Annotated in this window: 58 protein-coding genes (2 of these 58 cut by a window edge); 34 read left to right on the forward strand and 24 right to left on the reverse strand. The window is 64.8% G+C overall.

Features of this window, described 5'->3' with window-relative positions; all coding sequences use genetic code 11:
• Both U1769_RS01955 and U1769_RS01960 read left to right on the forward strand, forming a co-directional pair.
• Positions 1–1186 carry the 3' portion of an alginate export family protein gene (locus U1769_RS01955; RefSeq protein ID WP_332711230.1) on the forward strand. Its footprint begins 158 nt before the window's first position, so 1186 of the gene's 1344 nt are visible here — the last part of the coding sequence; its start codon lies off the left edge, out of view; its stop codon occupies positions 1184–1186.
• Positions 1187–1314: 128 nt separating this feature from the next.
• A complete protein-coding gene (locus U1769_RS01960) occupies positions 1315–2439 on the forward strand; it encodes a sensor histidine kinase (RefSeq protein ID WP_332711232.1) in 1125 nt (374 codons plus the stop codon).
• Between the two features lie 42 nt (positions 2440–2481).
• Here the strand turns inward: U1769_RS01960 and U1769_RS01965 are convergent, their stop codons facing one another.
• Positions 2482–2709 (reverse strand): hypothetical protein, encoded by a 228-nt coding sequence (locus U1769_RS01965; protein WP_332711233.1) that lies wholly within the window; start codon positions 2707–2709, stop codon positions 2482–2484.
• Positions 2710–3031: 322 nt separating this feature from the next.
• Positions 3032–3412 (reverse strand): VOC family protein, encoded by a 381-nt coding sequence (locus U1769_RS01970; protein ID WP_332711235.1) that lies wholly within the window; start codon positions 3410–3412, stop codon positions 3032–3034.
• Between the two features lie 118 nt (positions 3413–3530).
• Between U1769_RS01970 and U1769_RS01975 the strand changes: the two genes are divergently transcribed.
• From U1769_RS01975 to U1769_RS01995, 5 genes are read left to right on the forward strand one after another with little or no spacing between them, the layout of a single operon-like run.
• Positions 3531–4175, forward strand: a complete 645-nt coding sequence (locus U1769_RS01975) for a phage connector family protein (protein WP_332711237.1) — start codon at positions 3531–3533, stop codon at positions 4173–4175.
• The gene (locus U1769_RS01980) at positions 4175–5443 is read left to right on the forward strand and encodes a ubiquitin-activating E1 FCCH domain-containing protein (protein WP_332711239.1); all 1269 of its coding nucleotides are present in this window, start codon (positions 4175–4177) and stop codon (positions 5441–5443) included. Before U1769_RS01975 ends, U1769_RS01980 begins: the two co-directional genes overlap by 1 nt.
• On the forward strand, positions 5440–7218 hold the full coding sequence (locus U1769_RS01985; RefSeq protein ID WP_332711241.1) for a phage tail protein: 1779 nt from the start codon (positions 5440–5442) through the stop codon (positions 7216–7218). Before U1769_RS01980 ends, U1769_RS01985 begins: the two co-directional genes overlap by 4 nt.
• Positions 7219–7231: 13 nt before the next feature.
• Entirely contained in the window at positions 7232–7672 is a 441-nt protein-coding gene (locus U1769_RS01990) for a hypothetical protein (protein WP_332711243.1), read from the forward strand.
• Entirely contained in the window at positions 7672–8223 is a 552-nt protein-coding gene (locus U1769_RS01995) for a virion core protein, T7 gp14 family (protein ID WP_332711244.1), read from the forward strand. Before U1769_RS01990 ends, U1769_RS01995 begins: the two co-directional genes overlap by 1 nt.
• Before the next feature lie 4 nt (positions 8224–8227).
• Here U1769_RS01995 and U1769_RS02000 read toward each other — a convergent pair whose 3' ends face one another.
• From U1769_RS02000 to U1769_RS02015, 4 genes are read right to left on the reverse strand one after another with little or no spacing between them, the layout of a single operon-like run.
• Positions 8228–9166: a glutaminase gene (locus U1769_RS02000; protein ID WP_332711246.1), complete on the reverse strand. Its 939-nt coding sequence runs from the start codon at positions 9164–9166 to the stop codon at positions 8228–8230.
• A 40-nt stretch (positions 9167–9206) separates the two neighbouring features.
• The gene (locus U1769_RS02005; RefSeq protein ID WP_332711248.1) at positions 9207–10436 is read right to left on the reverse strand and encodes a cytochrome P450; all 1230 of its coding nucleotides are present in this window, start codon (positions 10434–10436) and stop codon (positions 9207–9209) included.
• The gene (locus U1769_RS02010) at positions 10433–12034 is read right to left on the reverse strand and encodes a Dyp-type peroxidase (RefSeq protein ID WP_332711250.1); all 1602 of its coding nucleotides are present in this window, start codon (positions 12032–12034) and stop codon (positions 10433–10435) included. The genes U1769_RS02005 and U1769_RS02010 overlap by 4 nt, the downstream gene beginning before the upstream one ends.
• Entirely contained in the window at positions 12016–13632 is a 1617-nt protein-coding gene (locus tag U1769_RS02015) for a hypothetical protein (protein WP_332711252.1), read from the reverse strand. Before U1769_RS02015 ends, U1769_RS02010 begins: the two co-directional genes overlap by 19 nt.
• A gap of 285 nt (positions 13633–13917) precedes the next feature.
• Here U1769_RS02015 and U1769_RS02020 point away from each other — a divergent pair, with 285 nt between their 5' ends.
• The 11 genes from U1769_RS02020 (at position 13918) to U1769_RS02070 (ending at position 22170) form a co-directional block, all read left to right on the forward strand.
• Positions 13918–16401, forward strand: a complete 2484-nt coding sequence (locus U1769_RS02020) for a hypothetical protein (protein WP_332711254.1) — start codon at positions 13918–13920, stop codon at positions 16399–16401.
• A 141-nt stretch (positions 16402–16542) separates the two neighbouring features.
• On the forward strand, positions 16543–16830 hold the full coding sequence (locus U1769_RS02025) for a hypothetical protein (protein ID WP_332711255.1): 288 nt from the start codon (positions 16543–16545) through the stop codon (positions 16828–16830).
• A gap of 27 nt (positions 16831–16857) precedes the next feature.
• Positions 16858–17163 carry a hypothetical protein gene (locus U1769_RS02030; RefSeq protein ID WP_332711257.1) on the forward strand — a complete coding sequence of 102 codons (306 nt, stop codon included), beginning with the start codon at positions 16858–16860 and terminating at the stop codon, positions 17161–17163.
• Positions 17164–17166: 3 nt separating this feature from the next.
• Positions 17167–17325 (forward strand): hypothetical protein, encoded by a 159-nt coding sequence (locus U1769_RS02035; RefSeq protein ID WP_332711259.1) that lies wholly within the window; start codon positions 17167–17169, stop codon positions 17323–17325.
• A gap of 101 nt (positions 17326–17426) precedes the next feature.
• Positions 17427–17624 (forward strand): hypothetical protein, encoded by a 198-nt coding sequence (locus tag U1769_RS02040; protein ID WP_332711261.1) that lies wholly within the window; start codon positions 17427–17429, stop codon positions 17622–17624.
• A gap of 313 nt (positions 17625–17937) precedes the next feature.
• Positions 17938–20295 carry an SGNH/GDSL hydrolase family protein gene (locus U1769_RS02045; RefSeq protein WP_332711262.1) on the forward strand — a complete coding sequence of 786 codons (2358 nt, stop codon included), beginning with the start codon at positions 17938–17940 and terminating at the stop codon, positions 20293–20295.
• A gap of 71 nt (positions 20296–20366) precedes the next feature.
• Positions 20367–20690: a hypothetical protein gene (locus U1769_RS02050; RefSeq protein WP_332711264.1), complete on the forward strand. Its 324-nt coding sequence runs from the start codon at positions 20367–20369 to the stop codon at positions 20688–20690.
• On the forward strand, positions 20690–21229 hold the full coding sequence (locus U1769_RS02055) for a glycoside hydrolase family 108 protein (protein WP_443030165.1): 540 nt from the start codon (positions 20690–20692) through the stop codon (positions 21227–21229). Before U1769_RS02050 ends, U1769_RS02055 begins: the two co-directional genes overlap by 1 nt.
• Complete coding sequence (locus U1769_RS02060; protein ID WP_332711266.1) at positions 21226–21600, forward strand: hypothetical protein; 375 nt, start codon at positions 21226–21228, stop codon at positions 21598–21600. The genes U1769_RS02055 and U1769_RS02060 overlap by 4 nt, the downstream gene beginning before the upstream one ends.
• Complete coding sequence (locus U1769_RS02065) at positions 21597–21968, forward strand: hypothetical protein (protein ID WP_332711268.1); 372 nt, start codon at positions 21597–21599, stop codon at positions 21966–21968. The genes U1769_RS02060 and U1769_RS02065 overlap by 4 nt, the downstream gene beginning before the upstream one ends.
• A 13-nt stretch (positions 21969–21981) precedes the next feature.
• Positions 21982–22170, forward strand: coding sequence for a hypothetical protein (locus U1769_RS02070; protein WP_332711270.1), 189 nt, complete (start codon positions 21982–21984; stop codon positions 22168–22170).
• Positions 22171–22243: 73 nt separating this feature from the next.
• Here U1769_RS02070 and U1769_RS02075 read toward each other — a convergent pair whose 3' ends face one another.
• A complete protein-coding gene (locus tag U1769_RS02075) occupies positions 22244–22660 on the reverse strand; it encodes a hypothetical protein (protein WP_332713709.1) in 417 nt (138 codons plus the stop codon).
• Here U1769_RS02075 and U1769_RS02080 point away from each other — a divergent pair.
• Positions 22544–23095, forward strand: coding sequence for an FkbM family methyltransferase (locus tag U1769_RS02080; protein WP_332713598.1), 552 nt, complete (start codon positions 22544–22546; stop codon positions 23093–23095). The genes U1769_RS02075 and U1769_RS02080 overlap by 117 nt on opposite strands.
• Before the next feature lie 26 nt (positions 23096–23121).
• Here the strand turns inward: U1769_RS02080 and U1769_RS02085 are convergent, their stop codons facing one another.
• The 5 genes from U1769_RS02085 to U1769_RS02105 all read right to left on the reverse strand — a co-directional run bounded on the left by U1769_RS02085 (position 23122) and on the right by U1769_RS02105 (position 25407).
• Positions 23122–23646, reverse strand: a complete 525-nt coding sequence (locus tag U1769_RS02085) for a JAB domain-containing protein (RefSeq protein ID WP_332711272.1) — start codon at positions 23644–23646, stop codon at positions 23122–23124.
• Positions 23647–23681: 35 nt separating this feature from the next.
• Positions 23682–24137 carry a hypothetical protein gene (locus U1769_RS02090; RefSeq protein ID WP_332711274.1) on the reverse strand — a complete coding sequence of 152 codons (456 nt, stop codon included), beginning with the start codon at positions 24135–24137 and terminating at the stop codon, positions 23682–23684.
• Between the two features lie 42 nt (positions 24138–24179).
• On the reverse strand, positions 24180–24554 hold the full coding sequence (locus U1769_RS02095) for a hypothetical protein (RefSeq protein WP_332711276.1): 375 nt from the start codon (positions 24552–24554) through the stop codon (positions 24180–24182).
• A 51-nt stretch (positions 24555–24605) separates the two neighbouring features.
• Entirely contained in the window at positions 24606–25142 is a 537-nt protein-coding gene (locus tag U1769_RS02100; RefSeq protein WP_332711278.1) for a response regulator transcription factor, read from the reverse strand.
• An 88-nt stretch (positions 25143–25230) separates the two neighbouring features.
• On the reverse strand, positions 25231–25407 hold the full coding sequence (locus tag U1769_RS02105; protein WP_332711279.1) for a Trm112 family protein: 177 nt from the start codon (positions 25405–25407) through the stop codon (positions 25231–25233).
• 154 nt (positions 25408–25561) lie between these two features.
• On the opposite strand from U1769_RS02105, the gene U1769_RS02110 reads away from it, so the two are divergent.
• Positions 25562–27481, forward strand: coding sequence for a CocE/NonD family hydrolase (locus U1769_RS02110; protein ID WP_332711281.1), 1920 nt, complete (start codon positions 25562–25564; stop codon positions 27479–27481).
• A gap of 102 nt (positions 27482–27583) precedes the next feature.
• Here U1769_RS02110 and U1769_RS02115 read toward each other — a convergent pair whose 3' ends face one another.
• Positions 27584–27760 carry a hypothetical protein gene (locus U1769_RS02115; RefSeq protein WP_332711282.1) on the reverse strand — a complete coding sequence of 59 codons (177 nt, stop codon included), beginning with the start codon at positions 27758–27760 and terminating at the stop codon, positions 27584–27586.
• A gap of 150 nt (positions 27761–27910) precedes the next feature.
• Between U1769_RS02115 and U1769_RS02120 the strand changes: the two genes are divergently transcribed.
• On the forward strand, positions 27911–28234 hold the full coding sequence (locus U1769_RS02120; protein WP_332711284.1) for a hypothetical protein: 324 nt from the start codon (positions 27911–27913) through the stop codon (positions 28232–28234).
• Here U1769_RS02120 and U1769_RS02125 read toward each other — a convergent pair.
• From U1769_RS02125 to U1769_RS02135, 3 genes are all read right to left on the reverse strand, one after another.
• Positions 28199–28633: a ribose-phosphate pyrophosphokinase gene (locus U1769_RS02125; protein ID WP_443030166.1), complete on the reverse strand. Its 435-nt coding sequence runs from the start codon at positions 28631–28633 to the stop codon at positions 28199–28201. The two genes, U1769_RS02120 and U1769_RS02125, sit on opposite strands and share 36 nt — an antisense overlap.
• Complete coding sequence (gene lepB / locus U1769_RS02130; RefSeq protein WP_332711286.1) at positions 28630–29583, reverse strand: signal peptidase I; 954 nt, start codon at positions 29581–29583, stop codon at positions 28630–28632. The genes U1769_RS02125 and lepB overlap by 4 nt, the downstream gene beginning before the upstream one ends.
• 138 nt (positions 29584–29721) lie before the next feature.
• The gene (locus U1769_RS02135; RefSeq protein WP_332711288.1) at positions 29722–30111 is read right to left on the reverse strand and encodes a hypothetical protein; all 390 of its coding nucleotides are present in this window, start codon (positions 30109–30111) and stop codon (positions 29722–29724) included.
• A gap of 120 nt (positions 30112–30231) precedes the next feature.
• On the opposite strand from U1769_RS02135, the gene U1769_RS02140 reads away from it, so the two are divergent.
• Positions 30232–31041 (forward strand): helix-turn-helix domain-containing protein, encoded by an 810-nt coding sequence (locus tag U1769_RS02140; protein ID WP_332713603.1) that lies wholly within the window; start codon positions 30232–30234, stop codon positions 31039–31041.
• Here the strand turns inward: U1769_RS02140 and U1769_RS02145 are convergent.
• Together U1769_RS02145 and U1769_RS02150 are read right to left on the reverse strand one after the other, a co-directional pair.
• Entirely contained in the window at positions 31033–31725 is a 693-nt protein-coding gene (locus U1769_RS02145) for a hypothetical protein (protein ID WP_332711290.1), read from the reverse strand. The two genes, U1769_RS02140 and U1769_RS02145, sit on opposite strands and share 9 nt — an antisense overlap.
• A 109-nt stretch (positions 31726–31834) precedes the next feature.
• Complete coding sequence (locus U1769_RS02150; RefSeq protein ID WP_332711292.1) at positions 31835–32422, reverse strand: SOS response-associated peptidase family protein; 588 nt, start codon at positions 32420–32422, stop codon at positions 31835–31837.
• A gap of 220 nt (positions 32423–32642) precedes the next feature.
• Between U1769_RS02150 and U1769_RS02155 the strand changes: the two genes are divergently transcribed.
• Together U1769_RS02155 and U1769_RS02160 are read left to right on the forward strand one after the other, a co-directional pair.
• Positions 32643–38024: a HAMP domain-containing protein gene (locus U1769_RS02155; RefSeq protein WP_332711295.1), complete on the forward strand. Its 5382-nt coding sequence runs from the start codon at positions 32643–32645 to the stop codon at positions 38022–38024.
• A 4-nt stretch (positions 38025–38028) separates the two neighbouring features.
• Entirely contained in the window at positions 38029–40107 is a 2079-nt protein-coding gene (locus U1769_RS02160; RefSeq protein ID WP_332711298.1) for a response regulator, read from the forward strand.
• A gap of 86 nt (positions 40108–40193) precedes the next feature.
• Here the strand turns inward: U1769_RS02160 and U1769_RS02165 are convergent, their stop codons facing one another.
• Entirely contained in the window at positions 40194–41861 is a 1668-nt protein-coding gene (locus U1769_RS02165) for an MFS transporter (protein ID WP_332711301.1), read from the reverse strand.
• A 284-nt stretch (positions 41862–42145) separates the two neighbouring features.
• Here U1769_RS02165 and U1769_RS02170 point away from each other — a divergent pair, with 284 nt between their 5' ends.
• Positions 42146–45562: an acyl-[ACP]--phospholipid O-acyltransferase gene (locus tag U1769_RS02170; protein ID WP_332711304.1), complete on the forward strand. Its 3417-nt coding sequence runs from the start codon at positions 42146–42148 to the stop codon at positions 45560–45562.
• 90 nt (positions 45563–45652) lie between these two features.
• Here U1769_RS02170 and U1769_RS02175 read toward each other — a convergent pair whose 3' ends face one another.
• Positions 45653–45874 carry a hypothetical protein gene (locus tag U1769_RS02175; protein WP_332711307.1) on the reverse strand — a complete coding sequence of 74 codons (222 nt, stop codon included), beginning with the start codon at positions 45872–45874 and terminating at the stop codon, positions 45653–45655.
• A gap of 121 nt (positions 45875–45995) precedes the next feature.
• Between U1769_RS02175 and U1769_RS02180 the strand changes: the two genes are divergently transcribed.
• Together U1769_RS02180 and U1769_RS02185 are read left to right on the forward strand one after the other, a co-directional pair.
• Positions 45996–46496, forward strand: coding sequence for a hypothetical protein (locus U1769_RS02180; protein WP_332711309.1), 501 nt, complete (start codon positions 45996–45998; stop codon positions 46494–46496).
• A gap of 269 nt (positions 46497–46765) precedes the next feature.
• Positions 46766–47557 carry a hypothetical protein gene (locus U1769_RS02185; RefSeq protein WP_332711312.1) on the forward strand — a complete coding sequence of 264 codons (792 nt, stop codon included), beginning with the start codon at positions 46766–46768 and terminating at the stop codon, positions 47555–47557.
• A 175-nt stretch (positions 47558–47732) separates the two neighbouring features.
• On the opposite strand, the gene U1769_RS02190 is transcribed toward U1769_RS02185, so the two are convergent.
• Positions 47733–48050, reverse strand: coding sequence for a hypothetical protein (locus U1769_RS02190; protein ID WP_332711315.1), 318 nt, complete (start codon positions 48048–48050; stop codon positions 47733–47735).
• A gap of 170 nt (positions 48051–48220) precedes the next feature.
• On the opposite strand from U1769_RS02190, the gene U1769_RS02195 reads away from it, so the two are divergent.
• The 3 genes from U1769_RS02195 (at position 48221) to U1769_RS02205 (ending at position 50826) form a co-directional block, all read left to right on the forward strand.
• Positions 48221–48895 (forward strand): transposase, encoded by a 675-nt coding sequence (locus tag U1769_RS02195; protein ID WP_332711317.1) that lies wholly within the window; start codon positions 48221–48223, stop codon positions 48893–48895.
• A 207-nt stretch (positions 48896–49102) separates the two neighbouring features.
• Positions 49103–50110 carry an alpha/beta hydrolase gene (locus U1769_RS02200; protein ID WP_332711320.1) on the forward strand — a complete coding sequence of 336 codons (1008 nt, stop codon included), beginning with the start codon at positions 49103–49105 and terminating at the stop codon, positions 50108–50110.
• 380 nt (positions 50111–50490) lie between these two features.
• Complete coding sequence (locus U1769_RS02205) at positions 50491–50826, forward strand: hypothetical protein (RefSeq protein WP_332711323.1); 336 nt, start codon at positions 50491–50493, stop codon at positions 50824–50826.
• Positions 50827–50910: 84 nt separating this feature from the next.
• Here the strand turns inward: U1769_RS02205 and U1769_RS02210 are convergent, their stop codons facing one another.
• Complete coding sequence (locus tag U1769_RS02210) at positions 50911–51687, reverse strand: helix-turn-helix domain-containing protein (RefSeq protein WP_332711325.1); 777 nt, start codon at positions 51685–51687, stop codon at positions 50911–50913.
• Positions 51688–51708: 21 nt separating this feature from the next.
• Here U1769_RS02210 and U1769_RS02215 point away from each other — a divergent pair, with 21 nt between their 5' ends.
• Both U1769_RS02215 and U1769_RS02220 read left to right on the forward strand, forming a co-directional pair.
• Positions 51709–53361, forward strand: a complete 1653-nt coding sequence (locus tag U1769_RS02215) for a serpin family protein (RefSeq protein WP_332711328.1) — start codon at positions 51709–51711, stop codon at positions 53359–53361.
• 79 nt (positions 53362–53440) lie between these two features.
• Complete coding sequence (locus U1769_RS02220) at positions 53441–53923, forward strand: lyase (protein ID WP_332711331.1); 483 nt, start codon at positions 53441–53443, stop codon at positions 53921–53923.
• 38 nt (positions 53924–53961) lie between these two features.
• Here the strand turns inward: U1769_RS02220 and U1769_RS02225 are convergent, their stop codons facing one another.
• Positions 53962–54174, reverse strand: a complete 213-nt coding sequence (locus tag U1769_RS02225; RefSeq protein WP_332711333.1) for a hypothetical protein — start codon at positions 54172–54174, stop codon at positions 53962–53964.
• A 1176-nt stretch (positions 54175–55350) separates the two neighbouring features.
• Between U1769_RS02225 and U1769_RS02230 the strand changes: the two genes are divergently transcribed.
• Both U1769_RS02230 and U1769_RS02235 read left to right on the forward strand, forming a co-directional pair.
• Positions 55351–55560, forward strand: coding sequence for a hypothetical protein (locus U1769_RS02230; RefSeq protein WP_332711336.1), 210 nt, complete (start codon positions 55351–55353; stop codon positions 55558–55560).
• A gap of 232 nt (positions 55561–55792) precedes the next feature.
• Positions 55793–56203, forward strand: coding sequence for a DUF4279 domain-containing protein (locus tag U1769_RS02235; RefSeq protein ID WP_332711339.1), 411 nt, complete (start codon positions 55793–55795; stop codon positions 56201–56203).
• A 433-nt stretch (positions 56204–56636) separates the two neighbouring features.
• Here U1769_RS02235 and U1769_RS02240 read toward each other — a convergent pair whose 3' ends face one another.
• On the reverse strand, positions 56637–56767 hold the final stretch of the coding sequence (locus U1769_RS02240) for a DUF1801 domain-containing protein (RefSeq protein ID WP_332711341.1). The gene runs 256 nt beyond the window's last position; 131 of the gene's 387 nt are visible here — the last part of the coding sequence; its start codon lies off the right edge, out of view; it ends in the stop codon at positions 56637–56639.

The raw sequence follows: 56767 nt of genomic DNA on the forward strand, positions 1-56767 counted from the left end.
CGACGATTTGTTCAGCGTGCGCACGATCCTGTCGGCGCAATATCGGACCGGACCGGTCAGGATCGCGGCCGAGCTCTATGACAGCCGGGCCTATCTCGAGGATGACGGGACGCCGGTGACGACCGGCGAAGTGAATGCGGCCGAGCTGGTGCAGGCCTATGTCGCGGTCGAGGCGATCGACACCGGCGCCGGCACCACGCTGGCGCTGCAGGGCGGGCGGTTCCTGCTCAATATCGGATCGCGCCGGCTGGTCGCGGCCGACGATTACCGCAACACCACCAACAGTTACACAGGCGTGCGGGCCGATATCGCCGCCCGGGGCGGCGTGCGGGGGACCTTCATCTACGTGCTACCGCAGCTGCGCCTGCCGGACGACACGGCGGCGCTGCGCGACAAGGCGGTGCACATCGACCGCGAGAGCTTCGACCAGGTGCTGTGGGGCGGCACCATTTCGCGCGCGCGCACGATCGGCCCGGCGCTGGCTGAGCTGTCCTTCTATCACCTCGGCGAGCGCGACGCGCCCGGGCGGCCGAGCCGCGACCGCTCGCTCAACACGGTCGGCGGGCGGATCGTCCGTGATCCGGCGGCGGGCGCGATCGATTACGAGGCCGAGGCGATCTATCAGCTCGGTCATGTCCGGGCCGGCCTCGCGGCGACGGCCGAGCTGCTCGATGTGAGCGCGTCCTTCGTCCATGCCGAGATCGGCTACACCTTTTCCGGCGGCTGGAAACCGCATGTCGCGATCGAGTTCGACCGGGCCAGCGGCGACGGGCCGGGCGGATCCTATGGGCGGTTCGACACGCTGTTCGGCATGCGCCGCGCCGATCTGGCCCCGTCCGGCCTGTACAATGCGATCGGGCGCGCCAACATCGTGACGCCCGCGCTGCGCGTCGAGGCGGTGCCGAACAAGGCAGTCGACTGGATGATGAGCTATCGCCCGATGTGGCTGGCCGACCGTACCGATGCCTTTTCGACGACCGGGGTGCGCGACGCCACCGGCCGATCGGGCAATTTCGCGGGCCACCAGATCGACGCGCGGCTGCGCTACTGGCTGGTGCGGGACCGGCTGCGCTATGAAATCGACGGCGTCTGGCTGGCCAAGGGGCGTTTCCTGCGCGACGCGCCCAACGCCCCGCCGCCCCGCGGCACGACCTATGTTTCAGTCAACCTGACCGCGAGCTTCTGATCGTTTCACCTGATCCAGATTAGGCCGGCCGGCCGCAACGTGCTACACCCGGCGGATCATCGAACCGCCGCGCAGGCATCGCTGACTGGGAGACGAAATGCTCCCGCCTGCAGGCGGAGATTGCTTTCTTGGACCCGGCAGCCGTTCAAATCGACACCACCAGCCGCGACACCGCGCAGGAACGGTTTCCGGTGATCGACCCGATCCGCAATCTCGACAATGCGAGCATCCTCGCCCAGGCGATCGTGAATACCATCCCAGAGCCGTTCCTGGTGCTCGACGAGGGCTTCCGCGTGCTGACCGCGAGCCGATCCTTCTACGACATCTTCCAGGTCGCGGCGGCGGATACCGAGAACCGCCTGCTGTTCGCGCTGGGCGATGGCCAGTGGAACATCCCGGCGCTGCGGCATCTGTTGGAAACCATCATCCCCGATCGGGTGGCGATGGACAATTTCGAGGTGGAGCATGATTTCCCCGGCATCGGCCACCGGATCATGCTGCTGAACGCGCGCAAGGTGCTGTACGAGGACAATCCGGCGATCACGATCCTGCTTGCCTTTCGCGACGTGACCGCGCGGCGGGCGATCGAACGCGATCTGGCGACCCTGCTGGAACAGACCGAGGAGCTGCTTCGCCAGAAGCAGGTACTGCTGCAGGAAATGCAGCACCGCGTGGCCAACAGTCTGCAGATCATCGCCAGCATCCTGTTGCTGAAAGCCCAGGCCGTATCGTCCGAAGAGATCCGCTTTCATCTGAAGGATGCGCACCAGCGCGTGATGTCCGTCGCGGCCGTGCAGCAATATCTCAACGCGGTCGACGGGCTCGACCAGATCGAGGTGGATGCGTATCTCACCAAGCTCTGCGCCGGGCTGGCATCGTCGATGGTCGGGGAGAACAGCCCGATCGCGATCGTCGCCGCGCCCGATCACGGCATGATCGAATCCGCGACGGCGGTGAGCCTTGGCCTGATCGTGACCGAACTGGTGATCAACGCGATCAAATATGCCTTTCCCGAAGGCGGGACGAATGCCCGCATCAGCGTGACCTATGAGATCCGCGGCGCCGACTGGACACTGACGGTTGCCGATAATGGCGCGGGCAAGCAGGCCGCCGCATCGCCCAAATCCACCGGCCTGGGCACGAGCATCGTCGATGCGCTGGCCAGGCAGCTCGGCGCGCGCGTGGACCGCCACAGCGACACCGGCGGCATGCGGGTGGTGATCACTCACGCGGCCCTCGCCGGAATGGTCTGACAACCGGCCGGCATGCCGGCCGCAATCGCGACCATCCGGCCGTCAGGGTTTTCTTCGGCGGGGGCGCCGTTGGGATTGTCGCTCGGCGGATAGTTGGGAGACGGCGGCGGGCTCGGATTCGGTGCCGGCGTCGGGGCTGGTTTGGTCGTCTGGCTCGCGCTCGGCCCGCGCGCCGTCCCGATCGTCGAGACGGCAGAGCAGGCTGGCATGGAGCAGCAGCGCGGCATCCGCATCGGCATGGCCCATCAGTACGCGTTCCAGCGTCGCCACGCCGCCATCAGATCGCCCGCGCCGCTCTGGCGCCGGGCCAGCGCTACGCCGGGACCGGCCTGGACCGATACCTGTGACAGCGCGTCGAGTTAGCGGCGGGGTCTGCCTGGCCCATGGCCGCGCTCACGACGGCCAGCGCGCACGCGGCTGCGATGCGGACCATTGGTCTTGCCCCCGCAGATCGCAGTACCGGTATCCGGACGGCGTGTTGTTTTACCGGCCTTTGCCTGTGCCGGAAACCGGCGGCCCGTGGATGACGCCTGCTTGTACGGACGACGCGGCATGCCGGATGCATCCCGCCCCGGCACCCAGATCGCCGCAGCTATCCACCGCCATAAGGGCGGGTGATGATCTCGAGCAGATGGCCGTCTGGATCGGGGAAATAGACGCCGCGGCCGCCATCATGGGTGTTGATTTCGCCCGGCCGGGTGCGGCCCGGGTCGGCCCAATGATCCAGCCCCGCAGCTCTGATGCGGCTGAGCACGGCGGCGAAATCCTCCTCGCCGACCAGGAACGCATAATGCTGGAGCGCGACCTCGCCATCCTTCTCCATGAAATCGAGCGACACGCCATTGTCGAGCGTGACGACCATGAAATGCATGAAGGAAACCGGCGCGGCGCGACCAAGCATATTGGCCAGGAAAGCCGAGGAGCGCAGCTTGTCGCGGCACCAGACGATCGTGTGATTCAGCTCAACCGACATAGGAAAATCCTCCCGTCCAGCATCCAGGCGAGCATAGGAAAAATTGCGGCGCGGCGCCACGCGAGAGGGCGATTTGGCGTCGATTCAAACCTGCCCGCGACTCGCCTAATTCAATGCCATGGCCATCAGCATCACCGTCTGCAATCTCGCCCTGGGCGAGCTTCGTGCACCCGCCATCGCCGATATCGACGAGGCGACCATCGAAGCCGCCGAGTGCAAGCGATATTATCCGCACTGCCTGAAGCTGCTGCTCGAGCGCTTCGACTGGAGCTTCGCCGCGCGGATCGCCGCGCTCGCCGAATTCGCCGTGAATCCGCGCGCGAGCGAATGGGCGCATGCCTATGCGCTGCCGGCGGATCTGGCGACGGCCGAACGGCTCGTGCCGCCGGCCGCCGGCTGGCCGCCGCCGTCGGGCGCCATGCCGCCCGCCGCCATTTCGGGCCGGCCCTACGTGATCGAGAACGGCGTGCTCTACAGCCAGATGGCGAATGCGATCCTGGAATATAGCAGCCGCGACCCGGACGAAGCGGCGATGCCCGCCTTGTTCCTCGACGCGCTCGCTTACGCCCTGGCGGCGCGGCTGGCGGTGCCGCTGCGCGACAGCCGGGAGACCAAGGGCCAGCTGTTGCAACAGGCCGAGGTCGCCGCGCAACGCGCGATCGCTGACGACATCAACCGCCAGCCCAATCGCGCCGCGCCCGCGCCGGACGAGATCGCCGCTGCCCGCGCCGGCGGGGCCGACTGCACCGTGGGAGAAGACTGATGCCGCTGCGCACAGGCCAGCCGAATTTTTCCAAGGGCGAACTCGCCGAGGACCTCATCGCGCGCGTCGATGTCGCGGCCTATGCGACCGGCCTGCGCCGCGCCCGCAACGTGACGATCCTGAAATATGGCGGCGTCACGAAGCGGCCGGGCACGCGGCTCGTGGCGGAGGTCTATCAGGACACGCTCACCGCCACGTTCACCGGATCGATTTCCGGCGCGGTGCTGACGGTCACCGGCCCCGTCACGGGCATCATCGGCACCAGCATGGCGATCGGCGGGGCGGGCGTGCCCGAGGGGCTCGCGATCGTGGAGCGGGGCACGGGGACTGGCGGCGCCGGAACCTATTCCCTGAACACAGCGGTGGACACGCCCGTCGCCGCCACGGCGATCACCGCGACGATGGACAGCCCGGTACGTCTGGTGCCGTTCCAGTTTTCGCTCGAGCAGACCTACGCGCTGGAAATGGGCCAGGGCTATATGCGGCCGGCCGCGCTGGGCGGGATGGTGATCGAGGACAAGTTGACGATCGCGTCCGTCACGACCGGCGCCACCACGATCGTACAGGCCGCCTATCATGACTATGCGGTCGGCGATCAGGTCTATTTCGACGGCGTCGCGGGCATGGTCGAGCTGAACGGTCGGATCGCCCGCGTGGTGAGCGTGGGGGACAGCAGCCACTTCACCGTCGATATCGATTCCACGGGATTTTCCGCCTTCACGGCTGACACGGGCGGCGCGATCCGCGCCGGCGCCCCGCCGCCACCCCCGCCACCGCCGCCCGTGCCACCGCCCCCACCGCCGCCATCGCCGCCGTCGACGACACCGCCCGGCAACTGCGTTGTCGACGACACGCCTATCCTGATGGCGGACGGCACACGGCGCTTCGCGTGCATCGTGCGCGCGGGCGATATGATCCGCGCGCGACCGGAGCTGGCGGATGGCTCACTCGGCGATTGGGGCGACTATCCGGTTTCCGCGATCTCGTTCGCGTGGGAGCCGGTCTACGCCGGCATCATCGACGACCGGAAATACCGGGCGACCGCCGATCACCGCTTCTGGATCGGCGCAGGGTGGATCCGCATGCGCGAGATCGGCACCGCGGACGGTTTCGCCAGGGTCGCGAAAATCACCGTGGAAGACGCCCGCACCTATGCGTGCTTCTCGCCCGACAGGGAAGCGCGGCCGGCCGGCGACGACCGTCAGGCCGATCCGGTAATCTCGCATAACATCAAAGACCGCCGTTACGATGACGGGACATACATGTGAGCGTCGCCCGGCTTTACCGCGTGGGCTCGCCCTACAACGGCGCCGAACTGGCGGAGATCGATGTCGAGCAATCGGCCGACACGATGTATCTCGCCCATCTGAATCATGCGCCGACCAAGCTGGTGCGGGCGGGGCATACCGACTGGACCTTTTCGGGCATCGACTTCACGCCGCGGCTGGCCGCGCCGGCGGCCCTGAACGCGACCGCCGCCAGCCCCAACACGGATGCCGACAATGGCGGCGACGCGTATTTCCCGCAGCCTGCAAGCTATGTCGTCACCGCGGTCGACGATGTCTCCGGCGTCGAGAGCCGCGCATCGGCAGCCGACAGCGCGAGCAACGACCTGTCGCTGAAGCGCAACTACAATACGCTGAGCTGGTCAGCCGTGGCCGGCGCATCGCGCTACCGCGTGTACAAGGCCGACAATACCCAGGAATATGGCTATATCGGCAACACGGCGGCGCTGAATTTCCGCGACGACAATATCGGACCGGATTATTCGGACGGCCCGCCCGTCGGGAACGATCCGTTCGACGTGCTCGGCAACTGGCCGTCGACCGTGACGTTCTTCGAACAGCGCCTGTTGTGGGGCCGGACCGCGAACCATCCCAACGCGATCTACGGATCCCGATCCGGCAATTTCGAGAATATGGATATCTCGCGCCCGCTAAAGGCTTCGGACAGCCTGAGCTTCGCGCTCGTCGCGGGCCGGGTGAACGCCGTCAACCAGCTCGTCTCGATGAACAATCTGCTCGCGCTGACCTCCGACAACATCTTCAAGATCGAAGGCGGGCAGAACGGCTATATCAGCGCCACCGATTTCGTGGTGCGGCGGCAGAATGGCCGGGGATCGTCCCGGCTGTCGCCGCTGGTGGTCGATTCCGTCTGTTTCTACCAGACCAGCATCGGCAACGGCGTGCGCACGCTGGGGTATGAATTCCAGACCGATTCAATCAATTCGAACGACGTGACGATCTTCTCGCCGCACCTGTTCCGGGGGTTCGATATCAAGGCCTGGGCTTATGCGCAGGAGCCACGATCGATCATATGGGCGGTGCGGAGCGACGGCAAATTGCTGTGCTTCACCTGGGAGCAGGAACAGCAGGTCTGGGGCTGGACGCTGTGCGAGACGGACGGGACGGTGGAAAGCGTCTGCGTCGTTTCCGAAGGCAGCGAGGACCGGCTGTACCTGACCGTGCGGCGCGGCGGGAAGCTGCTGATCGAGCGCATGGCCGCGGCGCGCTGGGATGCGGTGGAGGATTGCTGCTTCCTCGACAGCGCCGTCTCCTACCTGTTCGAGGAACCGGCGGCGATACTGCGCAACCTCGGCCATCTGGAAGGACGGACCGTGTCCGCGCTCGCCGATGGCGGCGTGGTGACCGGGCTGGTGGTGACCGGCGGCATCGTCACGCTGCCGCACCCGGCACGCAAGGTGACGGTCGGCCTGCCCTATGCCGCGACGATCGAGACGCTGCCGCTGGCGTGGCAGGGCCAGGCCGGCTGGACGATTGCGAAGCCGCAGACCCAGGCCAGGGCCGTCATCCGGCTGATCGACAGCCGCGGGGTGAAGGCCGGGCCGACCGATGCGACGCTGGAGCCGCTGCGATCGCGCATCAACGAGCTGCCGGGTCAGCCGCCCGCGCTGATGAGCGGCCCGTACGAAACCTATCTGCGCGCCGACATCAACGGCGGCGCGCGGATGGTGGTGCGATCCGACGATCCGCTGCCGATGACCGTGAGTGCGATCTATCTCGATCCATCCGTCTCGGAATGAGCGCATCGCGCTGGTGCCGGCATCGCCCGCGCATGTCGGCCCGATCGCATCGCGGATGCGCGCGGCCGATGTGATCGAGTGCGCGGCGATGGGCCATACGCCGCGACAGGCGTTGCGAGCCGGGCTGCTGTCCTCCTCGTTGTGCCTGACCGCAATGGTCGACGGCCGGGCGGAGGCAATGTTCGGCCTGGTGGTGACGAATGCGCTGTGTGGCGAGGGGTCGCCGTGGATGCTCGGCACGGACGCGATCTACCGCCACCCGCGCGCGATGCTGCGCTGGGGCCCGCGCATCCTTTCGGCGATGTTCGATTCAACCCCGCTGCTGGAGAATCTAGTGGCGGAGGACAACAGCCGCGCCGTTCGCTTCCTGCGGCGGATCGGCTTCACCATCGCAAAGGAGGTGATCATGATTGCCGGAACCCGCTTTGTCGCCTTTTCACAGGAGTACCGCTGATGTGCGATCCCGTCTCCCTCGCGGTTGCAGCGACCGTGGTCTCTACCGTCGGCTCGGTCTCGGCCGGGATCGGACAGGCCCAGCAATATCGGTACCAGGCGCAGATCGCCGACCAGAATGTGCGCCTGGCCAATGATCAGGCGCGCGATTCGATCGACAACACCAATCTGGAAGCGCAGCGCCGCTATCGCGAGCTCGCCCAGATGAAGGGCGCGCAGACCGCGGCCATGGCGGCAAACGGGGTGGACCTCAATTTCGGTTCGCCCGTCGCCATCCAGAAGGACACCGCGATGATCGGCGCCGAGGACGTCGGCCAGATCTACAAGGGCGGCAACGAACGGACCCGCGGCTTCGACATCAACGCGTTCAACTACCGATCCCAGGCGTCGGCGAACCGGGCGCAGGCGAGCGGCGCGCTGATGAAGGGGATCTTCGAGGGGCTGTCGACGGCGCTTGGCGGTGCTTCGCAAGCGGCGGGGATGAAAGGATCGTCCGGGAAACTTCCAAAGCTTAACGCGTATGGAATTCACGGTTCGGACGGCATTTATTGATCATCTAAATGCTGGAAGGCTCGAACACGGACCACCCGGTCCGCTGCACCAGCCGTTCCAGCGCCAGCGCTCCCAACTGCGAGGTGCCGCGCGCATTGAGACCGGGCGACCACACGGCGATCGATGCCTTGCCCGGCGCGATCGCGAGGATGCCGCCACCGACGCCGGACTTGCCCGGCAGGCCGACGCGGAAGGCGAACTCGCCCGAGCCGTCATAATGGCCGCAGGTCATCATCAGCGCATTGATGCGCCGGGCGCGCTGAGTCGAGACGATCGAATGGCCGGTGGCGGGATTGATGCCGTCGGCCATCAGATACCGCCCCGCCGCGGCAAGCTGACGGCAGCTCATCGCGAGCGCGCATTGATGGAAATAGACACCCAGGGTCAGCTCGACCGGATGATGGATATTGCCGAAGGCGCGCATGTAATTGGCCAGCGCGATATTGCGGAAACCGGTTGCCTGTTCGGCCCGGGCAATGCGTTCATCGACGAAGATGCCGTCATCGTCCGCCAGCGAGCGGACGAAGCGGAGGATCTCGCCAATCGCTTCGATCGGTTCGTGGCCGCGCAGGATCATGTCGGCGACGACGATCGCGCCGGCGTTGATGAACGGGTTGCGCGGGATGCCGGATTCGGTTTCGAGCTGGACGATCGAGTTGAATGCGCTGCCCGACGGCTCACGCCCGACTCGCTCCCAAACCTTTTCGCCCAGCGCGCCGAGCGCGAGCGTCAGGCTGAACACCTTCGAGATGCTCTGGATCGAAAAGGGTTCGTCGGCATCGCCCGCCTGATGGCAGCTGCCGTCGGCCGCGATCACGGCGATGCCGAATCTGCTAGCGGGAATCTCGGCCAGGCCGGGGATGTAATCCGCCACGATTCCACGATCGGCGGCGTCAGCCATCTCCGCGGCGATATCGGCGACGATGGTTGCGAGCGAGGCCATGAACCCTGTTAGCGGGCCCCGCGCGCACAATCACCCCGGTTCAGTCGAACAGCAAGGTCAGCGATTCAGCGAACGCCCCGTTCTTGCTGAGCTTGCCCGCCGCACCCGGCGCGCGGCGCAGATTATCGCGCCGGAGGAGCGGCTTCAGCATCAGATGCAGGGTGGCGTTGTTGATGTGGATGCCGAAGCACTGGTGGAGGCCGTGGCCGAAATGAATGAAATCATGCGGTAGTCGGCGCGGATCGAACCGTTCCGGATCGGCGACACGCCGCCCGTCGCGCATTGCCGAGGCGAAGGCGGCGATGACGGTCGATCCCGCGGGAATGACCCGCTGGCGCTTCGTGCCCCGGGCGATCGTCCAGTCCTGCAGCGCGATGCGGGGCAGCCCGGGCGCGAGCGGATCGAAGCGCATCGCCTCCCGCACATAGCCCGCGAGCAGCGCATCGTCGCCGGTGCGCGCCGCGGCCTGCGCGCCGCGTAGCGCCTCGGGCCGGCGGAGCAACTGCTCCATCGCCTGGGGCACGACCATCGGCGGCTGGGGCGGTCCGCCGACGATCAGGCCCATCAACGCAGTGCGGATCTGCGCATCGCTGAAGCCGGGCTCGCCCGCCTTCTGCAGCGTCAGGCAGCGCCCGAGCACGTCATGATCGCCGGGCTTTGCGCGGCGCCGCTCGATCTGTTGCTGGATATGATCGCGCAATGCCGGGGCGATCACCTCGACCTCGGCGCGCAGCGGCGCATCGCTGGCGACGAACTGGAATTCGAACAGGCGCGTGCCCCATACCCTGAGCGCGCCGTTCGGCGGTTCGGGCACGCCGAGATATTCGGCCAGGAAATCGAAGGTGACGCGCCGCACCAGCGTATCGACCACGTCGATCCGCCCATCGGCCGCCGCCACGATCGCCTCGGCCCGCGCCTCGACATCGGCCGCCAGCCGGGGCAGATCGTCCCGCTTCACGGCCTTGCGCAGCGCGGCGGTGTCCGCCTGATAGTGCGGCGTGTTCGCCATGCCGAGGAAGAAGGGCTCGCCGCCCATGATGACGTCGAGCTTTTCCTTGTAGAGCACGCCGAACGCCGGATCGGTGCCGAAGACCTCACACACATCGTCGTAGCGCGTGGCGACATAGGTCTTGCCGAAACGCGGGATCGGCTTCAACCAGCGCAGCACGCGGAACACGAAGGGCAAGGCCGCCATGGCGCGCGCCATGAACCAGCGTTTCAGCCCCTTCGGGCCGGGGCGCAGCACCTGGGTCGAGGACAGGACGCTCATAGCGACGCCAGATATTGCAGCGCCGGCAGGCTCGGCAGGAAGAAATAATCGCCGCCGGCCATGCGGACGAACGTGTCGACCTCGACGATGCGGCGCAGCGGCTCTTCGCGGATCGTCATCCTCCCCTTCGGGCCGACCAGCGGATCGGTCTCGTCGAACAAGGTCGCGAAATTCGGGTTGAGCAGCCAGGTCTGCTGCACGAATTCGAACTGGCGGGCGATATCGGTGTTGAGGCAGATGAACAGGAGGCCGCGATCGACCCCGTCCTCCTTGGGCGGCACGCTGATGGTCGCGCCATATTTGCGGCCGCGGCGCAGGATGCGGTGATTGTTCGCCGCATCGAGCAGGGTCTGCTTCTCGGCGGCGGTCGGTGCCAGCCCGTCGCGCGGGTTGGAGCGGCGGACGTGCGAGCCGGCCGGGCATCCGACGCCGTGCAGATCGCGATCGAAGAAGCCGAAATCATTTTCCGGCTGCTCATAGGAATCGGACGGCAGATAGCCGGCGGGGCAGAGCAGATCGCCCTTGGTGCTGCGACCGACCACGCGCTCGGCGAGCCAGGTGGTGGTGACATGCCCCGAATGATCGGGATCGCGCGCGCGGATATGCGCGGCATTCTCCCGCATCGATTGCCAGAAGGCGACGACATCCTGTTTCAGTTCGCGCACGACCATGTAGCTGCCGTCGAGCCCGAAATCGAGAAAGCCCTCGGCCAGTGGATGCGGCGGCAGGCCCGCGGCCTGGGCTTTGTCGTCGTCCGGCACGACCGGGCCCGGCGCCTTTTCGTGATGGCCGTTGGTATGCCCGAACAGGATTTCGCCGAGCGGGACGCCGTTCCAGTAATCGCGCTCCGCCGGGCCGCCGGTGCTTAGGCCCACAGCAGCGTCGTCGAACGGGACCGGCTGGGATATGCCGTCAGCGAAGCCGAAATGCTCGCGCGCGACACCCTTCGCATCGGGCCGCAGGTTCAGCGGCAGGCGGTGGACGACCCGCACGCCGTGCGGCGCCAGTGCGGCCTCGACCTGGCCGGCCCAGGCCTCCGCGCTGTCCTCATCCTTGTCGTAGAGCAGCAGCAGGGCGTGGACGGTGATCGGCGTGGCGATCTGTTCCTCGCGGTGGCCAGTGGAGGTTTTCGCGCGCGACTGAGTCGCCTCGACGCTGGTCAGGGCACCGCGTTGCCGGGCGTTCGAACTCCATTTCGGCCCGCCTTCGATGACGGTACCGAGCCATTCGCCCTTGCGGCGATCGCCCAGGCGACGCAGGCGATCCTCCTGAAACATGCCTTCGCGGAACGGCGCGGCAAAAGAGTCGAGCGCCGCTTTCGGCAGGTCCATCTTCTCCAGGCCGGCATAAGCGAAGGAAATCGCGGTCGCCCGCTCTTCCCGGCCAGCCGCATCAGTGACGGGCGCCAGTTCCTGGACGACCTGCAGCCACCCGCCGCCGCCCTTGCCCGGCCAGGTGAATTCGAGGAACAGCGCACGCCCGGTCGGCAGCGCGGCGAAGCCGCTGACCACGAGCGCCTGGGTGCGGCTGGCGTGCGGTTCCTTCAGGCGCCAGCTCGGCTTGCCCCGCGACTGCTCGCTCACAGATCGTTGATCCATGCGGACGCCTCCTTGTTCGTGAGCGACGGCTTGCGCAGGCCGTTTGCGATTCGGTTGTTGCGTTCGACCTGATCGACGGTGAGATCGCTATACGCGCTGTACCAGAAGCGGCTGACCGCCATGGAATGGCGCGCCCAGGCCTTGAACTTGCGGCCATGGCTGGCACCGTCCTGGACCAGGAAGCGGGTCGGCGGGAAGCCGACGCCGCAACCCCAGGCGAGCGTCAAACCGGCATGCGCCTTTTCGATGAAATCATCGAGATAGCTTTCCCAGCTCTGATCGAAATTGCTGAAGAACATCAGCCGGCTGCCATTGTTGACGAACGCCCAATGCGCGAAATGCACGGTGCGCATGCTGCCCAGATAGCCGCGCACGCCGCTGTTCGGCAGCGCCCGCAACACCAGGCCGAGCCCGAAATGCCCGGCGCGCACGATGATCGTGCGCAACACGCCGGGCTTGATCAGCACCACCGAGCCCATATGGTTCTGCGGGATCCAGTCCTCGCGCTGCGCCATCTGGCGTACCATCTCCTGGTCGATCGGCGGCGCATCCTGCGAGGAATCGCGCCGTTCGAGAAAGCGCAGCCAGCACAATATGCCGAGCACCGAGAAGGGCACGCTGAGGATCCCGAACAGGGTGATCCGCGGGGCGTGGGCCTGCGCCGTCGCCAGCGGCAGGCCGGACAGCAGCGAAATCAGGACGGTGATGGGCCATACCAGCACGACGTAGAGGATCACCGCGAGCAGGATCAGGCCGAGCGTCTGCGGCTTGAACAGCGCAGTGATGAGGTTGAACTTGCCCGCCGTATCGGTTCCCGGAAGCGGATCGCGCATTGCATAGAGGCCGGCACCAGTGCCGAGCAGGCCGAGCGCGAGCAGGATGAGATAGCGGTTGTCCGGCATCATCGGCGCCAGGATCAGGCCGGGCAGTGCCAGCGCGAGGAATACCACGACCACGAACGCCGCCACGAGAAAGAAATCGCGGCACCGGGCGAGGAACGGCACGCGGGCCGGCGCGCGCTCGGCGAGCCAGGGGATAGTCGACAGCAGCGCAGCGCGGAGATGGCGGTGAATGTCGACGGCGGTCGATCCGCGATAGGGGCTCGGCCCGTCGCCATTGGCGGTGGCGAGTTCCGTACGGATCGCGCGGAACAGCTCACCCTCGGCCAGGATCCGGTCGCGGGTCATGCCGCGATTGCCGTGATGATAGACGCTTGGTTGCAGCGAGCGCGCCTCCAGATAGGGCGCGACCGGCGCGCGCGAATCCGGCGCCGTCACTGCATCGTGAAGCGGCCCGTCCTGATCGAGCGGTCGCTTGCAGCAGCGCAGCATGGCGCGCAGATCGATGCCGATCGCTGCCTCGAGCTGGCCCCAGAAGATGCCGGGCGGGCCATCGAAATTGGCCTCCAGCACGAACAGCGGATCATAATCGGCGCCGGGAAACACGCTCATCGAGAGGAAATGCACTGACGGCACACCCTGCATGAACCACGCATAATCGCCCGGCGCCTGCGGGTTCGCGATCGATCCGTGATCGTGCAACTGATCGAGCAGGGCAGAAAGCTTGTCCTGGCTCTCGGGCTTGACCTCAAGGGCCATAGACAAGGTCGTTTGCATCCGGCCGCTCCCCCGTGGCGGGCACATCCCGCACCGACGATGGTCGGCGACACCGGGCACTCCCCTGCCCGCACACGCCGATTCGTCCGGCTTACTATGTCACAGCATCTTTTTCGCACAGGCAAACCGAAAAATAGGTCCGGTTCCGGCGATATCTCCCGTTCCCGCCGGTCGATTCAAGATAGGTGCCGGGCGTCCTAAGCCGCCTTCCTGACAAAGGAGGTGCCCCATGATCGCGATGTCCCCCATGACCGGGCCGGTGCGCTGATGCCGACTGTTCCCACCGAGCAGAACCGGGTCGGCATCGCCGGCCTGACGGGCGAGAAGCTCCAGCCCGGGGATTTTTCCGGCACTGGCCTGCAGGCGCTGGGCACCGGGCTGGAGACGCTCGGCGCGACGGGCCGGAAGGTCGCTGTCGAGCAACAGGCGCGCCAGGACGCGGACGACGACTATGCGATCAAAGCCGCCTGGAACGACTATGCGGAGCAGGCGCGAACGATCCGGGCCGCCCCGCCGCCGGATCTCGATCCGGAGGACGCGTTCAACGTCACCGCGCAAGCCTATACCGATGCGCTGGGCCTGGCCCGCGGCCGGTTGAAGAACGAGCGGCAGCAGAACGGGTTCGCGCACGCCATCGGGCCGCGCTTCGACGCGGACATCTCTTCGGCGCGGGCTGCGGCCGATCTGGGCCTGGCTGCCGGGCGGGCCGAGCAGGACAACCTGATCCAGCGCAATGCCCGCCAGGACGCGATCGACCATTTCCGGCAGCCTGAGATCTTCGCGAAATATCTGGAAACGGGCGCCGAGGCCGAGCGCCTCCGTTCTATGCGCCGCGGCGACGATCCGACTGTGACCGCCGCGTTGGAAACTGCCTATCGTTCGAGCGTGCATCGCGGCGTGATCGAAGCGCTGGAGCAGGATCCCATCGCGGCGACGACCTATTATCTTCGCGAACGGGCCGGCATGACCGAGCGCGACCGTGCTGCGATGGATTCGTCCCTGAAGGAGTCGCTCGCCCAGACACTGGCGGCGCGGGATGTCGACGGGTTCCTGCCGGCGCGGGCACCCGGCGAGGCGGACGCGCCCCTGACCCCGGAAGAGCGCGCAGCCGCGGCGCAGAAGATCGAGGCGGCGGACTGGGGCGAAGCGCGCAAAAGCCATGCCCGCGAGGACCTGACCCGCCGCGGGCTTGGCGAGAACCAGCGGCGCAAACAGACGGCGAGCGCGGCGAAGGGGGCGGCGCTCGACGCGATCGAGCCGTTGGGCCTCGATTTCAAATCCCTGACGCAGCTTCCGGGCGGGATCCGGCGGGATCTGGACGAGGATACGGCAGCGGCGCTGGCGCGGCAGGCGGCGCACAACCTGGATCCCGCGCCGGTCGCGCCGGGGGGACGGACGTCGCTAGTGATGAACCTGATGGCGACGCAAAATCCGGAGGCATTTGCGCGGGAGGATCTCCGGCTGGTGCAGGACCTGCTGACGCCGGAGGAATATGCCCGATTTGGTCGGCTTCAGCAGGGAATAAACACATCACCATCGTCGGCCGGTTCACTCATACAACGGCGTCTGCTCGATGGGGTGGAGCCATATAGGCCTGATTGGGGCACAGTCGGAGCGGCCAATCTTCGACCGGCGGCTTACGCAACATTGGAAACATCGGGCGAAGACGACGGGCAGACGGCGCAGGCACCGCCTGCTCAGACCGCCGGCCAGACTTCCGCGCCAATCGAGGCCGGCCAACCGACGCCTGCCAATAACATCGCATCGGCCAACAGGAACCCGCCCAGAAATATCTCCGGCCCGTCGTCCGCAGTGCTTCCTATACCCCTCATGTCGGATCCCGACTTGCTCGGCCTGGTCGCTGACAGCGGGTCGCTGGACCTGTCCTCCCTCGAACGCAAATATGAACATGGGAGGCAAGACCTGGGAGGCGCGCAGAAAAAACTGCGCAAGGCGATCGACGAAAAGGAAAGGCCCGCGACGCTCGAAAACATACGGGGGGAAATCGCGAGGAAACGGCTGAAAGTGGAGGCGGCCGCCCGAGCGTTAGCGCCAGCCGCACAGGCGCAAAAAGCCCTTGAGGCCTATTTCGTCGGGAAAAGCGTGAACATCGTCCTCGGGGCTCCGGTGAACGATCGCAACAGGACGGTTTTCGACAGACGTGGGGGAATCGAACTAGCCAGGGGCGCCACGCTTTCGACCTATCAGATCCGCGGCCCGGATCATCATTTCACCACCCCCGACGAGGCAGCCTTCGATGCGATCGCCCTTGCAAGGGCTGTCACCGGCGCCCTTGACGATGGCAATGAAAAAACCGGTTATATCGTCCAACGAAGCGACGGTACCTTTGGCTATGGCTATCCATATCAACTCGTCGGGATGAATCTGTCGATCCCCCGCACATCTTCCGCCGGATGGGATCTAAAAGCAGCAATCGACTGGCCTCCGCCGGAAGGCGCCGTCGCCATGTGGCACATCCATCCGGTGGGCGGTGAAGGCGATAATGCCGCAAACATCTATTTCGGACAGGAGGATGTTATCGCACCCCGGACGGCGGTGAACGAGATTGCCATGCGCATAAACAAGGCGCCCAACGGACCGCTGCCCGCGTTCGACGCCTATCTGGGCGGTTCGGATGGCGCAGTACGCGCTGTCCGCAACATACAATCGTATCCGGAGACTTATGACGGCCGGAATCTACGCAGCGATAAATATACCCTTGTGGGACCTGGCTTTTTCAAATTGAGATAGGGGCTGCAAACCGATTCCGCACTTCGTCCTCGGCAAAAATAGTGCTCGTGTTCGGGTTGACAATATTCGAACAAAAGATGAACATAGCATCGGTTCGCTGCGAGCCGCGGTTGCCTTCAAATATGATCAAGGCGCCGATGGATGAGGGGGTTCCCTGGAAAATATCTGGTAGCCTTCTCGCTTGCCGGACTGGCGTCGTGCGATGGACCGGAGCGGAGTGCCACCACCCGAGCACCCGGCGGGGAGCCGGACAAGCTGCTTGCGTCAATCTTCTCTGATCTGACGAGATCGGGTTTCTGCTCGGAACGTGCAGCTCCCACCGAGTGCTATTCAAGAGCCGCAGGCCTCGACAGCATCGACGTTTACAACAGTGAATCTCGTATCGAAACGGTGAAAGCGCAGATCAACCTCGGCTTCCACCACGACTGACAATTCCTGGATGCTGCGGACCAGAATGTGGTGCGCCTGATCCGCTATTTCATACCGGCATGGGCCGGGAACGCCGCCTGGACGCCGGAAGCGATGGAGCGTGCAAGGCGTGCAGTTTGTCCGAGAGTCGTGAAAGTCGGGCCGTGGTACGTCATGATCGTCGCTTTGCGGTCGGCCGGGACACCGGGCGCTTTTCAACAGCTCACCATCGCGCGATCCGGCAAGACGATCATTGACCGTATGACCCTGAGCTCACGGGAAGAATGCAATTTGAAAACGGGCGAGTTCAAGGAAGATGGGGATAACCCGCCGGTATTCCCCTACACTTGGTGAACGATGAAGAAGGATCAGATCGGAATGATCGGCGCCCGCTATAATCTTGGCCCAGAGCTGCCTCTGATCAAAATCCGAACCAGGTCGAGTTACGGAGCCGTGATCATCCGTCGCTGGCATCATCTGGCGAAATTGGTGCGCGACGCCAGGAAAACAAAATGAGGTGGTTTGTCGGCTGGTCCTTGCTTGCCCTTGCCACCACCCTCTGTGGCCTGGGCTTGATCATGAGCCCGCATACGACCTGAGGCGTCGAGCATGAGCAAGTGCGGCCAGCTGTCGCGAACCTGATTACGGGCCTCGAGGCCGCGCCGATCCTGCTCCTCCTCACGGCCGGGTTTGCAGTCTACCGGAACAAGGCCAATCGCTTGGCCTGGCAGGGGGAGCTATTCGCGTACCTGCTGATGTTCCTGTTGGTGATCGCGGTCCTGAGGGTGCTGTATATTCTATTCTGCCTGACCTGATCGGATGGCGGATGATGGTGTGCCTTCCGCCGCGGACTTGGGCCCGGCTTATTCCTCACCGCGCGGCTTGTTGACGCTTTGATCGCAATAGTCCGGGCCTGACGCCCATCAACGCGATCAGCCAGCGGTCAGGACATTTTCACCGCTACACGCCCGGCCGGAAACGCGCTCATACCTCCCGCAAAGCGGCGCAACGCGAGCCGATGCGATTCGGGCCAGCGCGCCGTGCATGGCGGGGTAGCCATCCTGCCTGGCCGTCGATTCAAACCTCGTCCGCCGCGCCCTAAACCGCCTCCATCACAGGAGGTGCCACGTGGCCGAGATCAGTCCGAATGTATCAAGCCAGCTCTATATCGCGAACGGGATCGCGACGGCGTTTGCCTTTCCCTTTTCGGTGGTGTCGGCAACGGACGTGCTCGTCCTCTGGAACGGCGCACCGCACGGCACGGGCTACAGCGTCACGTTCGGCGACCTCGCCGGCACGGTGACGTTCCAGACGCCGCCGCCGGATGGCACCACGATCCGGATCCTGCTGAATCCCGATTATAGCCAGACCAGCGAGTTTGCCGACCAGGGCGCGTATAACCTGTCGACCGTCAACGTGATCAACCGGCGGGCGGCGATCAAGGATCTGGTACTGAAGGATGGCGTATCGCGCGCAATCAAATTCCCTCGCGGCTCAACAACGCCCGATCTGCCAGCCTTTCCCGCTGGGGCGACCCGCGCGCTGGGATTCGATGGCGAATCTTTTGTCTGGGCTCCAAACGACGCTGTCGCCGTCGCAAGTGATCTGATTGTGGCAGCGGAGGCTAGGGCTGCAGCCGAGGTTGCCGCGCTCGCAGCAGCAGGAGATAGGGAAGCAATTGAAGCTCTCATCATTCAGCAACCTCGGCGCGTTGCCAAGTATTTGGATACATCTGTGGCGTCTTCGACCACTCTGGTCATCGACTCCAACCTAGCCGTTCCGCTCGGCGCCAACTCCCTCACTGTCATCCGTGGACATATCGATTACACCGCTGGCAGCACCGGCGACCTTAAATGGCAGCACGCGGGACCGACCGCAGTCAGCGTCCGGCTAAACCGTCAAGCCCTAGCACCTGGCAATAGCGCCTACAGTGGCATCGCGGCCGATACCGCGTACAGCAGTGCCGATATCGTCGTTGACGGAGACACCGGACCTGGCTTCATCGAGTTCAACGCAACGATTCGCAACGGCGGGACGGCAGGCAATTTCAACTTAAAGTGGGCACAGAATACATCGGACGCGACCGCGACGACATTGAAAGCCGGCAGCTATATTGAATATTTTAGCTTGCCGGGTTCTGCGCAATTTTCCTTTGCAAACGCGGCCATAGCAAAGCTCGGAGATTATATCGGACCCGTCTCGGCCGGGGGCCACAACGTCATCACCATGCAGCAGACTGGAGTCGCTGTAAGCTACATCGAGATGATGGTCGAGGGCAGCGCTGCAGAAGCCCAACTGTTCGCTGGCTCTTATATGGTTACCGTCGACGAGGGACCTCCAACTGCTATAACGGTCCCTGCCGGTTGGTCATCTGTGGCTCTGTTCGCTGGCTTGAGAGATGAGCCGCACCGGGTCCGGCTTCAAGGTCTGGCCATCGACTCCGATATCGCCATTCGCGTGACGGGCTACGCCCCGAATATGACGCGCCCCACAGACATCCCGAACCGCTATCGAATCTACGATGCGACCAACAATTATGTGTCATATATCGCTAAGGACGGCGCCCCCGACGCGTACACCGGTAACTATGGAACCGGAGACAAGCGCGTGGCGGTATTCTCATCATGCAATGGCTTCGGCCTGCGCTTTCAAGCAACGACCACCAGCGTCCGCGTCTGGATCTACGATGGGAATGCCAACAGCCAGCATATCCTTTTGCAGGACGGCTTCGCCGTAGGCACGCCGTATGTTACCGGCGGCACCGGCCTATTTAAGCTGGTGACACTCGCAACCGGCCTGTCCGGTACGCATGAGTATGAAATCCAGCCAATCGATTCCGGCAAGCAGTCCTATATTCTCTCGATCTACGTCGACACGCTCGAACCCGTAACGCACGCCGCTAAGGCGCTCGATGCCTGGCTCGGCGATAGCAATGTCGAAATGTTGATGGCGGAGGATGCCCGCACGCATGCGGCCTATCTGCTTGCGCGCGCCGATAACCGTGCCTGCATCCGGAAGGGCCTCGGCGGCCAAACGATTGCGTGGGCTCGATCAAACACAGCACTTGTGACAACGGGTCTTTCGCAGTTCGCGGCGCGACTCTTTAACATGATCGGCGTCAACGACTATTATTTTGGCACCGCGCTGCCCACGGTCCAATCCGAATATGCGACGTTGCTCGCCAACGAGCGCGCGGGTAACCCAACCGCGCCGATTATAGTGCTTGGGATCCATGATCACTATCGGCCGCCTCTCGCAGGCGGCGCTTACTCCAACGCCCAGATTGCGCTCTATAACGCCCGGATTCAGGCGGCCGTAGCAGCTCAGATCACCGCCGGCGACGCAAACGTCTTCTTCATCGACACCACCGACTGGATCAGCACTACGCCGGGCGTTCACCTGCGCGACAATGTCCATTTGAACGCGGCCGGCTGGGTCGCCTTTAAGGCGCAACTTGCGGTCGCCCTAACCGCACTCGGTATTTGACGATGTCCGACCCTCAAAGCCTTTTCGGAATCTCAGGCCTGACAATCGGGGGTGTCGGCATATGGATTGGCGTGATTCTGGCTCTGCTCCACGTCTTGCGTAAGTGGGTCGAAGGCATGGCCGATCGTCGGCGCGCGGAAAATGAAGGTCAGAGCGCGGAAGATCGCGCGGCCGGCGAGGCGCGCGCGCAGCTTTTCATGCAGATGCAGCAACAGCTGAAAGTGATGTCAGAAGAGATCGGTCGGTTGAAGCTGCGCATCGAAGAAGTCGAGGCACAGAACCGCCTTTACCTGACCGAACTGATTGAACTGCGCGCCACGGCCCAAGCGGAAGTCCGTACGCGTCAGCTCGTGCAGGCGGTCGATTCCCCTCTGGACGGGCAAGGGAGGCCGTAATGATCAGCATCAATAGCGCAATCGAAGACGTGCTCTCAAAAGAGGGTGGCTATGTCAACGACTCCCGCGACGCAGGCGGAGAAACGAATTTCGGCATCACGATCGGGACGGCGCGGGCGGCCGGCTATACCGGGCCCATGCGCGATCTGCCGCGCGACCGCGCGTTCGAGATCTATCGCCGGCAATATGTCGTCGCGCCGGGCTTCGACAGGATCGCCGTCCTCTCGATGCCGATCGCGGCCGAGCTCGTCGACACCGGCGTCAATATGGGGCCGAAAGTGCCGGGCGTGTTCCTGCAGCGCGCGCTCAACGCGCTGAACAATGGCGGCAAGGATTATAGCGATGTCGTCGCGGACGGCGCCGTCGGGCCGGCGACGATCGGCGCGCTCCAGGCGTTTCTGCGCAAGCGCGGTGCGGAAGGCGAACGAAGGTTGCTCGCGCTGCTGAACGCGCTCCAGGGCGAACGCTATGTGTCGCTGGCGGAGGGTCGCGTCGCCAATGAAGCGTTCATGTACGGCTGGCTGGCGAGGGTGGCATGATCTGGCGCGGGCTCAGAGCCCTTTGGCGGGCTGGTGCGGCACTGGCGGACCCGGAGGGCCGGCGCGGTGCCGCATTGCTGTTCATGGCGGCCGGCGGCGTCGCAATGACCGGCTACGGGGCCTATGCGCTGTGGCTGGTGCGCGGCCGGCCGGACTATGCCTTTTACCTCGGGCTATCGGCCATGGTCCTGATCGCGATCGTGCTGACCGGATTTGCCGGGCTGCTCATCAAGCGGACGATCAAGGGCAGCGTGCTGGGCAACAGCTTCGAGATTTCCGACGAACAGGTGCAGCAGATCGCAGCGGTTGCCGGCGTCGCGGCGGCGACGGCCGTGGCTCAGGCGCCGATCGAGGAAGGGCCTCGCCCATGAACTGGCTTCGCGACAACACCGCCAAGGCCGTCGCGATCGTCGTCGTCGTGGCGATCGTCGTTGGCATCCTCTTCCTGCGATCGTGTCAGGCGGAGCGCACGGCCAAGGTCGGTACGAAGCTGGCGACCGGGCAGGCGGGCGCCTCGCTCGCCAGCCGGGCCGATGCGGTCGATGCGGCCGGCAATGTCCAGGGCAATGAGATCGCTGCCGATGCGATCACACGGGAGAATGACGATGCGATCCACAAAGCCGAGGGTGCGAGCGCGCCTGTTGCCGCTCCTGTCCGCAATGCTGGCCTTGCCAGCCTGTGCCGGCGCGCCGCTTATCGTGGCGACCCCAAGTGCGTGCAGCAGCCTCCTGCCCGATGAATGGCGCAAGGGCGTGCCCGGTGCGCCCCTGCCGGGCGGGGAGACGGTCGGCGACTGGATCGCCTTCGGTGATGCCCAGACCGCCCAACTCGACAAAGCCAATGATCGCTATGGCGCGGCGATTGGGATCGTGGGTCGGTGTGAGGCGCGTGACGCGGCTGCGGTAAAGAAAGCTCGGCGGAAAGTGCTGGGCATCTTCTAAGCCTTCCAAAGGCCTACTCAATCGAGCAGATAGAGCTAGTAGTATCCGCCCCGAGATGTGTATCCCATATCCCTTAAGCATCGCTATAGCGCTTGGATCCTGCCCTATGAAATTGCGACAGTTGCGAACCGCGCTTTCCCGCCCCGATATCAGCCTGGAATATCTCCAGTGGCGACTGAGCAGGATGCGGCACGGCGGTAACGCGCGATTCACTCTGCGGAACGGCGCGATCGTCTCGAATTTCAACGGTTTTTCTGAATTTCATTCGATGCTTGGGTGCATGTCGCGAGCAGAGCAGCGATTCTTCGCTGAAATTCCACCATCGGACAGCCCGATCATCGACGTCGGCGCGAATGTCGGCGTTGTAACATTGTTGCTGGCTCAATATTTTCCTGGGCGCCGCATTCACGCGTTTGAACCCGGCCCTACCACCTTCGATACCTTGCAAAAGAACGTCAGGCTGAATGGTTTCAGCAATGTTTCCTGCCATCAGATCGCCCTGTCCGATACAATGGGCGAGATCACCTTCGATGCCGATCCGCTCAAACGCGGCAACGCCCGGATCGCGGACGCGGGCGCAGACTATGCGACTGCCGTCGCGACGACGACGCTCGACGCCTTCGTGGCCGAACAGGGGATCCGGTCGATCGGCCTGCTCAAGATCGACGTCGAAGGATATGAGACGATGGTGCTTTCCGGCGCCGCGCAGACGCTGAAGGACCGGATCGCCAATCTGATCTTCATGGAAGTGGCGCCGGAGGCGACGATATCCGCCGGATTCGACGCGCAACGCCCGATCCAGCTGGTCAGCGACGCCGGATATGACTGGTTCAGGCTCGAATCGAGCGGCGCCCTCACACCCGTGACCGCCGACGAAGTCACCCGGATCGAGTACGAGAACTGGGTCGCGATTCCGACGCCGTAGGAACGGGGCGTTCCAGGAAAGTTGCGTCAGATCAACCCCAACTCCCGCATGCTCGCATGCCCGCTTTCCGCCATGATCAGATGGTCGTGGACGGCGATCCCCAGCGGCTGGCCGGCGCGGGCGATGCGCCTGGTGAGATCGATATCGGCGCGGCTCGGCGCCGGATCGCCGCTCGGATGGTTATGCACCAGGACGATCGATACTGCGTGAAGCTCCATCGCCCGGCGGATCACCTCCCGCACATGGATTGTCGCCTCGTCGATCGTCCCGCGCGAGATCACTTCGTCGGCGATCAGCCGGCTGCGGCCGTCCAGATGCAGTACGCGCGCGATCTCCACCGGGCTGAAGGCATGGGTAAGCCGCAGATAGTCGAGCAATGCGGGCCAGTTGTCGATCACCGGACCGTGCGCGCACCGCAGGCCGGCGACATGCGTGAGCGCGACGTCGAGATCGCCGAGCAGCGCCGCCAGATCGGATCGGCCGTCAAGCGCGCGGAGGCGTGCCTGGGGGCTCGCGGCCAGCACGCCGGGCAGCGAGCCGAACTCCGCCACCAACCTGGCGGCTATGTCCGCGGCATCCGCACCCGCTAGGGGTCGAAGGAATCCCGCCAGGATCTGTCGGCACCGTAGAGACGAAGGCGCTGCCGGTGGCGCCACGCCCCAAGCGCGACCAGCAGCACCATCGGATAGGCCCCTGCCGAGATCAGGAACTGATAGCCCCGCGGCAAGGTCGTCTCGTCCAGCGCGCGGATGATGTGCCCGGCGACCGCCAGCAGCTGCAAACCGGCGAGCCAGAGCGGCCAGAAGCGCGTCGAGGCGACCGAGAGCACGAACAGGCCCGCCAGCAGCAGCATGTCGATCACGAAGACCCAGACCTGCACCCTGTGATAGGAGACGGAGAAGAGCTGCGCCTGCGACGCGAGCGAACCGAGCGAGGCGAGCAGCATCATGGCTGCCGCCCAGCGTTCCGGCGACCCACCCCGCGCGAACGCGTAGGCGCAGCAGGTGATCAGGAGCGCCTGATACAGGATGACGTGCAGCATTGCCGGATCGGAACATCCCGTCAGCCCTTCCGTCAAGCCCGGTCAGGCCGCCGAGACAATGGGCGAGACAATGGCGCCCCGCTCCGGCATCATCTCGCCCGTCACCGCGTCCTCACAGGTGCTGTTGTCCCCAAACCAGGCCTTGAACGCGTCCAGCCCGATATCGTGCTGCACCGCGCGCAGCGCGGTGTGCAGCTGCGCGGTGCTCGACCAGGCCTGCGCCAGCGCTACGTTCACCTCCGCATTGTGGCGCAGTGCGTCGCTGGCGATCGACAACGGGAGCCGCGCTTCCTCGCGCGCCGCCAGCATGGCGAGCGTGAGTTCGGCGTTGCTGCGGAGCGAGGCGTCGAGATGGCGCTCGGCCGGGATCAGGGTCTGCGCGACCTTGCGCGCTGCGGAAAGGCGATCGTTGAGCATGCATTTTCCCCCGCGCCGGCGCGGCGCGCGGGCGCTCGTTCGAGATTGGTATCAGACGGCGCGGTTGAGGATCGTGCCGATGAACCTGCCGGCACCGTTCACCACGCCAAAGCCGAGAAACAGGATGGCCATCACGAACGTCGCGATCGCAAACGGCCAGGCCAGGCGCTGGATCGTGCTCAGGTCATTGCGTTGGCCCTCCCGTACCGGCAGCGGCAACCGCGCACCGGATCCGATCGGATCCAGCTGCACCGCCTGAGGCCAGCTGTCCCGAACGGAGCCGGTGCGGGTCGGCTGCTCCTCGTCCGGAAACGGAACTGCACCGGAATGGGCCATTATGGGGAGATCGGATGGTCCACGGTACGGATCGACCGAACCCTCCCACTGCTCGCGCGCGGCGATCGCCAGCACCGCGGCCCGGGTGGAGGCGACGCCCAGCTTCTCGCGCGCGCCGCGCAGATGCTCCTCCACCGCGCGGCGCGAGATGCCGAGCTCGTGCGCGATCTCCTTGTCCATCTTGCGGTCCCACTTGCCGCGCAGACACTGCAGCTGGCGTGCGGTCAGGCCGTCGAGTCGAGTCGCTCCCATTCGGAGCAATCTACGCGATGGTTAGCGCTTGGAAAGTATCGCCGTATCGCTGTTGCTCGCAAAGGCGCACGGACAAACGGCGGCCGCCTCACTTCAGGCGGCGCGCGGCCTCGATCAACAGGATGGGGACGCCATCTCGGACCGGATAGGCCAGGCCGGCGGCGTCGGCGACCAGTTCCCCCGCCGCGGGATCGTGGCGCAGCGCCGTCCGCGTCGCCGGGCAGACGAGCTTTTCCAGCAGCGCTTCGTCGAAATCCCGATCCATCCGCATATCCCCTGCCGCCGGCTGCGCAACCACCGCGCCCTTATACCGAAGCGCGTGGCGATCCCAGTCTCGATGCGGCGCCCGTCCGGTTGACAGGGCGTTGCCGGGTTCGCCATGTCGCTGGGAACAAGCATAGAAAAACAGGGAATTGCTCATGCGGATCGGTTTCGCGCTTCTCGCCTCGACATTTCTCGCGACCATGGCCGTCGCCCAGACGGTGACGCCGCAGGCGACAGCGCCCGCCGGCGACATTCCCGCCAAATTCACGCCGCCCACCGCGCATTACGATTACGAGAAGCGCGAAGTGATGATCCCGATGCGCGACGGCGTGAAGCTGCACACCGTCATCATCGTGGCGAAGGGCGCCCGGAACGCGCCGATCCTGCTGACGCGGACGCCGTACAACGCCTCGGGCCGCGTCGTCCGGATGGACAGCCCCAACATGATCTCGACCCTGCCCGAGGGCGACGAACTGTTCGTGAAGGACGGCTATATCCGCGTCTTCCAGGACATTCGCGGCAAATACGGATCGGAAGGGGATTATGTCGTCACCCGCCCGGTGATCGGCCCACTCAACACAACCAAGACGGATCATGTCACGGACGCGTACGACACGATCGACTGGCTGGTGAACAAGGCGAACCTGCCCGAGAGCAACGGCCGGGTCGGCATGCTCGGATCAAGCTATGAAGGCTTCACCGTCGTCATGGCGCTGCTCGATCCGCACCCGGCGCTGAAGGTAGCGGCACCCGAAAGCCCGATGATCGACGGCTGGATGGGCGACGACTGGTTCCATTACGGTGCCTTCCGCCTGACCAATATCGGCTGGCTCGCCTCGCAGACCGGCTACAAGGGCGCCGGCAAGTCGGCGACCTCGGCGGCGTGGGACGATTATGATACGTTCCGCAAGGTCGGCTCGGCCGGCGACTGGGCGAAACAGTCCGGCTTCGATCAGCTGCCCTACTGGACCCGCATGTCGCAGCACCCGTCCTATGACGCGTTCTGGCAGGGACAGGCGCTCGACAAGCTGCTCGCCGCCAAACCGTCCAAAGTGCCGACCCTGTGGGAACAAGGCTTGTGGGACCAGGAGGACATGTACGGCGCGATCCACGCCTGGGAGGAGCTGAACAAGGCCGGCCATGGCAGCAACAATTTCCTGCTTATGGGCCCGTGGCGGCACAGCGGGTTCAACTATAACGGATCGACGCTGGGCGACCTCAAATTCGAGGGCGACACCGCACTCCAGGCGCGCCGCGATATCCTGCTGCCGTTCTTCAACGCCTATCTGAAGGAAGGAGCGCCCGCCTTCACCCCGCCGGCGGCGACGATCTACAATAGCGGCGCCAATCGCTGGGATCGATTCAGCCAGTGGCCGCTTGCCTGCGACACTGGCTGCGCCGCGCCGATGAAGCCGATCTTCCTCGCCGCCGACGAAGGGCTTGGCTTCGACAAGCCGGCGGCCGGCGGGGACAGCTATGTGTCGGATCCGGCCAAGCCGGTGCCGCACCTGCCGCGCCCGGTGAATTTCGGCGACGGCCGCTGGCAGAGCTGGCTGGTCAGCGATCAGCGCCACGCCGATGGCCGGCCCGACGTGCTCACCTATGAAACGCCAGTGCTGACGGCGCCGGTGACGGTATCGGGCGTGCCGCTGGCCGACATCTTCGCGAAGACCACCGGCACTGACGGCGATTTCGTGGTGAAGCTGATCGACGTCTATCCGGACGAGATCGCGACCGACAAGAAGATGGGCGGCTATCAGCTCGCCATCAGCCTCGACATCTTCCGCGGCCGCTACCGCGACAGCTTCGAGAAGCCGAGCGCGATCCCGGCCGGCAAGGTCCAGCGCTATCGCTTCCGCCTGCCGGCAGTGAATCATGTGTTCCAGCCGGGCCACAAGATCATGGTGCAGATCCAGTCGACTCTGTTCCCGCTCTACGACCGCAACCCACAGACTTTCGTCCCGAACATCTTCTACGCCAAACCCGGCGATTATAAAAAGGCGACCGTGACGATCGAACGCGGCGGCGCGACGCCGAGCGCGGTGTGGCTGCCGGTGGTACCGGCGGCGCAGTGATGCGGCGGGGAGCGCCGGTGGATCGTCTCCGCCGCTGCTCCCGGCCCTCAGCCAGGCGTTGCAAGCCGGGCCACTCCGGTCGCCCGCCCGTCCGCGCCGATCTCAGAGATCAGGATTATGGGTGATCCTGATCGTCACATTGTTGGTCGATCCGTAGGTCTTGAGCGCGAACTCGACCATTCTCGCCGTTTCCGTCGCGATATGGGCGTCGTTCTTCGCTTCGAACGTCGTCGTCAGTGTCTGCTGGCCCGGAGCCGACGCCATGATCAGGACTTGCATTCAGGCTTTCCCCTAAAATTACGCTTCTCTACCGCTTCGGTTGTTCTGTATATTCAGAAGCGCTTACGGCTTATCCATGAGGCTGGAGCCGCCGACAAGAGCTGCTCCCCGCCCGACTGCCAAGGCCCGTTCAATCGTTAGGGTTCGGGAATGATCCAGGTCTATCCCTACAGCTTTCTACCCACTGCCCTGATCATCGGCATCATGCTCGCTACTATTGCCGTGGCGGTTTTCTCCACCATGCGCTGGAGCTGGAAGGCACTGCCTCTCGTACTGCTGGGTGGTTTGGCCATCCCAATCCTGGTGCCGGTAGTTGTGATGATCGTCAGTTATTATGTCGATGTGCACGATGGGGAGGGCCGCAGCTTCTTTTTTCATCTCGAGCCTTTGATCTTGTTCGTCGGCCTCCCGTCGGCGCTGCTCGGGTTCGGCGGAGGCTTATCCGTCCGGCGGGTTCGCTCGGCCGTTCGCTGACCACCAGGCAAACACCTCCTCCTGAAGCTCGCGCACGAACGCCAGCGCCGCCGCTCCCGTCCAGGGCCCGTCATAGCCGTGCCGCATCGCGATTCCGCCGACCCACCAGCCTTGCCCCGGCAGTCCGTCGGATTCCCGCACGACCAGCACCGCAAGCCCGGGCTCGCCCGCCTCGGCTCCGGCGCTGTCGATCGCATCGAGTGTCTTGCAGACGGCGCGCATCTTCGGCCGGGTGAAGCGGTGGCCAAGCTCGGCCAGCAGATGCGAATAGCTGATCGCCTCGCCCGCTCTCGCCGAGGCGACCAGGATGGCGCGGACCCGCGCAACGTCCCCGATCGCATTGTCGGCGGGCGTGGGCGGGTGCGCGGGGCCATCCATCGCGGTGCGGGGCTTGCTCATGGGATATAGAGCCTGATCTCGCCGAGTCCCTTCCCCGGCCGCCAATAGACGAACAGCACACGCCCGGTGATCCGCGGGCGATCGACCACACCGAGGCCGAAAACCGACATTTCGAAACGGCTGTCGGCCGATCGATCGCGATTGTCGCCCAACAGGAAATATTGTCCGGCACCCAACCGGATTTCCGCCCGATCATCGCCGTCCGAAGGACCCAGGTCGATGATCTGGTGGGCATGCTCCTCGCCCGGAAAACGCTCCGTCAGCGTCCGGCGCTCTACCTCCACGTTGTCGGCGTCGCGAACCTTCATGCGCGCGGTCAGCGTCTGGGCCACGGGCTGCCCGTTTAGCACGACGGCGCCGTCGCGCATCGCGATGCGGTCACCCGGCAGCGCTGCGATACGCTCGACGTAATGGGCCTTGCCGGTGTCCACGATCACCACGTCGCCGCGTTTCAGGGCATCGACGATGCGCATGTCGGCGAGGAGGCGATCGTTGATCCCCAAGGTCGGACTCATTGCTTCCGAAGGCACGTGGAAGGGCCGGTAAAATGTGCGGAGCAGATCGGGCAATGGCCAGGTCAACAGCGTCCCCGCCGCCCATAGCAACACGAGGCCGTACCAGCGCGACCACCAGCGGGGGGCGGGATCGCGTACCGCACTGAATCGCCAGCTGTGCCAGATCGACCCGAGATAGGCGGCCAGCATGACGACCAGGCAGGTGCCGAGCAGCAGGATATAGGTGTAGAACGACATGTCGCGGATCAGGCTGAACGACAGCATCGCCGTCACCCCGATCAGGGCAACCAGCAAACTATAGCCTAGCCACCATCGCGGCCGCGACAGGCGCATCAACCCCAGCCCCGGCGACAGGAGATTGAGCAGGCAGATGCCGATCCGCGCTGGAATGCCGCGCCGAGCATCGGGCGTATCTTGTTCTTGGTTACCCGTCACCGGACGCCCCATAGTTGCTTCATCTCGTCGCGGGCACCTGGCCGCGGCCCCTTCTGATACACAGGAACCGCGGTCAAATGCACGGGCGGATGCGATGGCGAAACAAGGCAGCGGCCCCGCGGGAGCCGCCAGCCTCAATCAGGCGAACGCGCGTGCGGCTCCAGGGCGGTGGCTGAACTCCAGCCAGGCGAGCAGCGTCACCACCAGCGCCTGTGCGAGGACAAACGCCGTACCGAACAGGGTCGGTTCGGTCACCAGCAGCACAGCGATGCTCGCCGCCACCCAGCCGATATTGCCGATGACCGCCAGCATCACCAGCGGGCCGTTCAGCAGCGCGGTCCTCGCCATCCAGCCGAACAGGGCAGCCACCGGGAACAGGCTGAGCCCCGCCACCAGCAGCAAGCTCGCATTGAGCCCGGTCGGCCCGGCAAGCATTCCGGCACCGAGGCTCATCACCGCACCGGCGGCGAGACAGGTGAGCGCATCGGCGCCCAGGATCGTGCGAATGGTTTTGGTCGTATCCGTCATGACTAGCTCCTTCATCTTGTCCGGCGATTTTCGGCGAAGGAGGTAGGTGCGTCGATTACCTGTGAGGTAATGGCAGCGCAGGGCCTGTCGGTGCATGGTCCGGCCGGTGGAGGAAGCAGGATGACGGCGGCGGCGCGAAATATCGGGGACCATTTGCGCGAATGGCGCCGGATCCGGCGAATGAGCCAGCTCGACCTCGCGCTCGAGGCCGAAATCTCCGCACGTCATTTGAGCTTCCTCGAAACCGGCCGCGCCCGGCCGAGCCGGGAAATGGTGCTGCGCCTGTCGGAACAACTCGACATGCCGATGCGCGAGCGCAACCTGATGCTCGCCGCGGCAGGCTTCGCGCCGCTCTTCGGGGAACGGTCGCTCGACGATCCGGCCATGGCCGGCGCACGCCGGGCGATCGACCTGATTCTCGCGGGGCACGAGCCCTGGCCGGCGCTCGCGGTCGACCGGCACTGGAACCTGATCGCGGCGAACCGGGGCGTCGCGCCGTTATTGGTCGGGGTCGATCCGGTCCTGCTCGACAAGCCGAACGTCCTGCGGCTGGCGCTGCATCCGCAAGGGCTGGCGCCGCGCATCGTCAACCTGGCCGAGTGGCGGCACCATCTGATCGCGCGGCTCAAGCGCCAGGCGCAGGCAGCCAACGATGCGGCGCTCGACGCGCTGGTGGCTGAGCTGGAAGCCTATCCGGCCCCGCCCGCCTCCGACGCGCGTCCGGAGGATCTGGGCGGGATCGCAGTGCCGCTGCGATTGCTGGCAGGGGATCGGATACTGAGCTTCCTCAGCACCACCACCGTGTTCGGCACGGCGCAGGACGTGACCTTGTCCGAGCTGACGCTGGAGACGTTTTTCCCGGCCGATGAAGCAACTGCGGAGACGGTGCGGGAATCCTTACTCCCCGAAACAGGTTCCCTCTCACCATAGCTTCCAAAAAGGCCTTCGAGCAGGTGACGACGGTGGCGTTTTCGACACCTCGGCCTGTCGGGATCGGTCGATCTCGATCAATGAAAGCGGCTCCGAGGTCCCGTCAAATCCAAACAGGCATTGCAGCTTCTCGAACCACAGCATTGCTTCCCGTTGCGCGATACGGTGCACGGCGTGCGATTCCGACGAAATGGGCAGGACTTCAATTACCCCGTCATGGTCCACATGGATGTCCTCCTCGCCCGAGACGAAGGAAGCCTGGTGTAGAGCGCCGTCGCGCGCCTCGCGGGCAAAGTCCCAATCATCGTCGTTCGACATGACCGAGAGGACCGGGCATTGGGTGAGGCCGTGCAACAGCAATGCGGTATGGACGGCGACCGCCGGCAGCGTACCGGCTCTCCGCTCCTTGCCAAGCCGCTTGTAGAGATCGTCCAGCCCGGGCGCCGCGTCGCCGAACACGCTGTCGAACGCTACGCCTGACGGTCGCACTGCAAATTCCGGCGTTGCCGGAATCCTCGGCCTGGCGGCTGGTTTGATGTTCGGATTGGGGCGTCGCAGCCAGTCGATCAGGACCAACCCGTTTTCGATACGAAACGCGCGCCACGGTATGGTCTCGGGAATCCGATGGAGGGTGGTCGTTTCCTTCAGCCCGGCGATCGCTGCAAAGGAGACGAGATATCCCATAGGACACCTTTGGCAGACCCGCCTGAAGCCCGCCACGGGCTTTTTCGGCCCGATCGCCGCCGTAGAATCAGCGTTTAGACGGTCTCATACGAACGGGATCGGACCCAGCCTACCCCACCTGCTCCACCGCAAGGCTCCCCGCCGGCAGCGCGTGCAGCACTTCCTTTGCCGGCACCGACGGATCGAGCCAGTCGACCCAGCGCGAGCGGTCGAGGATTGCGATCTGGCGGTCGTGATAGGGCGCGATGTCAGGCCCCGGCTCCATCGTCAGCATGGTGAAGGCCTCGCCCACATCGCTCGCGCGCCACAGGCCGGCGATGCAGAACCAGGGCTGGTCCTTCATCGTAAACAGCCATTTGTCCTTGCGCTTCTTCTTTGGATCGTCCGGCGTGGTGAACTCGTAGAACCCGTCAGCGACGATCAGGCAGCGGCCATTGGAGAATTCGCGGCCGTCCGAACGGAAATTATAGACCGGCTTGCGGTTCGGCCCCGGCCAGCTCCAGCGCCGCTGCACCAGCTCACCGGCGGCGCGCGTGTTGGCCACGGAGCGGACGATCGGCGCGGTGTCGGTGATCTTGATGTCCGCCCGCGGCTCGATATTGGGCAGGCCTTCGGGGAAGCGGATGTCGATCTCCAGCGCCGCAAAGCCATCGATGATCGTCGCGCCCTCGATCTCGAGCCGATAGTCGTTGCACATCGCACCTTCATAGCGCCGAATGCCCCCGTCCGCGACAGGCATTGGTCGCAGCAAGTCGACAGCTGCCCGCACGATCGCGGGGCTCCACCGGAAGCCGAATTCAGGCCCGGCTCATCTCGAAAAATTCAGTAGCTGTTGATAAACGGTGCGTTATGGTGCGCACCGCGAGGCCGGGGGGCCGGATAACGACCTTGGGGTCGGGAATGCCAGGGAGCTGAGCTTGAATATCGAGACCCCCCGCGAGTCGCTTGACCGCCGTCAGATCGTGTCTGCCCTGCGTGCGCTCCGCCGCGGTGATTTCACCGCGCGCCTGCCTGAGGATCTGCACGGCCCGGATGCCGAGCTCGCAACCCTGTTCAACGAAGTCGTCGGCCTGAACCAGCAGATGACCGAGGAATTCGAACGCCTGTCGCGCGTCGTCGGCAAGGAAGGCAAGATCACGCAGCGCGGGCGGGTCAAGGCGGCCACCGGCAGCTGGGAAAGCGCGATCCGATCCGTCAACGAACTGATCGAGGACATGGTGCAGCCGACCGCCGAGGTCGCGCGCGTGATCGGCGCGGTGGCCAAGGGCGATCTCTCGCAATCGATGACGGTCGAGATCGACGGCCGGCCGCTGCGCGGCGAATTCCTGCGCATCGGCAAGGTGGTGAACACCATGGTCGAGCAGCTCGCGTCCTTTGCCTCCGAAGTGACGCGCGTGGCGCGCGAAGTCGGCACCGAGGGCAAGCTCGGCGGCCAGGCGACCGTGAAGGGCGTGGCCGGCACCTGGAAGGACCTGACCGACAACGTCAACGCGATGGCCACCAACCTGACCGGCCAGGTGCGCAACATCGCCGAGGTGACGACGGCGGTGGCATCGGGCGACCTTTCCAAGAAGATCACCGTCGAGGTGAAGGGCGAGATCCTCGAGCTGAAGAACACGATCAACACCATGGTCGACCAGCTCAACAGCTTCGCCTCCGAAGTGACGCGCGTGGCGCGCGAGGTGGGTACCGAGGGCAAGCTCGGCGGACAGGCGCGGGTGGAAGGTGTCGCCGGCACGTGGAAGGACCTGACCGACAACGTGAACCTGATGGCCGACAATCTCACCGGCCAGGTGCGCAACATCGCCGAAGTCACCACCGCGGTGGCGTCGGGCGATCTTTCCAAGAAGATCACCGTCGACGTGAAGGGCGAGATCCTCGAGCTGAAGAACACCATCAACGTGATGGTCGATCAGCTCAACGGCTTCGCCTCCGAAGTGACACGCGTCGCGCGCGAAGTCGGCACCGAGGGCAAACTCGGTGGGCAGGCGCAGGTGCCGGGCGTAGGCGGCACGTGGAAGGATCTGACCGACAACGTCAACCTGATGGCCGACAATCTGACGGGGCAGGTGCGCAACATCGCCGAGGTGACGACGGCGGTGGCGTCGGGCGATCTGTCGAAGAAGATCACGGTCGACGTGAAGGGCGAGATCCTCGAGCTCAAGAACACCATCAACACCATGGTGGACCAGCTGAACGGTTTCGCCTCCGAAGTGACGCGCGTGGCGCGCGAGGTCGGCACCGAGGGCAAGCTCGGCGGCCAGGCCCAGGTGCCAGGCGTCGCCGGCACCTGGGCCGATCTGACCGACAATGTGAACCTGATGGCGGCCAACCTCACCGGCCAGGTCCGTAACATCGCCGAAGTGACCACCGCCGTGGCGCGCGGCGACCTCTCCAAGAAGATCACCGTCGACGTGAAGGGCGAGATCCTCGAGCTGAAGAACACCATCAACGTGATGGTGGATCAGCTCAACGGCTTCGCCTCCGAAGTGACGCGCGTGGCGCGCGAAGTCGGTTCGGAGGGGAAACTCGGTGGACAGGCGCAGGTGGAAGGCGTCGCCGGCACGTGGAAGGACCTTACCGACAACGTCAATCTGATGGCGGGCAATCTGACGGGCCAGGTGCGCAACATCGCCGAGGTGACCACCGCCGTGGCCCGCGGCGATCTGTCCAAGAAAATCACCGTCGATGTGAAGGGCGAGATCCTGGAGCTGAAGGACACCATCAACGTGATGGTCGATCAGCTCAACAGCTTCGCCTCCGAAGTGACGCGCGTGGCGCGCGAAGTGGGATCGGAAGGCAAGCTCGGCGGCCAGGCCAAGGTCGAGGGCGTCGGCGGGACGTGGAAGGACCTGACCGACAACGTCAACGAGCTCGCCGCCAACCTGACCGGCCAGGTGCGCAACATCGCCGAGGTGACGACGGCGGTGGCGCTGGGCGATCTTTCCAAGAAGATCACCGTCGATGTGAAGGGCGAGATCCTCGAGCTGAAGAACACCATCAACACGATGGTGGACCAGCTCAATTCCTTCGCGTCGGAAGTGACGCGCGTGGCGCGTGAAGTGGGTACCGAGGGCAATCTCGGTGGCCAGGCGCAGGTGCCGGGCGTCGCGGGCACCTGGGCCGATCTGACCGACAATGTGAACCTGATGGCGGCCAACCTGACCGGCCAGGTCCGCAACATCGCTGAAGTGACCACCGCCGTGGCGCGCGGCGACCTCTCCAAGAAGATCACCGTCGACGTGAAGGGCGAGATCCTCGAGCTGAAGAACACCATCAACGTGATGGTCGATCAGCTCAACGGCTTCGCCTCCGAAGTGACGCGCGTGGCGCGCGAAGTCGGCACCGAGGGCAAGCTCGGCGGCCAGGCACAGGTGCCGGGCGTCGGCGGCACGTGGAAGGATCTGACCGACAACGTCAACCTGATGGCGACCAACCTGACCAACCAGGTGCGCGGCATCGCCGACGTGGTGACCGCGGTGGCGCAGGGCAATCTGCGGCGCAAGCTGGCGGTGGATGCCAAGGGCGAGATCGCGGCGCTGGCCGACACGATCAACGGCATGATCGAGACGCTGTCGACCTTCGGCGACCAGGTGACCAACATGGCGCGCGAGGTCGGCATCGAGGGCCGGCTGGGCGGCCAGGCGCGCGTGCCGGGCGCCGCCGGCCTGTGGCGCGACCTGACCGACAACGTCAACCAGCTCGCCGCGAACCTGACCAACCAGGTGCGATCGATCGCCGACGTGGCGACGGCGGTGACCAAGGGCGATCTTACCCGATCGATCGCGGTCGAGGCCTCGGGCGAGATGGCCTCGCTCAAGGACAACATCAACGAGATGATCCGCAACCTGAAGGAGCAGACGCTGAAGAATGCGGAGCAGGATTGGCTGAAGACCAATCTCGCCCGCTTCTCGCGCATGCTGCAGGGCGAGCGCGATCTGACCACCGTCTCCAACCTGATCATGTCGGAACTCGCGCCGCTGGTGAACGCGCAATATGGCGTGTTCTACGTCACCAACCGCGACAATGACGAGACGGTGCTCGAGCTTGCCGCCAGCTATGGCGCGGAGAATCGCGACCAGCTCAAGACCGAGTTCCGCCTGCGCGAGGGGCTGGTCGGCCAGGCCGCGGCGGACAAGCGCCCGATCCTGCTGCAGAACATGCCGGCCGAGTTCATCCGGATCGGATCGGGCCTTGGCCATGCCGCGCCGACCAACGTCAACATCCTGCCGGCCCTGTTCGAGGACGAAGTGAAGGCAGTGATCGAGCTGGCCTCGTTCAGCGAGTTCAACGAGACGCACCAGACCTTCCTCGACCAGCTGATGGAATCGGTCGGCATCGTGCTCAACACGATCGCCGCGACGATGCGCACCGAGGGCCTGCTGAAACAGTCGCAGCTGCTGACGCAGGAACTGCAGGCGCGCCAGACCGAGCTGACCACCAAGCAGGAGGAACTGCACGCCACCAACGAGGAGTTGCAGGAGAAAGCGCAGCTGCTCGAGAACGAGAAGAAGCAGGTCGAGGCGAAGAATCTCGAGATCGAGATGGCCAGGCGTGCGGTGGAGGAGAAGGCCGAGCAGCTTGCCCTCACCTCCAAATACAAGTCCGAGTTCCTCGCCAACATGAGCCACGAGCTGCGCACGCCGCTAAACTCGCTGCTGATCCTGTCGAAGCTGCTGGCGGACAATCCGCAGGGCAATCTCAACGAGAAGCAGACCGAGTTCGCCCGCACGATCAACTCGGCGGGTTCCGATCTGCTCAACCTGATCAACGACATCCTCGATCTGTCCAAGATCGAATCCGGCACCGTCTCGATCGAGATCGGCGACATGCCGATGAACGCGCTGAAGCAGCATATGGAGCGGACTTTCCGTCAGCTCGCCGCGGACAAGAATCTGGATTTCAGGGTCGAGTTCGACGCCACCCTGCCCGCCACGATCCGCACCGACGAGAAGCGGCTGCAGCAAGTGGTGCTCAACCTGCTGTCCAACGCGTTCAAGTTCACCGCGCAGGGCTCTGTCACGCTCTCGGTGGGCAATGCCAAGGCCGGGTGGAGCACCAATCATCCAGTGCTGCGCAACGCCGACCAGGCGATCGAGATCGCGGTGACGGACAGCGGCATCGGCATCCCGCAGGACAAGCAGAAGCTGATCTTCGAGGCGTTCCAGCAGGCCGACGGCACGACCAGCCGCAAATATGGCGGCACCGGCCTTGGCCTGTCGATCAGCCGCGAGATCGCGCGGTTGCTCGGCGGCGAGCTCAAGGTCCGCTCGACCCCGGGCGAGGGATCGACCTTCACCCTGTTCGTGCCGCTCCAGGCCGAGGCGACCGGCGCCGGCGCCGCCAGTTCCTCGGCGCGCTACGACAATAGCGGCGCGATCGTGCCCAACGCCCTGCCCGCGCCGATCGACGTGACGGACGACCGCGATTCGCTGGGCGATGCGCCCTTCGTGCTGATCGTCGAGGACGATCCGACCTTCGCCTCGATCCTGCTCGACATCGCGCGCGAGGCCGGGCTGAAGGGCGTCGTCTCGACCGCGGGCGCCGGCACGCTGGCGCTGGCGCGCAAGCTGCAGCCCAATGCGATCACGCTCGATCTGGGCCTGTCGGACATTGACGGTTTCGTGCTGCTCGATCTGCTCCGGCACGATCCGCAGACCATCCATCTGCCGATCCATGTCATCTCCGGCGCGGACAAGCTGGGCATGGCGATCGAGATGGGCGCATTCGGCGCGACCGAGAAGCCGGCCACGACCGAACAGCTGGCGACCGTGTTCCGCAACCTCGCCCGCGTCGTCCGCACCACCCCGGTGGTGCGCATGGCGCCGATCGACGGATCGGATACGGCGATCGGCCTGCCCGCGGTGCCCGAGCTGGCCGGATCGAAGATGCTGATCGTCGATGACGACATCCGGAACATCTATTCGCTGACAAGCGTATTGGAGAGCTACGACGTCGAGGTCGTACACGCAGAGGGTGGCAAGGACGGCATCGTGATCCTGGAACAGACGCCCGGCATCGACCTGGCGCTGATCGACATCATGATGCCCGAAATGGACGGGTACGAAACGATGCAGCGCATTCGCGCGATCCCGGAATTTGCCGATATCCCGCTGATCGCGGTGACGGCCAAGGCGATGAAGGGCGACCGGCAGAAATGCCTGGACGCCGGCGCCTCCGACTATATCGCCAAGCCGGTGGACATCGAGCTGCTGCTGGCCCTGCTGCGGGTATGGGTGGCGCGGTCGCGCGATCGCGCGCCTCCCGCACTGGCGCGTGCCGGCACGGCCGCGGAGTGATCCGGTGCCAGGCAAGCAGCGTGTTCTCGTGCACCCGGTGACCGCCGGCACCGCCGCGCCCGTGCTGAAGGTGGTGCCGGTCGATCCAGTCGCCCGCGCGCGCATCCTGGTGGTCGACGACGACGAGCATAACCTGCTGGCGATCCGCACCGTGCTCGAGGACATCGGCGACGTCGTCGTCGCGAAATCGGGGCCGGAAGCGCTGCGCGAATTGCTGCGCGGCGATTTCGCGGTGATCCTGCTAGACGTCTATATGCCGGGCATGGATGGCTATGAAGTCGCCAGCATGATCCGCGGCCGCGAGCAGACCAAGCGCATCCCGATCATCTTCCTCTCCGCCGTCAACAAGGAAACCGAGCATCTGATCCGCGGCTATTCGATGGGCGCGGTGGATTATGTGTTCAAGCCGGTCGAGCCGATCGTGCTGCAATCCAAGGTCGCGGTGTTCGTCGACCTGTTCCAGATGACGCTGGAGATCCGGCGCAAGGCGCAGGCCGAGCAGGAGCTGCTGGATGCGACGATCCGGGCCAATGCCGAGCGGCTGAAGGCCGAGCGCCAGCTGCGCCTGGCCGAGCAGCGCCACGGCGCGATCATCCAGTCGCTGCCGATCCTGCTCTATCTCGAGACCGAAGGCGTCTCGCCGCGCCGGCCGAAACTGATCAGCGGCGATTTCGCGGCGATGACCGGCTTCTCGCTCGACGACATCCAGAACAGGCCGACGCTGTGGCACGACCGGCTGCATCCGGAGGATCGCGAGCGGGTCGAGGCGACGCTGAAGGGCCGCGGCCACGGTGCGCCGCTCGCGATGGAATATCGCTGGCGGCATGCCGACGGGCGCTACCGCCATGTGCTCGACCAGGCCGTGCTGCTGCGCGATGCGGATGGCAAGCCGCTCGAATATGCCGGCACCTTGCTCGACGTGACCGAGCGCAAGGATCTGGAGACTCAGCTGCTGCACGTCCGCAAGATGGACGCGATCGGCAAGCTGACCGGCGGCATTGCGCATGATTTCAACAATCTGCTGGCGGCGGTGATCGGCGGCCTCGGCATGATCGAGCGGCGGGTGCCGCTGGAGGACGATCATCGCAAGATCCTGGCGATGACTCAGCATGCCGCGGGCCAGGGCACCGAGCTCGTCTCGCGCCTGCTCGCCTTTGCCCGCAAGCAGAATCTGGAGCCGGCGCCGATCGACCTGCCCTTGCTCGCCGACCGGGTCAGCAACCTGTTGTCGCACACGCTGGGCGGGCTGGTGGAGATTGCGTGGGACGTCGATCCGGCGGTCGGCCATCCCTATGCCGACGAGGCGCAGCTCGAGCTGGCGCTGATGAACCTGGCGATCAACGCGCGCGACGCGATGCCGGAGGGCGGGACCATCCGCGTCTCGGCGCGAAACGCCGAGGCCGGGCATGACGAGAGCGGGCTGGCGCCGGGATCCTATGTCGTGCTGACCGTGGCCGATACCGGGTGCGGCATCGCCGCCGACATGATCGAGCGGGTGACCGAGCCCTTCTTCACGACCAAGGATGTCGGCAAGGGCACCGGGCTGGGCCTGAGCATGGTGCACGGTTTCGCCAACCAGTCGGGCGGGACGGTGCGGATCGAGAGCCGCGAAGGCGCCGGCACCAGCGTGGCGCTGTGGCTGCCGCGATCGGCCGAGCATGTCGTGGCGCCCGGGCCGGCCGAGCCGGCGCCCGCCGCCGCAGCGGATACCGGCCTCGCCATCCTGCTGGTCGACGATCACGAAGCGGTGCGGGCGACGACGGCGGCGTTGCTGGAGGATCTGGGCCACCATCCCGTGGCGGCGCCCGACGGGCCGGCGATCCTGGAGATACTGAGCGGCGATCCGGACGCGGTCGACCTGATCATCAGCGACTATGCCATGCCGCACGTCTCCGGCACCGAAGTGATCCGGCGGGCGCGGCAGATCAGGCCGGGGCTGCCGGCGATCATCATCACCGGCTATGCCGATGACGGGGCGATGGACCTGAGCGCCGACCAGATCATCGCGGTCGCCAAGCCCTTTTCGCCCGAGCAGCTGAAGGACGCGATCCGGCGGGCGATGGAGACCCTGGTGCCGGCGTGATCTTACCGGGTCTGGGCAGGTGAAACAGGCCTTTTCGGGCCACGCGAATCGCGAGTGGCTGCGGTTTTACAACATGTGAATCGACGTCAGGCCGAGCCGCTCGGGTCGGTCATCGGGCCGGACAGCTCGCGTGAGCCGGGGGCGCGGGTGAAGGGGAGCGAGCCGGTCTGGCGTTCGATCATGCGGTGGACGACGGGCGGCTCCGGCCCCTGGTGCAGCGCGGAGATCTGGGCGCTGTTGTCGGCGTCGGCATGCGTGCGCCGCTGGTTGTGGCGGACATAATCGAGCCAGGTCGGCACGTGATAGCGCTCGACCCACAAGAGCGGATCGCCGAGATCGCGCAGCAAGGTCCAGTGCCGCGCACCGTCCCGCCGGCGGATGCGGCCGCGTTCGTCCATCACGCGCAGGAACGTGACGATGTCCTTCTGCGCGATGCGATATTCGATCGACACCACCACCGGGCCGCTGCGCAATTCGATCGGCACCGCCGTCTCCGGCTCGGTCCAGCGGCTCAGTGGATCGAGGTTGAGATCCTCGACCTGCGGCAACGGCAGCCGGAAACCGAGCAGCGCGCCGGCGATCTGCACCGACGCGGCGACGAGCAGCGCCGTGGCGACGCCGCGATTCTCGGCGACGACACCGGACAGCCAGCTGCCCGCGGCCATGCCGCCGAACGCCATCATCTGGTAGAGCGCGAGGCCGCGCGCCACGACCCAGCGCGGCGACGCCATCTGCACCGTGACGTTGAAGGTGGAGAGCGCCAGCACCCAGCCGGCGCCGGCCAGCATCAGCGCGACGATCGTGCCGGCCATCACCGGGCTGACCGCCGTCGCTGCCCCGCCGAGCGCGAGCGCCAGCCCGCCGAGCAGCACGATGCGTTCGTTGGTAAGCCGCCGCCGCAGCCGCCCGCTGACCAGCGCGCCGCCCACCGCGCCGACGCCGAACGCGCCGAGCAGCACGCCGAAGGTCAGGGCGCCGCCGCCCATCAGATCGCGCGCGACCAGCGGCATCAGCGCCGGCACCGCGCTCGCCGCGAGACCGAACAGGCCGGCGCGCAGCATCACCACGCGCAGATTGGGCGACATCGCGACGTATCGCAGGCCCGCCCCCATCGCGACGCCGAGCCGTTCGCGCGGGAGCAGCCGCGGCGGCGTCTCCGGCTTCCAGCGCGCGAGCACAACGATCAGCCCGACATAGCTGACCGCATTGGCGAGGAAGGCAGCCGCCGCCCCCGCCGCCGCGACGATCAGGCCGCCGATCGCCGGCCCGGCGCTGCGCGCGATGTTGAAGCCGAGCGCGTTGAGCGAGATCGCGCCGGGGAGCGCCGGCCGCGGGACCATATCGCCGACCGAGGCCTGCCACGCCGGGCCATTGATCGCCGTGCCGCAGCCGATCAGGAAGGTGAAGCCGAGCAGCAGCCACGGGCTGAGCACCCCAAGCCAGGCGCACGCGGCGAGCGTCGCCGACACGACCAGCATGAACCCCTGCGACCAGAGCATGACCAGCCGGCGATCGAGATTGTCGGCCACCGCGCCCGCCCAGAGCGACAGCAACATGATCGGCAGCGTGGTCGAGGCCTGCACCAAAGCGACGAATTGCGGCGAGCTGGCCAGCGACACCATCATCCACGACGCGCCGACCGACTGAATGAGGCCGCCGAAGCTCGACGCGAGATTGGCGATCCACACGGTGCGGAAGATCGGAATCGCGAGCGGCGAGACGGGCCGGGTGGAATCGGGCACGGTGGCTGGCATCGCATCGTCGTTGCGGCAAGCCGGCGACGATGCCAACCCCCGATGGCCACATGCAGGGCCGGACTGGAAGATGGTTAAAATTGAACAGTGTCTATTATTATTATTGAACAATGTTCAGTTTTGTGCGACCGTTCATCGTCCGGTATGATTTTCGGGCCAAGGGTGGAGCGAGTGCAATGAACCCGGCATAGCTGAGCGCCTGACCGGCCAGGCTGGCTGACGGCAAGACCAATCGACCCTGAAACGACCGCGATTTCCATTTCGTCCGCTGGGAGCAAAATAGCATGTCGGCACCCGATTTCTCGCTGCTCGCGAAACGGCGCTTCGCGCCGATGTTCGTCGTGCAGTTCCTGGGCGCGTTCAACGACAATGTCCTGAAGTTCGCGATGCTCAGCCTCGCGACCTACACGCTGTTCCCGCAGGACCCGAACCATGTCGCGCTGCTCGGCAATATCGCGACCGGGCTGTTCATCCTGCCCTATTTCCTGTTTTCCGCCATGGCCGGGCAGATCGCCGACGCGTGGGACAAGGCGCGGCTGATCCGCATCATCAAGGGTGCCGAGATCGGCATCATGGCGATCGGCCTGATCGGCTTCGCGACGCACAACATCCTGTTGCTGATGACCGCGCTGTTCCTGATGGGCATGCATTCGACCTTTTTCGGGCCCGTCAAATATTCGATCCTGCCGCAGCATCTGCATCGCAACGAGATCGTCGGCGGCACCGGGCTGATCGAGGGCGGCACCTTCCTCGCGATCCTGGGCGGGCAGTTGCTCGCGGTGACCGGCGTGTTGCCGGCGTGGGAATGCGGGCTGGCCGCGACCGGGCTGGCCATTGTCGGCTTCATCGCGAGTTGGGCGATCCCGTCCGCGCCGCCGGCCGCGCCGGGCCTGAAGATCGACCGCAACCCGCTGCGCAGCACCTGGCAGATCCTGAAGACGGCGCATGACGGCGAAGGCGTGTGGCTGTGCATCCTGGGGATCAGCTGGTTCTTCGCGGTCGGCGCGATCCTGGTGACCAATTTCCTGCCGCTCGTCTCCGGCGCGCTGGGCGGGACCCAGGGCGTGGTGACCCTGTTCCTGATCGTCTTCTCGGTCTCGATCGCGCTCGGATCGACCATGGTCAACCGGCTGCTCGGCGGCGCGGTCTCCGCGAAATATGTGCCGATATCGGCGCTGGCGATGGCCGGCTTCATGATCGACCTGTGGCTGGCGACGCGCAATTACCCGATCCCCGGCACGCCGGTGACATCGTGGGAGTTCGCGCGGACGCCGGGCAACTGGCGCGTGCTGATCGACCTGTTCGGCATCTCGTTCAGCGGCGGCATGTTCGTCGTGCCGCTCTATGCCATCCTGCAGACCGCGACCCTGCCCGAGGAACGATCGCGGATCATTGCCGCCAACAACATCGTCAACGCAGCGATCATGGTCGCGGTGGTGGCCGTGGTGCTGTTCATCCAGAGCCAGGGCGCGAGCATCCCCGGCGTGATCGGTGCGCTCGGCTTCTCGACCCTGGCGGTCGCGCTGATCAGCTGCTGGCTGCTGCCGGAGACGGTGATCAAGGCGATCGTCCGCGGCACGCTGCAGCTGCTCTACCGCATCGAGCTGAACGGGGCGGAGAACATGCCGCAGCCGGGCGAGCGCGCGGTGGTGGTGGTCAACCATGTATCCTGGCTCGACGGGCTGCTGCTCGCCGCCTTCCTGCCGGGCAAGCCAGTGTTCGCGGTGGCGAGCAAGGTGGTGACCCTGTGGTGGATCAAGCCGGCGCTGAAGCTGTTCCGCGCCTTCCCGGTCGATCCGACCAACCCGATGGCGGCCAAGGCGATGGTGAAGGCCGTGCGCCAGGGCAACACGCTGGTGATCTTCCCCGAGGGCCGCATCACCGTGACCGGCGCGCTGATGAAGGTGTTCGACGGGCCCGGCATGATCGCCGACAAGGCCGATGCGCCGATCGTGCCGGTGCGCATCGACGGGGCGCAGTTCACGCCCTTTTCCTATCTGAAGGGCAAGGTGCGGCGGCGGGCCTTCCCCCAGATCAGCCTGACCATTTTGCCGCCGCGCCGCTTCGCGATCGAGGGAAAGATGAGCGGCCGGGCGCGGCGCGCGATCGCCGGGCGCAAGCTGTACGACGTGATGAGCGAGATGATCTTCGCCACATCCGACATCGATCGCACCCTGTTCCAGGCGCTGCTCGACGCGAAGGACGTGCATGGCGGGAAGGTCGGCGTGGTCGAGGACATCAAGCGCGAGCCGCTGAGCTATAAGCGGCTCGTGACCGGCAGCATGGCGCTTGGCCGCGTGTTCGAGGGCGTGAGCAAGCCGGGCGAAGCCGTCGGCGTGCTGCTGCCCAATGTCTCCAGCGTGGTCGCGACTTTCTTCGCGCTGCAGGCGATCGGGCGCGTACCGGCGATGCTCAATTACACCGCCGGGCCGGCCAATCTGAAGGCGGCCTGCGTCGCGGCCGAAGTGCGGACCGTGGTGACGGCGCGGGCCTTCGTGACGCAGGGCAAGCTGGAGCCGGTGATCGCCGCGCTGGAGGCGGCGGGGCAGAAGATCCTGTATCTGGAGGATGTCGCGGCGGGCATTAGCGGCGGGGCGAAGCTGCGCGCGCTGATCGCGGCGCGGTTCGCCGGGCGGCTGCACCGCCGGCGCGGCGTGACGCCGGACAGCGCGGCGGTGATCCTGTTCACCAGCGGATCGGAAGGCCTGCCCAAGGGCGTGGTGCTGACGCATCGCAACCTGCTGGCGAACTGCCTGCAGCTCTCGGCGCGGATCGACTTCAACGAGAGCGACCTGGTGCTGAACGCCTTGCCCGTGTTCCATAGTTTCGGGCTGACCGGGGGCACCCTGCTGCCGATCCTCAGCGGCATCCGCACCCTGCTCTATCCAAGCCCGCTGCATTACCGGATCGTGCCGGCGCTGGCCTATGATTCCAATGCGACGATCCTGTTCGGCACCGACACCTTCCTGGCGGGCTATGCGCGCATGGCGCACAGCTATGATTTCTACTCCGTGCGCTACATCTTTGCCGGCGCCGAGCGGGTGCGCGACGAGACGCGCCGCGCCTATGCCGACAAGTTCGGGCTGCGCATCCTGGAAGGCTATGGCGCGACCGAGGCCGGGCCGGTGATCGCGGTCAACACGCCGATGTATTATCTCGGCGGGAGCGTCGGGCGGCTGCTGCCGGGGATCGAAGCGCGGCTCGAGGACGTGCCGGGCATCACCGAGGGCGGGCGGCTCTCGATCCGGGGGCCGAACATCATGGCGGGATACATGACCAGCGACGCGCCGGGCGTGCTCAAGCCGCCGGTCGACGGGTGGCACGACACGGGCGATATCGTGACGATCGGCGCCGACGATGCAGCGGGCGGCGGCTTCGTCACCATCCGCGGGCGCGCCAAGCGCTTCGCCAAGATCGGCGGCGAGATGGTCTCGTTGCCGGCGGTGGAGGGATACGCCGCGGCGACCTGGCCGGGCGCCGAGCATGCCGTGGTGACGCGGCCGGACGCGAAGAAGGGCGAGCAGCTCGTGCTGTTCACCACGCGGGCCGATGCGAAGCCGGCCGAGCTGCTGGCGTGGGGCAAGGCGAACGGGATCGCGGAACTCGCTTTGCCGCGTGACGTGCGGGTGGTGGAGGCGCTGCCGGTGCTGGGGACGGGGAAGCTGGATTATGTGACGATGGGGGCGATAGCGGCTGGGTGAGGGCGCGGGGGCTGGCGGGGCCGCGGGTGGGGCGCGTGTGAAGGCGGTGCGGGGGCGGTGGAACCTGCCTGTTATTTGGGAAAGCAGTCGCTAGCTGAAGGACCGATACATTGCTTCACCGAACATCGCCGTCGTGACGATCGAAAGTCCGATGACGAACGCCCAGTAACGCCCCGGATCAGTTGCTCGGGTTGCTTCCCGATATGCAGAAGGCGCGCGGTGCAGATCAAGCCTTCCCGTTTTTAGCTGGATCGCGAGCGAAAGCGCACTGACCGCAGCGAGCAGGAACTCAAACCAGATCGGGCCAGCCATGGTCGAACTTTTAACATAGGAGGGGCATCACATAAACGGCCCCAATTGGGGCCTCTCCTATCAGGCGGCTTTTCTGGCGGGGAGCGGCCGGTCTGCTTCCAGGCGTTCAGATCGTGCCAACGTGGATCTGGCGGCAGGGCTTGAGTGGAAAACTGCCATTGGTTTTGAACGCGGCCGGTGTCATCATAGGTTGATGACCGCGATTTCTCGCACCTCAGCCGTACCGGCATTGCTCGTCGCGATCTGCAGCGTCTTCGCCGCAGCACATTGTGCGGCTGCGGCGCCGGAAGCGATTCCGTTCAGCCAACGCGATGGAGAAGCGGAGGCGAAGGCCGATGTTCTGGCCGAGCGCTCCACGAAGCTATATTCGGCTGTGTTTAACGGCCGTGCGCCGGGCTTTAGAACGCCGGGCATAATTTACTGCGATCCACGATATACAGGCGGTCGAAAAAGCAGAGTTACATTTGCCGCGCTTCCTGAGGCCGATTGGCAAGAACCGAGCCCATTTCCGCCGCAGTACGAGGCGGCCACGCAGTTTGCCCGCCGGTACAACCAGACGATGTTCAGAGCCCGGAAGGCAGATATAAAAAGCACCTGTCCAAAAGCTCGCCTCGAAACCTGATTTCACGTCCATCCGCTTCTGGGACGCATTCTGTCGATCCGCTTTCGGTTTCGCTATATCGTCCTCTAGCGGCCGACCTACTTCCAACCGGCCAGTTTGCGCCAGCATCGAGCTAGCGGCAAAAATCGTGTGCTTTGACGATTGTCGGCTCTTGGCGACGGTAGGGATGGAAGCCGACTTTGTGCCGATCACAGGGCCCCAAGGCGGGAAATGAGGTCGACTGCTGACCTCTCACCACGCTAAGGACTCAAGTCTGTTGGGGGAGCAAGATGCTGGCATTTCTCGCATTGCTGCTTGCGGCGAAGGACATCGACCTGCACCAGGTGGCGGCCGATAGCCGTCCGATCGCGCAAGACGAAGTGCTGGTACCGGTCAGCGATTCCGTGCGCGCCGCGACCTGGGACGAGTTGGCGGTCAAGCCGTCCGTGCCGAAGCATGTGCGCGTCGCCTGCATCGTCTGGGCGCAGAACGGTGCGCCGGGCGCTTGCGTTGATGCGTCGCGCTTGCAGCCAGGCCAGACCAGCATCGATTGGATCAAGGCGCGTGAGGACCAAAGCGCGGCTGACGCGAACGATCTCGCCGGGGCCGATTTACGGGCGTTGGTCAACAAGCGACTCGCGCCGATGCGGTTGAGGCAGATCAACTCCGATCGGACGAGGTTTGTCGTGCGCATCTTCGAGGAGACCATCGGCCCGGCCGATGCCCGCCCGCCGTTCGTGCCGGGCACGTCGCTTACATTGGGTCAGGTGACGCTCGCAGAGCCACTGGACGGAAGCCTGATCGAAGCGCTCTACCCGATGGACGCGATTCGCAACGGCGTCCAGGCAAGGGTCAGGATTGCGTGCCGAATTCAGCCGAACCTGGCTCTACTCTGCCGCGATCCTGGCACGATCGCGACTTCGTCCGGATCGGGAAACGATAGCCCCGACATCGTCCGCTCCCTGCGTTTCGCGAGCTACCAGCTCGCGTCGACAATCCGACTCAAGCCGAAGGCTAATGACGGCAGTGATGTCGTTGGTCGCGATCTGCAGATCGGGCTGAGCTGGCAAATGCCACGCTAGGCTTCCGCGTGTAACTGTCAGGCGACGGGTTTTGGGGACACTATACTAAACTATCTTAAGCGCTCTCGGCGAAATCATCTGTCCAAGACGGATCTCAGTTAAGTATAGTGTCCCCGTATCTCCAGCACAGCGCGCGGTACCCTACCTGTTCAGCTTTGTAGCTGACGGCCAACGCCTATTCGAAGCGGTCCGCGAGATCCGCAAGGTCTGGGCCCCCCTCCTCTTCGATACGTTCTCGCACTTTCATACCCGAGTAGAAAGCCCACCCGCCAATTATCAAAGCGGGCAGCAGGTAGATCATATAGGCGGTCGTAAAGAAGGGCCCGCCATCCGCCATTCCAAAGCCCGCGAGAGTTCCTGCGGTTAGCCAGGCGGCCGCCACAGACGACAGCTTGCCCTTGACCGGATCGTCCATCACTCGCTTGAACAGTGCCCATTCCCAAAGCATCGATAGCATCAAGATCGCGATTAGACCGCCGATTATAGCGCCCATGCCAGCATCCCCCCATGATGTTGCGAAGCTACGTGCTCGGCTCTCGTGTTTCAATCCGGCTCAGATGCGTCACGGTCTGGACTGCACCCCTTGGGTGAGACAGAGGGTTAGGAATTTCAGGGACACTATACAAAATTGCGCCACGGCCGTTTTTCCGGTAGATACGGCCCATGGCCAGGCTCGCCCGCATCGTCGTCCCGGACGTCGCCCACCACGTCACGCAGCGCGGCAACCGGCGCCAGCCGGTGTTCTTCAGCGACGACGACTACATCGCCTATCGCGACCTCGTGACTGCCGCGTGCGCCGCGAATGACGTGCGGTGCCTGGCGTGGTGCCTGATGCCGAACCACGTCCACCTGATCCTCGTGCCGTCCGATGCGGACGGGCTGCGCGCAGCACTCGCGGAGGCGCACCGGCGCTATTCGCGAGCGGTGAACGCCGCGCATGGCTGGACCGGCTATCTTTGGCAGGGGCGTTTCGCCAGCTATCCGATGGACGACGCGCACCTGCTCACGGCGATCCGCTATGTCGAGCTCAACCCGGTTCGGGCTAAGCTCGCCGAGCGTGCGGAAGGCTGGCGCTGGTCGAGCGCCACCGCGCATGTGACAGGCAAGCCGGACGGCCTGACGGACCTCAAGGGCATGGCGGGCCTGCATCGCAACTGGCGGGCGATGCTGCGCCACGGGCTGGAGGCGGGGGACGTCTCGCCCGAGGAAGAGGCGGCGATCGAGGCGCGCATCCGCACCGGGCGGCCGCTCGGTGACGAGGCGTTCGTCGAAGCGCTGGAGGCGGCCAGCGGGCGACAGCTCAAGCCACTCAGGCGGGGGCCGAAGCCGCGGAGTTAAGTATAGTGTCCCCGAATCTAGGCCGCATACGATAGCTTCCGTTAGGGGGCGCGGAAAACAACCTAGGACCATGAGAAAAGCTCATGTCTGGCATGATCAAGCATCCTTTGCCGGAGATAGCTGCGCTCTATAGCTTCCCTCCTGCATCGGACCGGCCATGGGCATGAGGTCCGCGCCAGCACATGCTTCGAAACAGGAGATAAGGACTTGTCGCGGTACGGGTTCATCATACACTCGGTCCTCGCAATCGGCATTGCGGGAACAGCCTGTGGTCAGGCCAGCAAGAGCGACAGTGCGCCTGCCGGGATAGAGGTTCCGAAGGTGGAACGGGCGGGTGTATGGCAACCGACCTCAGACGGGACGCAGGTGCCGCTATGGCGCGCGAATGTCCCTCTCGCGAATCCCGATACCGGCGATCATCCCGAGGCAACCGGCAATGGCTCACCTCTTGTCGGCGGCAGGAAGTGGCATTGGGCGAGCTATGTCACCCGGCCGACCATGACCATCTATCGGCCGAAGGGGCGGAACACCAGAGCCACCGTGCTGGTCTTGCCGGGTGGCGGGTTCTACGCCGTGGCAACAGACTTGGAAGGCACCGAAATCTGCGATTGGGTGGTCCGGCAGGGCGTGACATGCGTCATGCTGAAATACCGGACGCCGCAAGTGTGGCCGAAGGAGAATGGAAAACAGCAACGACCAAAGGTGCTGTTGGGTTTGGAAGACGCTCAGCGCGCTATGAGCTTGCTGCGGGAGAGGGCCTCCACGTACGGAATTGATCCGCATAAGATTGGCGTGATCGGTTTTTCGGCAGGCGCATATCTCGTGGCGAATATGAGCAACACGGAAGAGCGCACTTATCCCCTTACCGACGCGGCCGACCGACAATCCCCACGGCCCGACTTCGCGATCATAGCCTATACGGCTCGCATGTTGGATAACAGCAAGGGGAAGAACAACCTCGCGCTCCAACCGTGGGTGAAGATCAGCGCGAAGGCACCGCCAACGCTTATCATTCACGCGATGAACGATCCGGTCGATGATGTCCGAGAGCCGATGGCTTATGCTCTGGCACTGAACGACGCGGGCGTTCCGGTCGATATGCGCCTCTACGCGAAGGGCGGCCACGCCTTCGGGATGCGTCCGACCGCTGATCCGATCACAACTGAGTGGCCGGGACAGGTTAAGCAATGGCTGCACAACATTGGAGTGCTGTAAGGCGGCAGTTCAATTCCTGGTTGGCGGCTTGCAGCTCGGTTGCCGGTGGCAGCTTTTCTAACCCGTTCTTTTTGGGAGAGCGGGGCGATAGTAAGACGGCGGTAAATTGAATAGGCGTTTGCTGCCGTTCACTCGTTAGATGGACGAACGACTGCTTTCGGGAAAAGTGGCGAACGTGCTGAACGGCGGACTGTGGGTCGAAATCAGTCAGGCGGCTAATCTGCCTCGAAGGTGGAAAGCAGGCGGGAGCAGCGGTGCGGCGGCACGTTGCGTCAAGAGATATCAGCTTTCGGGCCAATGGTCGCAACTGGATCGCCGGCCGACCGTTCCCCTGATTGAGCCGGGCGGAGACAAGCGGCCCAACTCTAACAGGAGCGGACATGGCCAGAGCAACGATGACGGGCGCAGCACTCTCGGTGATCCTGGCGGGATGCGGGGCGGTTTCGGGGCCTAGCGACAAACAGATCGAGGACCTGGCGCGGCAGGAGATGATCGGCAACCCGGGCACCGACGATCCGGCGCAACGCGCCGTCATGGTCGCGGCGGCGCGCGATGCGACGATTTCGAAAAAGGGCATGTGCAACACGTCGAAGCCCGACGTCTATGCCTGCATGGTCGACGTGACCGTCAAGCTGCCCAACGCGCCCGAGGCCAAGCAGACCATGGTGGTGCAGATCGGCAAGGGCGCCGATGGCGCGTGGAAGGTTGTCGAATAGAGGTTGCCGGCACCGCCAGCCGCTTCCTCGAGATGCGTGAGCGGGGCCTGACCCTGCCCGACAGGGGCAAGCACCGCGTGGGGGTCAGCGGATCAGGTACCCGCTGACGCGCCAGCCAGCCTGTTCGCGCGCGAGCACGACGGTTTCGATCGCATCGGGCTTGTTGGCGAAGCGGGTGCTGAACTGAAGGAGCTGATAGTCGCCTTCTGGCGCACCGGGCAGCGTCTTCGTCTGTGTCGCACTCTGGAAAGTCCGTGACGAAGGCCGTCCGAGCGGCTGCCGGACTGACTGGGCCGTCGTGGCCCATTGCGCCGGGGTGATCTGTGCCCTGAACATCGTGGCTGCGGCCCGCCAACTTGCATCCCACTGCCCATCGTCGAGCAACCCGACCCATTTGCGGGCAACCGCCGAACCTTCGGTCTCGGCCGGGCGGGGATCGGACGCGGACTCACGCTGGGAAACATTCCGGGCGGACGCCTGTCCGTCCCCGGGCATAGCGCCCAAATTCGAGAGCGCCACAGCTGCGATGATAAGAGACATGATCAGCATTCCTCCCGCAAGCCAGGCCAGCCCACGATCCCATGATCGCGGCGGTGCGGGCTGTCCGGGCCTTTCCACCGGAGAAGGGATTTCGGCATCCCCGATTTCTTTGCCCCCGAGGATATTGGGGGCACCCCCATCCATTTCAGCGAGGCGCCGGGCTGCTTCACGGCTGCTCGAAACCCCCAGCTTGCGTCTCGCGTCCCGTAACCGATCGTTGATCGTGTACACCGACAGACCGAGCGTATTGGCAATCGACTTGGCGTCGTGACCAACCAGAAGCAGGCGCAGCGCCTCCTTCTCCCGCTCGCTCAGAACCATTTGCCCCCTCATTGTCATGGCGTGGCCGATCTACGCCCCCGCGCGACGCTACGCCGCTTCATGTCGCGATGGGCGGTCGACCTCCGATATGCGTTGTCGCTCACCAATCGAAGCTTAACGATCGGCCGGTTTCGGGCAAGCCGTTGGTGCTGCCGGACGGCAAACAATGGGGCGCTTTCCGTCGATCTGGTTTCTGCGTCCGCTGTATCGTCCTCGATCGTCCGGGGGGTGGAAGGCGATCGTCAGTACCGGGCCTGGTCACCCGCATTGCCGACGGGCAGCCGGACAACCGCATTGGCGAACGCGCGCCATGGCATTGCATGGACCGTTAACATTAGAGCTGTAGCGCTGGTGCAGGATGCTGGGGCGGCCGTACCGATGAAAATTGCTACACTATGCGCGACACTGGCTGGCTTGATCGCAGCGGCACCGCTCTTCGCTCAGGAGACCGTTCCGACAGATAAGCGCATCGAGGCTCAACTCGACCCGAATAGTCAGCGCGCAGTTGAAGGCATCAACAGCTTCTCGCTCGATTTGTACAAACGGTCCGTCTCGGCGGAGCAGAACCTGTTCCTTTCGCCAGCCAGCGTCTCGACCGCGGTTGGGCTGGCCTATCGTGGCGCCCGAGGCACTACGGCGGAAGAGCTTCGCCTCACCATGCATTATGACGCCTCGCCCGAGGCTTACCTCCCCGGCAATGCCGCGATACTGAAATCCCTGAACTTCGCCGGACAAGGGCGGGAGCTGCGCGTCGCCAACGCGCTGTGGCTGGAGCAAGGCCTGCCGCTACGCCCGGACTTCCTGGCCGACGTCGCCAAGCATGCGCAAGCCGGTATCCAGCGGGTCGACTTCCGCAACAACCCTGAGGCTGCCCGGCTCGCTATCAACCAATGGGTCGCGGCCGCGACGAACAACCGGATCAAGGATCTGCTCCACGAACCCGATGTCACCGACCAGACCAGAGCCGCGCTCGTCAACAGCATCTACTGGAAGGGACAGTGGGCGGCGCCGTTCCACGCCGCAGGGACGAAGCTGGAGCCGTTCCTGGGCCTGAACGGCAAGCGTAAGCCAACATGGCTGATGCACCAGCGCGGCAATTTCCAGGTTCTTGACCGGCGCGGCGTCAAGGCAATCCAGCTGCCATACGCCTATGACGAAATATCGATGATCGTGCTGCTGCCCGATGATGAATCGGGGCTGCCGCGGCTCGAGGAGAAGCTGACCGACAGCGAGCTGAAGCGCTGGCTCGGCGACCTCGACGCGGCCCAGCGGCGTGATAGCCTCGTCACACTGCCCAGGATGCATCTCGCGTGGCGCCGCGACCTTGTGCCGACACTCCAGGCTCTCGGAACCAGGACCGGCTTTGGCGACAACGCAGACTTTTCAGGCATGGCGGTGGCGCCGTTTCCCGGCGAAGGGCCGGGAGCCATCGGCCTCAGGATCACAAAGGTCATCCACCAAACCTATCTCGACGTCGACGAGCAAGGTTCGGAAGCGGCTGCGGCCACTGCCGTCCTGATGGACATGATTGTTACCGGTGCCCGGCGAGGCCCGCCGCCACCTCCACCATTCGTCTTCCGGGCCGACAGGCCGTTCATCTTTCTTCTGAAAGACCGCCGCACCAACCTGATCCTGTTCATGGGTCGCTATGTGACTCCAGCGCAGGAGCAGTGAGCTTCGCGCTGCGGCGCTGCCCGGATGCTGACGCGTGGCTTGAAAGCGGCCGTTAGGAAGTGCGCCGTAGGATGGGGCCGTGGACGCCCCTTACCTCCCCGAGGCCGACTTCATCGTCATGGTGGCGAACGGCGATGTGCCGCTCTCCGGCAGCGCCATGGCTGCTGCAAACCTGAAGCTGCTCCTTGCCTATACGACCGATGCGGAAGGCTCCAATCGCGATTGGGCGACGATGGTGCTGGCCGGGCACGCACCGGATACGGCCGAGGTCCGCGCGGCGCTGTTAGTGGCGACCGAGGATGCCGATGCCGGCGTCCGTGGCGAGGCGCTTCAGGGACTGGCCGAACGCGACAAGGAATTCGCACGTGCGCTGGTGCAACGCGAGCTCATGCGGGGCGACTGTGCCTATGCGACGTTCCAGGCGGCCCGGCTTGTCGCTGACCGCTCCCTGATCGAAGGGCTGCGCGCCTGGACGGGACGCGGCGGCGCGACGTGGATCGACGACGAGATACGGGAAGCCATCACGGCCTGCGAAAAGCCCAGTCCGGCCGTGGACCGATAAGGCGCGTTGGCCTCAGGCGGCCTGTGGGAGGGGGCAGGCTATCGATCCCCCGGCGCCAGATCGGGATATTCCCTGCAGACCGGCAGGATGAAGCCATCGTTCAACAGGCGGAAGACATGGCCGAGCGCCTGGACGAAGGCTTTGCGTTCCTGTTCGTCGGCAATGTCCGAGACCGCGAGATCGAGGTCGCCGAGCGGTGCGTCCAGCGCCAGGACGGCCGAAATGAGATGCTGTGCTGCTGCTCGATCCATTGGGCCTCGTATCATGACATTGCGTGTGTACGCTGCCGTATCATGCTTAAGCCGCGATATACCCCCACGGTACAGATAGACCCGCTTGCTGTTGGAGGCATGGTTCCGCTCAACTGGCAGCAAGCAACGCATGTACTCCCCTGGCCGGATTAACGAGCTTGGGGGAATTTTTGGAGACACTATATTGGGCTATCCTCGGCAGTCAGAACGAAATTACTTACGAGGATCACATACCAGTTAAGTATAGTGTTTCCGACTATCGAATCTGCAGAGCGATTTTTGGTGCGCGTCAGTCACTCGCATTGTGCAAGTACGGGATCAGTAAATTTGCCCAATATGAAACATTGACTGTGCCCATTATTGCTGCATCGTGTAGCGCCTATGCTTATCGCGTTCCTTGCGCTCCTCATCGGTCTTCATTCCGCGCCGGAAAAGCGGCCTCCTCAAGCCGCTGTCGGGGCATTTGTCAGCGTCAACTATGCGATTACCTTCCGCGCTCCCCCGCAAACGACATATTGTCCGGTGCCTGAGAACTGGACTGGTTCTGATCACGGCACCGTCATTTTCCTTAAGCCGCCACGCTTTTGCGGGGACGTGGGATTTCCGTCCAACAGCCGGGAATTCGAGCCGAACGTTCCAAGGTTCGAGGTCTATTACGGTCTCGATTTGACCGAAGACGCAGACCACCCCGTCAGCGCGCCGAAATGTAATCGAGTTGGAAAGCTGGTGCTCCTAGACAAGGATCATGTCCTTTGCCGGTCCTTTGACCGAGATCGCGTGGTGCTCTGGAGCCAGGCAACCTATTCCGCGATATCTGCTGCCGAAGTAGTGTTGACCCTCGTGACCACACCCCGCCGGTTGAGTACAGACCTCCCACGCTTTCGAGCATTCGCCGCGACTGTACATAGCTGCAAGCAGTTCGACGAGCGCTTGAAGGGTCCCGCGTCGAGTTGGGGTGTGGGTCCGCGGTGCCAGAGGGGGAACTGGTACTGAGTGACCAGGAATTTCGGGGATAACTATATTAAACTACCTTCAGCTCTCTGGACGAAGTCATCTGCGAAGGAAGCACGCTCATTAGGTATTGCGCCCTAAACGCTCAAAACTCCAATGCGTCGCTATCTTGAGCCTAGCATTCCGGGTTGACCCGGCCCCCCGTCGAAGAGCAGGGCAGCGACGATGAGCAAAAGTAACGGCCGCACCGGTGCACGCGCGCGTGCCAACATCCAGCCACCGCCAACGCCTGCCCAGATCGAGGCGGCGCGGCGCGAGATTGCGCAGATCAAGGGGCGTCTCGCGGAACTCGCTCAGGGGCATCCTTCAGTGAAGACCTGGAAAGCGCGCCTGCGTCTTGCCGAAGCCATCATCGCGAGGGCTCCAGCCAGCTGACCCCAGTCGACACGTGTCGAAGACGGGGGAGTTCGGCATCGCAGGAAAGCAGAATCCCGACAACTTTCGCGCTCGCGCCGATTGTACAGACTTGTGGTGTCGCGAGATTCGGGGACTATATTTAACCAGCATCCGCCCTTCGCGGCCGACTTCGTTCGGAGCGGCGAACATAGTTTAGTATAGCCCCCATGAAACTCTAGATCACCGCCGTGCCGACCGTTACAGCTCAGGCATGGCCAAGATATACCAAACGGCGATGTGCCTCCGGTTTTTCGGTGACGACCTCGATCCCGACGAAATTACTGTCCGCCTTGGCTGTCCTCCTTCTGTCGGAATGAAGAAGGGAACCACCTGGATTACGAAGTCAGGAGCGGAAAGAATCGCCCGCACTGGCTCATGGCGCCTGAAAGCCACCGATCGTCAGCCGGGAGACTTCGATAGCCAGATTGGCCAGATTCTCGAAGGCCTGAGCAATGACCTGGCCGTCTGGATGGATCTGACCAAACGATTCAAGGCGGACGTCTTCTGTGGCGTTTTCATGGAGGAGAGCAATGAAGGCCTGAGCCTCTCCGCAAAGTCGATGCTGGACCTGGGCGCTCGCCGGCTGTCGCTTGGCTTTGATGTCTACGACGGCGCCGACTGAAACGCTGCTCGACATTGAAATCGACGATCCAGGACGGACGCTTCCATAGGCGCCGTCGCACTTTAGGGCCGCGGCGGATGAACCTGGATCAAGGCGGGGCGGATTCGGGCTGCTATGGTTAATTCGGCTTGCATCGCCATGGCCGCCGCGCCAGGGCTCCAGGCCTGTACTAAAGCGTAGAAAAACAGAGGATATCTGAGAGCGACTCCAAAGGGAGCACTCACGGCATGGGTTTCGCGCGCTTTATCAGTTGCCTGTTCGGACGGCACCGCCGCGATCGGCGGCGTGTGCGTCATGATGGGAATGACTTTCGCAGTTTCTGCAGCGGATGCGGCGCGCCGATGATCCGGGACGATCAGCGCGGGTGGATCGTCGATCGGGAGCCGGACTGAGGACGCGGGGTCTCCTGGTCAGGCGGCCGCCGCCCTGCCCGTCAGCCGCCATTCCGCGCGGTGTTCAGGGCGACGGCGGCGCGGATCAGGGCGGTGAAGGCGGCTGCGTCGATCTGCTGCCCTTCCGCGATGTCGATGGCGCGGCGGGTGTTGCCGTCCAGGCTGGCATTGA

The sequence above is a fragment of the Parasphingomonas zepuensis genome, assembly GCF_036663735.1.
Taxonomy (GTDB): Bacteria; Pseudomonadota; Alphaproteobacteria; order Sphingomonadales; family Sphingomonadaceae; genus Sphingomonas.

What these genes read in the sequence shown, in the direction of transcription:
- U1769_RS01970 (WP_332711235.1), bottom strand. Translation starts at nt 3,412, where the DNA reads ATGTCGGTTGAGCTGAATCACACGATCGTCTGGTGCCGCGACAAGCTG.
- U1769_RS01975 (WP_332711237.1), top strand. Translation starts at nt 3,531, where the DNA reads ATGGCCATCAGCATCACCGTCTGCAATCTCGCCCTGGGCGAGCTTCGT.
- U1769_RS01980 (WP_332711239.1), top strand. Translation starts at nt 4,175, where the DNA reads ATGCCGCTGCGCACAGGCCAGCCGAATTTTTCCAAGGGCGAACTCGCC.
- U1769_RS01995 (WP_332711244.1), top strand. Translation starts at nt 7,672, where the DNA reads ATGTGCGATCCCGTCTCCCTCGCGGTTGCAGCGACCGTGGTCTCTACC.
- U1769_RS02000 (WP_332711246.1), bottom strand. Translation starts at nt 9,166, where the DNA reads ATGGCCTCGCTCGCAACCATCGTCGCCGATATCGCCGCGGAGATGGCT.
- U1769_RS02005 (WP_332711248.1), bottom strand. Translation starts at nt 10,436, where the DNA reads ATGAGCGTCCTGTCCTCGACCCAGGTGCTGCGCCCCGGCCCGAAGGGG.
- U1769_RS02010 (WP_332711250.1), bottom strand. Translation starts at nt 12,034, where the DNA reads ATGGATCAACGATCTGTGAGCGAGCAGTCGCGGGGCAAGCCGAGCTGG.
- U1769_RS02015 (WP_332711252.1), bottom strand. Translation starts at nt 13,632, where the DNA reads ATGGCCCTTGAGGTCAAGCCCGAGAGCCAGGACAAGCTTTCTGCCCTG.
- U1769_RS02020 (WP_332711254.1), top strand. Translation starts at nt 13,918, where the DNA reads ATGCCGACTGTTCCCACCGAGCAGAACCGGGTCGGCATCGCCGGCCTG.
- U1769_RS02025 (WP_332711255.1), top strand. Translation starts at nt 16,543, where the DNA reads ATGAGGGGGTTCCCTGGAAAATATCTGGTAGCCTTCTCGCTTGCCGGA.
- U1769_RS02035 (WP_332711259.1), top strand. Translation starts at nt 17,167, where the DNA reads ATGAAGAAGGATCAGATCGGAATGATCGGCGCCCGCTATAATCTTGGC.
- U1769_RS02055 (WP_443030165.1), top strand. Translation starts at nt 20,690, where the DNA reads ATGATCAGCATCAATAGCGCAATCGAAGACGTGCTCTCAAAAGAGGGT.
- U1769_RS02060 (WP_332711266.1), top strand. Translation starts at nt 21,226, where the DNA reads ATGATCTGGCGCGGGCTCAGAGCCCTTTGGCGGGCTGGTGCGGCACTG.
- U1769_RS02065 (WP_332711268.1), top strand. Translation starts at nt 21,597, where the DNA reads ATGAACTGGCTTCGCGACAACACCGCCAAGGCCGTCGCGATCGTCGTC.
- U1769_RS02075 (WP_332713709.1), bottom strand. Translation starts at nt 22,660, where the DNA reads ATGGCAGGAAACATTGCTGAAACCATTCAGCCTGACGTTCTTTTGCAA.
- U1769_RS02090 (WP_332711274.1), bottom strand. Translation starts at nt 24,137, where the DNA reads ATGCTGCACGTCATCCTGTATCAGGCGCTCCTGATCACCTGCTGCGCC.
- U1769_RS02095 (WP_332711276.1), bottom strand. Translation starts at nt 24,554, where the DNA reads ATGCTCAACGATCGCCTTTCCGCAGCGCGCAAGGTCGCGCAGACCCTG.
- U1769_RS02100 (WP_332711278.1), bottom strand. Translation starts at nt 25,142, where the DNA reads ATGGGAGCGACTCGACTCGACGGCCTGACCGCACGCCAGCTGCAGTGT.
- U1769_RS02105 (WP_332711279.1), bottom strand. Translation starts at nt 25,407, where the DNA reads ATGGATCGGGATTTCGACGAAGCGCTGCTGGAAAAGCTCGTCTGCCCG.
- U1769_RS02110 (WP_332711281.1), top strand. Translation starts at nt 25,562, where the DNA reads ATGCGGATCGGTTTCGCGCTTCTCGCCTCGACATTTCTCGCGACCATG.
- U1769_RS02115 (WP_332711282.1), bottom strand. Translation starts at nt 27,760, where the DNA reads ATGCAAGTCCTGATCATGGCGTCGGCTCCGGGCCAGCAGACACTGACG.
- U1769_RS02120 (WP_332711284.1), top strand. Translation starts at nt 27,911, where the DNA reads ATGATCCAGGTCTATCCCTACAGCTTTCTACCCACTGCCCTGATCATC.
- U1769_RS02125 (WP_443030166.1), bottom strand. Translation starts at nt 28,633, where the DNA reads ATGAGCAAGCCCCGCACCGCGATGGATGGCCCCGCGCACCCGCCCACG.
- U1769_RS02135 (WP_332711288.1), bottom strand. Translation starts at nt 30,111, where the DNA reads ATGACGGATACGACCAAAACCATTCGCACGATCCTGGGCGCCGATGCG.
- U1769_RS02140 (WP_332713603.1), top strand. Translation starts at nt 30,232, where the DNA reads ATGACGGCGGCGGCGCGAAATATCGGGGACCATTTGCGCGAATGGCGC.
- U1769_RS02145 (WP_332711290.1), bottom strand. Translation starts at nt 31,725, where the DNA reads ATGGGATATCTCGTCTCCTTTGCAGCGATCGCCGGGCTGAAGGAAACG.
- U1769_RS02150 (WP_332711292.1), bottom strand. Translation starts at nt 32,422, where the DNA reads ATGTGCAACGACTATCGGCTCGAGATCGAGGGCGCGACGATCATCGAT.
- U1769_RS02165 (WP_332711301.1), bottom strand. Translation starts at nt 41,861, where the DNA reads ATGCCAGCCACCGTGCCCGATTCCACCCGGCCCGTCTCGCCGCTCGCG.
- U1769_RS02170 (WP_332711304.1), top strand. Translation starts at nt 42,146, where the DNA reads ATGTCGGCACCCGATTTCTCGCTGCTCGCGAAACGGCGCTTCGCGCCG.
- U1769_RS02175 (WP_332711307.1), bottom strand. Translation starts at nt 45,874, where the DNA reads ATGGCTGGCCCGATCTGGTTTGAGTTCCTGCTCGCTGCGGTCAGTGCG.
- U1769_RS02185 (WP_332711312.1), top strand. Translation starts at nt 46,766, where the DNA reads ATGCTGGCATTTCTCGCATTGCTGCTTGCGGCGAAGGACATCGACCTG.
- U1769_RS02190 (WP_332711315.1), bottom strand. Translation starts at nt 48,050, where the DNA reads ATGGGCGCTATAATCGGCGGTCTAATCGCGATCTTGATGCTATCGATG.
- U1769_RS02195 (WP_332711317.1), top strand. Translation starts at nt 48,221, where the DNA reads ATGGCCAGGCTCGCCCGCATCGTCGTCCCGGACGTCGCCCACCACGTC.
- U1769_RS02205 (WP_332711323.1), top strand. Translation starts at nt 50,491, where the DNA reads ATGGCCAGAGCAACGATGACGGGCGCAGCACTCTCGGTGATCCTGGCG.
- U1769_RS02210 (WP_332711325.1), bottom strand. Translation starts at nt 51,687, where the DNA reads ATGGTTCTGAGCGAGCGGGAGAAGGAGGCGCTGCGCCTGCTTCTGGTT.
- U1769_RS02225 (WP_332711333.1), bottom strand. Translation starts at nt 54,174, where the DNA reads ATGGATCGAGCAGCAGCACAGCATCTCATTTCGGCCGTCCTGGCGCTG.
- U1769_RS02230 (WP_332711336.1), top strand. Translation starts at nt 55,351, where the DNA reads ATGAGCAAAAGTAACGGCCGCACCGGTGCACGCGCGCGTGCCAACATC.
- U1769_RS02235 (WP_332711339.1), top strand. Translation starts at nt 55,793, where the DNA reads ATGGCCAAGATATACCAAACGGCGATGTGCCTCCGGTTTTTCGGTGAC.